The sequence below is a fragment of the Kribbella sp. NPDC051620 genome (genome assembly GCF_044453825.1).
In the GTDB taxonomy this organism is placed as follows: domain Bacteria; phylum Actinomycetota; class Actinomycetes; order Propionibacteriales; family Kribbellaceae; genus Kribbella.
The window spans coordinates 462,883-516,966 of record NZ_JBITDB010000006.1 but is presented as its reverse complement, the minus strand read 5'-3'; the positions used below and the strand labels follow the sequence as shown (position 1 = coordinate 516,966).

Genomic DNA, 54,084 nt, shown 5'->3' with positions numbered 1-54,084 from the left:
ATGCCGATACCGCTGTTCGCGCCGAGCAGGCAGCGCTTGCCGATCGTGAGCACGGCCTTGCCGCCGCCCGACAGGGTGCCGAGGATCGACGAGCCGCCGCCGATGTCGCTGCCGTCGTCGACGACGACGCCGGCCACGATCCGGCCTTCCACCATCGAGGTGCCGAGCGTGCCGGCGTTGAAGTTCACGAAACCCTCGTGCATGACGGTCGTGCCCGATGCCAGGTGCGCGCCGAGGCGAACGCGGTCCGCGTCGGCGATCCGGACACCGGACGGTACGACGTAGTCGGTCATCCGCGGGAACTTGTCGACACTCGTCACGGACAGGTGCATCCCGGCGGCCCGGGCGCGCAGGCGGACGTGCTCGATCTCGTCGACGGGGACCGGGCCGAGCGAGGTCCACGCGTTGTTCGGCAGGGAGGCGAAAATGCCGTCCAGGTTGACGCCGTGCGGACGGACCAGCCGGTGCGAGAGCAGGTGCAGCCGCAGGTAGGCGTCGGCGACGTCGGCCGGGGCCTCGTCGAGCGCGATCGCGGCCTTCACGACGGTACGGCGGACCTGCCGGACATCGTCGTTGCCCTCGGCAGCGATCAGCTCGGCCGGCGCCTTCGCGCCCTCGGGCGCCTCGCCCAGTTCGGGGGCCGGGTACCAGACGTCGAGCACGTTGCCCGAGGTCGTGACGGTGGCGAGGCCGAAGCCCCAGGCGCGAGTGGCGTTCTCAGTCATACCCCAAAGCCTGCCAGACGCCCGGTCGGCGGCCGACCACCGGTCTTGCCAGTCGATAACCTGCCTACTCCGACTGCGGAAGGATCCCCGTGCCGACCTCGCTCATCCTGGACACCGACATCGGCACCGATATCGACGACGTCCTGGCCCTTACCGCCATCCTCGGATCACCGGAACTCCACCTCGCCGGCGTGACGACCGTGTACGGCGACGTGCTGCTGCGCGCCCGTATGGTCGCCCGGCTCGCGCGCGTCGCCGGACGGTCGGTCGGCCCGGTCGTGCCCGGGCGTGGCGAGCCCCGATCCGGGCGGGACATCTTCTGGGCCGGGCATGAGGGCGCGCTGATGCCTGACCTCGAGCAGGAGGAGGTCGATGCCGACGGCGATCCGATCGCGTTGCTGGCCGGGTCGTCGACGGTGCTGGCGATCGGGCCGTTGACCAATCTGGCCGAGGCGGTCGAGCTGTCCGGGCACCGGATCGGGCAGGTCTTCTTGATGGGTGGCGACTTCACGTCGTCGGGCAAGGTGGAGCACAACATCAAGTGCGATGTCGCGGCTGCTGAGGTGGTGTTCGGGTCCGGCGTACCGGCGACGGTGATCGGGCTGGAGCAGACGACGCGGTTGCGGCTCGATGCCTTGATGCTGGCGGAGCTTGAGGGGGCGGGGGCTTTGGGGGAGTTGCTGGGCGGCGAGATTCGGCAGTACTGGGCTTATCGTGAGCGCGACTTCAACGAGCCGCATGATCCGGCGGCGGTGCTGATGATGGTCGAGCCGTCGTTGTTCTCCTTTGCGACCGGACGGATTGTGGTGGAGGAGGACGGGCTGACCCGGTTTGGCGTGGAGGACGGTGGTCCGCATCGGATCGTCACGGATCTGGATCCGGTACGGGTCGCCCGCCGGATCGTGGATCGGATGCTCGCGGCGATCGACTGAGCCCGGCTGCTGACGGCCGGGTGCTGAAACCTGCTTGGATGCGGCGGCGCGGCTTGTCAGGATGGCTGCATGCTTCCTGGTTGGCTCGACGTCATCGCTGGACCGGTTCTGGAGGCGACGCAGGCACCGGCGGTCGGTGAGCTCAAGGGCGAGGTGCTGCGCGAGTGGGGTTCGTCGGAGGTGTGGCGGCTGTCCTACGGACTGCGCTCCGTCATCGTCAAGCGGGGGAGCGACGCCCAGACGAGTGAGGGGACGGCGTACCGGCGGTTCGTCGTACCGCTCCAGTTGCCGGCGCCTCGGTTGATCCACAGCGTCGAGTCGGATGAGTCTGTACTCCTCGTGCTGGCCGACGTCGGACGGGTGAATCTGGAGCAGGAGCCGTCGGCCGAGGGCTTCCTGGCCGCGGCTGAACTCCTGGCCGAGGTCCGATCCAAGCCGGTGGACGCTCCGAGTGAGTTCACCTCGGCGCAATTGCTCGACCTCGTACGCCGAAGTCCCGCCAGCCCCGCGCTGGCCGAGCGACTCTCCTCCGTGGCCGTCGGCGCGCTCGATCAGTTGCATGAGGCAACACCGGCTCGGGTGGTCCATGGCGACTATGTGCCGAAGAACCTGGTGACCGACGGGACCCGGTGGACGATCGTGGACTGGCCGCTCGCGTATGTCGCGCCGCATCTGAGCGACCTCTACACGCTGGTCCGCGATGCCGTTGCCGTTGGCCACCAAGCGGAGCCGATCGTTGCCCGGTACATCGATGCCGCGGGTGCTGATCCGTCGCTGGTGCAGCGGCAACTGTCGGTGGGCGGGGTCGCCTTCATCCTGCGCGCCCTGACCTGGGTTGTCGAAGAGGGCGTCCGAACGGTCCCCTCCTCCAGCGAATGGACCGAGCCGCTGCTGGCCGAACTCGACGACGTCACGAAGGGTCTGCGATGAGGCGCACTGAAATAAGCTTGAAGTTGACGTAGCGGCAACACCTAGCGTCCTTGTTTGTGGCCGGAAGGACCGGCCGCGCGATGGTGGAGGGACGGTGGGCGAGGTGGCCTGGTCGATCGCGGAAGTGGCGCGGGAGTCGGGTGTGACCTCGCGGACGCTGCGGCACTACCACGCGATCGGGCTGCTGATCCCGGCCCGGACCGCGCCCAACGGGCGCCGGTACTACGAGGAGGAGCAGTTGCTCCGGTTGCAGCAGATCCTGCTGCTCCGCGACCTCGGGCTCAGCCTCGACGTGGTGGCCGAGGTGCTTGAGCGTCGCAGCAGCGCGAGCACGATCGAGGTGCTCGGCCGGCACGAGGAATGGCTGCTGCGCGAGCAACTGCGGATCGGTCAGTTGATCCGGACCGTCGACACCACCATCGCCAACCTCTCCGAAGGAGGCGAGATGAAACCAGAGAAGGTCTTCGAGGGATTCGAGCACAACCCGTACGAGGCCGAGGCGCGCGAGCGCTGGGGCGACGAGGCGGTGGACGCGAGCTACGAGCGGATGCGCGGCTGGACCGAGCAGGACGTCGAGTTCGCCCGCACCGGCCAAGTACGCGTCCATGAAGGGATCGCGGCGCTGAAGGCGGAAGGAGCAGACGTGCACGATCCGACGGTGCAGGAGCTGATCCAGCTCCACTACGAGGTGACCAGCCTGTTCTGGACGCCGAATCGCGCGGCGTACAAGGGGCTCGGGCAGATGTACGTCGACGACGAACGCTTCCGGCGGACCATCGGCGGCGGTGACGACAGCGTCGTGGAGTACCTGCGGGACGCGATGACGGTGTACGCGGACACAAATCTGTCCGAGTAAAAAGGTTGACCGGGTTATCTTCAGGTCGTGTATCTTGATGTCGAGATACCCGAGGTGAAGGGCCTGGGCGCGGTGGGCGAGCGGTTCAGTTTGTGGCGAGTGGCGGTGCCGGCCTTCGGGCCGACCGTGCTGAACGCGGTCGGCCAGGGTGCCGTGCTGCCGATCGTCGCGCTGTCCGCCCGGGAGCTGGGTGGGTCGGTCGGGGTGGCAGCGTTCCTGGTCGGCGTACTGGGGATCGGCCAGTTCGCCGGTTCGTTGCCGGCCGGCGCGCTGGTGGTCCGGGTCGGCGAGCGGCGGGCTTTGTTGCTAGCGGCAATCGTCAGTGCAATGGCGTGGCTCGCGGCATGGCTGGCCGGCAGCGTCGCCGTACTCGGGGTCGCGTTGCTGGGAGCGGGTCTGGCGGGTGCGGTGTTCAGCCTCGCCCGCCAGTCCTACGTCACCGAGGTGGTGCCGATCGAGTTGCGGGCGCGGGCGTTGTCGACGCTTGGCGGGGTCAGCCGGATCGGGCTGTTCATCGGCCCGTTCCTGGGCGCCGCGGCGGGACACTGGTGGGGCATCGCCGCCGCGTACGCCGTAGGAATCGCCGGCTCGCTGGGGGCCGCGATACTGCTCGTCTTCTCCCACGAGCCCGCCGGCCAAGCCCAGTCGGCCGACCCGCAACCGATCAAGAAAGTCCTCTGGGACAACCGCCGCATCTTCCTCACGCTGGGCACCATCGTCTTCATCATCGCCGTCGCGAGGGCGGCCCGCACCAGCCTGATCCCCTTGTGGGGTGAACATGTAGGCCTCTCCGCCACCGACACCTCCATAGTCTTCGGCATCACCAACGGCATAGAAATGCTGCTCTTCTACCCCGCCGGCCTGGTGATGGACCGCTTCGGCCGGGTATGGATCGCCGTCCCCTCCACCGTCCTCCTAGGCCTGGGAATGCTCACCCTCCCCCTGACCACAGCCCTCTACGGCGTACTGGCTGTCGCCATCTTGATGGCCATAGGAAACGGCCTAGGCTCCGGCATAGTCAAAACCCTGGGCGCCGACGCCTCCCCACCATCCCTCCGCGCCCAATTCCTAGCTGGCTGGACCTTCACCGCCGAATCCGGCAGCGTCCTGGGCCCCCTCCTCATCTCCGCCATAACCTTCACCGCCCCCCTAACCGCAGCCGCCCTGACCCTAGGAGCCCTAACCACCCTCGGCGCCCCCTGGCTAGCCCACCACGTCCCCCACTACGACCCCCGCCGTAAGCAACCGGCAACTGCCAACTAGCACCGGCATGCAGCGGATGATCCGTCGTTGCGGAGGGCGGTCGCAGTGTGCCGCCAGCGGCTCTCGGTGCCGGTGAGCAAGCCATTGCACTGGACCGAACACGTCAAGAGATTTCCCCGGCGACAGTTCGTCGCTGGTCAGCTCGCGGCGGTCGACGGAGTGGTGGTCAACTTCGTGCTTGTCGAGAAGGCTGCTCTCGGCAGGCGATCTGATCCGAGGCGATCAAGTTGCCTTCTACAACTACGTGGCGGGGTTGATCCTCGAGGGGATATTGCTGACGGCGGGCGCTTGGCGCGGTGGACGGCGCGATGTGGTGGTGACCTTCGGGCACGTCCGGGGATTCCCGCACGAGGAGACGTTGGCGTACTTCGAGAAGCTGCGTGCTGGTGCGGTCGATCCGGAGGTGTGGGAGCACCTTCGCAGCAAGCCGCGGTTTCTGGGTGCGGGGCAACTGGATGGGCTGCAGGCTGCTGATCAGTACGCCGGGATGCGGGCGGCGTTGGAGCCGGATGAGTTCGGCGGGTTCGAGCACCATCATCTGCTGGCGGTCAGGCATCAGCTCCGCAGGTACGAAGGGGAGAGTTGGGGACACGGGGTGCGGGTGATCGCCGTGCCGGGCCTGATGGAGGCATACCCATGGTGGCCGGTGGAGGGGCTGTGACGGACGACGAGGCCTTCGATGGTCCGGAGCGCCTCAGCCGGTAGGACCGGAGGGTCTGGCAGCAGACCTGACGTTCTCTCCGCGGCCATCGAAGGCCTCGTGGAACTCAGAATAGCAGGGTGGATCAGGTTTTTTTCGGGGCTGAGGTGGATCGGATGTGGAGTTCTGTGCGGAGGGTGACTGTGGAGGGTGGGCGGCCGGGGGAGGCGATTCGGTCTTTCAGGAGGAGGCCGGCGGTGCGGCCTAGTTCGTAGGTGGGTTGGGCGACTGTGGTGAGGGAGGGGACTACCAGGTCGGCCCAGGGGATGTCGTCGAAGCCGACGATGGCGATGTCGTCGGGGGCTCGGAGGCCTCGTTTGGCCAGGCATTCGAGGGCGCCGACGGTCATCAGGTTGTTGGTGACGAAGAGTGCCTCGGGTGGCTCGGGCTGGTCGAGGAGGCTTTCCATGGCGGCGAATCCGCCTGCCTCGCGGAAGTCGGCGTGGCGGACGAGGTCCTTGTCGTAGCGGATGCCGGCGGCGCGGAGGGCTGAGCGGTAGCCGGCCAGGCGGTCCATCGCGGTACTGACCCGCCGCGGTCCGGTGATGCAGGCGATGCGTTGGTATCCGCCGTCGATCAGGTGTTTGACGCCTTCGGCGGCGCCGTGTTCGTTGTCGACCAGGACGGTGTCCGCCTCGACGCCCTCGACGCGGCGGTCGATCAGCACCATCGGGGTCTTGGCGCCGTCGAGCAGGGCGACGCCCTCGGCGGTCGACGTCGGGGAGATCACGACGCCGGCCATCTGCTCGGTCAGTACCGCGGAGGCGTACGCCTCTTCCTTCGCGGGGTCCTCGTCGGAGTTGCACAGTACGACGTGGTAGCCCTCGGTCTGGGCGACGTCCTCGAGGCCGCGGACGAGCGAGGTGAAGAACGGGTTCTCGATGTCGGAGATGACGACGGCCCACAGGTTGGTGCTGGCCCGGCGGAGGTTGCGGGCCACACCGTTCGGCCGATAGCCGAGCTCCGCCACGGCCGCGCGGACCTTCTCGGACAGCTCCGGGTCCACGTTCCGGCGGCCGCTGAGCACCCGCGACACGGTGGCCGGCGATACGCCAGATCTACGCGCGACGTCGTAGATCGTCGTCATGCTCGCTCCCCGCTGAAGGCCTAACTGCCGTCTGGACGGCACCAGGATCTCACGAGGCCGGGAAAGGTGAGGCTTCAACCGGTTGTGCGTCGAGCAGCGCGCGGGCGGCGGAGTGGGAGGGGCAGGAGATCGCGGCTCCGTGCATCGTTGTAGACAAGGCGCCCGCGGCGTTGGCCAGTCGGACCGCGTCCGCGAGCGGCGCTCCGGCCGCCAGCGACGCGGCCAGCGAGCCGCAGAAAGCGTCGCCGGCGCCGACGGTGTCGACGGTCGCCACGGAATGCGCGGGCACGCGAAGCCCTCGCCCGGCCTCAGGCGAGGCCCGCCCTCGGCCGGCCGCGCCGGAGCGATCCAGGACGTAGGCGCCGCGGGGGCCGAGGGTGATGACGCAGCCGCGGAGGTTCCAGTCGTCGGCCAGCCGGCGCGCAATCACCGGTACTTGGGAGTCGTTGCAGTCAAGACCGGTCAGGGCGGCGGCCTCGACCTCGTTGGGGACGAGGATGTCCACGAAGGCGGCCAGGGAAGAGTCGACCGGGCCGGCCGGTGCCGGGGTGAGGATCGTCGTGACCCCCGCGGCCGACGCGAGTTGGAGAGCAGCCAGCGACGCATCGACCGGGAGCTCGAGTTGGACGCTGAGGACCGCGCTCGAGGTCAGTACGGACGAAGCCGCCTCGACGTCGGCGGCGGTGATCGCCGAGTTCGCGCGGGACACGATGATGATCGAGTTGCTGCCGTCCGGAAGTACCAGCGGTAGCCCCACCCCAGTGCCGAGCTCCGGATGCCGCACCACCCAATCGGTGTCCACACCGTCCGTCTTGAGCAGTTCGAGGAACTCCTCGCCGTACCGGTCGTCCCCGATCGTGCCGACGATCGCAGTACGCGCTCCCATCCGCGCGGCCGCGATCGCCTGATTGACGCCCTTGCCGCCAAGGAATTCAGCGAAACCCGTTCCGTGCAAGGTCTCCCCGGGCAGCGGCCGCCGCTCAGCGCGAGCAACCAAGTCCTTCATGAACGACCCGAGCACGCACACGTCGTACTGCGTCATGCCTCCTCCCCGGCGCCGAGCAGCTTGCGCCCGAGCGCCCCGGAGGGATGAAACCGCGCGAAATCGTGGTGAGTGAACTCCCGCAGTACTACGAGAGCGCACGCGAGCGCATCGCCCATCACCAACGCAGCGGTGGTGGATGCCGTCGGCGCGAGGTTGAGCGGATCGGCCTCCCGCAACACCATCGTGTCCAGCGTGTACGTCGCCAGCCCGGCGAGCGTCGACTCCTCGGCCCCCGTCATCGCGATCACCGGGATCCCGCGATCGCGCAGCATCCGGGCGAAGGCGCACACCTCCGCCGTCTCGCCCGACGCGGACAACGCAAGCACGAGATCCCGCGAGGTGACCGCGCCTGAGTCGCCGTGCAACGCGTCCCCCGCATGGATGAAGGTGGCCGGTGTCCCCGTCGACGCCAGCGTCGCCGCGATCTTGCGCCCAACCAGGCCCGACTTGCCGAGGCCCGTGACCACCAGATGTCCCTCGCAAGCGGCCACGGCGGTGAGTACGTCGAGGAACACCCCGTCGAGCCGGCCGGCCAGCGCGGACACGGCCGCGGCCTCGGTCTCGATCGCGTGCCGGGCAGCGGCCAGACCGCGCCCGACCAGCTCCCGGGGCAACTCCACAGGCGGCGTACCCGGCATCGCTTGCCCCCACCTTCATCGATGATCAGAAATCGATTTCCAGCGAGAGTAGGCAAATCCACGCTCAGCTGTCAATGAAACCTTGACCGTCCCGGCCCTCGCTCGTACTTTGTGAGAAATCGATTGCCAAGGAGTATCCGATGGCCGCACGATCCCCCGCACCTCAGTTGAGCCGACGGACCCTGCTGGGCGCGCTGGCCGCATCCGCTGTCGCCGCACCACTGCTGACCGCCTGCGGTGGCGACGACTCCGGCGGCGACGGCAAGGAGATGTCGTTCTGGAACTTCTACGGCCCGTCCGACGACAACAGCCCGCAGAGCAAGTGGTTCGTCGCCGTGGCCGAGCAGTGGAACCAGAACAACGACGTCAAGGTGAAGCTGCGCTACATCCCCGGCAAGGACTACCTCAGCGGTACGACGCTGCAGACGGCGTTCCAGTCGGGACAGGGTCCGGACATCTTCCTGATCAGCCCCGGCGACTTCCTGCGCTACTACAACGGCGGCGTCCTGCAGGATCTGTCCGGCAACCTGAGCGATGAGACCAAGGCCGACTACCTGCCCGGCCTGCTGGACGCTCGCAGCGTCGACGGCAAGATCTACGGCCTGCCGATGGAGATCGAGCCGCTCGCCTTGTACTACAGCGAGTCCGCCTTCGAGAAGGCCGGCCTGTCCGAGGCGGATCTGCCCAGCACCTGGGACCAGACCCTCGCGGTCGCGGAGAAATTGACCGGCAAGGACCGGTACGGGGTGATGTTCGAGACGCTGCCCGGCTACTACCAGAACTTCACCTGGTACCCGTTCCTCTGGCAGGGCGACGGGACGCCGATCAAGGACGGCAAGGTCGCCTTCGACTCACCGGCCGCAGTGCAGGCGCTGAAGTTCTGGCAGGACACGATCAAGAACAAGGTGGCCCCGCGCAAGGCGCTCGGCGACGGTGGCGGCGACGTCGTCTCCAACCTCGGCTCGGGCGCGGCCGCGATGCAGCAGAGCGGGATCTGGGCGGTCGCGGACATGCGGTCGAAGGCGAAGAACTTCAAGTACGGCGTGATTCCGCACCCGACTCCGGAGGGCGGCAAGCCGGCCACGGACCTCGGCGGCTGGGCGTTCGTCGCGAACTCGAAGGGCAAGAACCCCGAGGCCGCGGCCAAGTTCATCGCCTGGGCGCTCGGCTCGACCGACGCCGAGGGAGTCGAGCGGCAGCGGCAGTGGAACACCGTGGTCAAGACGAACGTACCGCCGCGCAAGTCGGTCCAGACGGCCGCCGACGCGAAGGGCGCCTTCGCCGACGGACCGCTGAAGAAGTTCGTCGCCGAGATCGCGCCGACCGGCCGGCCCGAGCCGCGCTTCCCACCTGAGGTGTACCAGCCGATCGCCGACGCGATCCAGGCCTGCCAGCTGAACGGCTCCGATCCGGCGAAGGCGGCCGCCGACGCCGCGCAGAGGATCGACACCTTCCTGAAGACCTACCAGGGCGCGCCCATCACATGACCGCGACGATCACCCGGCCCGAGCCCGCGCTGAAGGTCCGGCGCGAAAAGGTGCCGATGACAAAGAAGCGGCGGGAGGCCCTCGCGGCGTACGCGTTCCTCGCGCCGGATGTGATCGGCCTGCTGATTTTCGTAGCGCTGCCGATGGTCCTGGCCTTCGGCGTCGCCTTCTTCAACGTCGATGGCTTCGGCAACTACCGGTACGTCGGTCTGGCCAACTACCGGTTGATGGCGGGCGACGACCAGCTCTGGGCCTCGCTCAAGGTGACCGCGATCTACGTGGTCAGCTTCGTGCCGATCGCGTTCGTGGTGAGCTTCGCGCTGGCGATGCTGGTCCGCAACCACTTCAAGGGGATCGGCTGGGTCCGCTCGGCGTTCTTCCTGCCGAACGTGGTCAGCCTGGTCGTGGTCGGCCTGATCTGGCAGTTCCTGCTGGTCGACAAGCGCGGGGCGCTCTCGAAGCTGCTGGCGCCGTTGGGGCTGGGCGACGTGTCCTTCCTCGGTACGCCGTCGCTTGCCCTCGGCACCTATGTGGTGATCTCCGTGTGGTTCCTGATGGGCTACCAGATGCTGGTCTTCCTGGCGGGGTTGAAGGACGTGCCCAAGGAGCTCGAGGACGCTGCTGAGATCGACGGTGCGAGTGCGTGGCAGCGGTTCCGGTACGTCATCTGGCCGTTGCTCCGGCCGACCAGCTTCTTCGTCGTGGTCAACTCGACGATCGGGGCGGTGACCGGGCTGCAGGCGTTCGACCTTGTCTACGTGCTGACCAAGGGCGGGCCGGCCCGCGCGACGAGCACGGTCGTCATCTACATCTACGAGCAGGCGTTCACCTTCAACAACATGGGGTACGCCGCGGCGCTGACCACCGTCGTCGTCACGCTGCTCATCCTCTGCACGGGCCTGATGTTCGCCGTCACCCGAGGAGGCCGCTTCGATGAGGACTAGGTTCTTCCCGATCCTGGCGCACGTACTGGCCCTGCTGGCTGTCGCGCCCTTGCTATGGGTGCTGATCAGCGTGCTCAAACCCGCCGAGGATGTCTTCTCGTTCGGCTGGCCGTCGACCTGGACGCTGGACAACCTCCAGTATGTCCTGCTGAAGATCCCGTTGCCGCGCTTCCTGCTGAACAGCGCGATCGTCTCGGTCGTCGTCACCGTCGTCGCGCTGTTCTTCCACTCGATGGCGGCGTACGCCCTTGCCCGCTTGCGTTTCCCGGGCCGCGGGATCATCTTCTCCGGCATCATGTCGACACTGCTCGTCTCGCTGCCGGTGATCCTCGTGCCCTTGTTCCTGGTGGCCAAGCAGCTCGGCCTGCTGGACAGCTACGCCGGCCTGATCGTGCCGAGCATCTTCCATGCCTTCGGCATCTTCCTGCTCCGCCAGTACTACCTCAACATCCCGCGCGAGCTGGAGGAAGCCGCCGACCTCGACGGCTGCGGCTACTGGCGGCGGTACTGGAGCGTCATTCTGCCGTTGAGCCGCCCGGTCCTGGCCAGCCTGTCCGTGCTGTTCTTCCTGGCCAACTGGAACGCCTTCCTCTGGCCGCTCACCATCACCCGCAACCCCGACCTCCGAGTCATCCAGCTGGGCATCGCCGGGATGCAAGGCCAGTACGCCTCAGCCTGGAACCTCATCCTCGCGGCCGCCGTCATCGCCGCCATCCCCACCGTCATCGTCTTCGTAGCCGGCCAGAAACGCTTGGTCGACGCCATGAAGACCACTGGATTGAAGTGAGTGCAGTGGTCAGGTCGCGCAGTTGATGCAGGTTCGCGCGGTCGGCCGGGCGAGCAGCCGACCGACCGCGACGGGGTTGCCGCAGACTTCGCAGAGGCCGTAGTCGTCGGCTTCGAGGCGGCGCAGGGCGCTGTCGAGGTCCGCGAGGTGTTTGCGGGCGTCGTCGAGCAGAGTCGTGGTCTGCGAGCGTTCGAAGGCGATCGTCGAGCCTTCGGGATCGTGTTCGTCGTCGGTGGCGACCAGTCGGGACGCCTCCATGATCCTCTCCAGGTCGGCGGTGAGCGCGGCGATGCGGTTCGCCGTACCGGTCCGGTCGGCGAGGAGGGCTGCGCGCAGGTCGGGATCCACGGTTCCGATTGTCAGGGCCAGGGGTTGAGGTCGGGAAGGTCGCCGGTGAGGGGGTGCGGCCGCCCGGCGAGCCATGCGGTGAGGTCGGTCAGCTTGCCGGTGAGGACAAGGTCTTCGCCGCTGCCGTTCTCCCAACGGACGTCGCCCGCGTCCAACATCAAATGGACTCCGGCGGGGGTGCGGGGTCGCAGGAAGTCGAGAAGGTGCAGGCAGAACTCGTCTGACCAGTCGTCCGAGGTCGGCTGCAGGGCAAGATCGACGGTGTGTACTTCGTACTCCCGCCAGCCGGCGTAGACGGTCGCGGCCAGGTCGCTGTCCCGGTGCCGCACCGGGCGCGACCAGTCGTCGACCTTGCCCCACGCGGCCAGCAAGCCGGCGCTCGCCGTTGCGACGTGAGTCCTCAGCTCATCGGCGGACCGGCCGGCGCCCGCCTCGATCGCGGCGTCCCGGGCCGGTCGCCCGCCGTCGTACATCTCGATCGTCCGACCGGCCAGCGCCTCCTCGACCTGGCGGGTCATCGCCTCGCTGAAGTTGGCGACATGCGTCAGCACATGCCCACGCGACCACCCCGGCAGCCCCGATGGGGCCCGGACTGTTTGGTCGTCGAGGTCGACGAGCAGGGCGTTCAGCCGACTGATCGACGCTTCGATCGGAGCGCTCATGGATCCGCCTAATGTTAGATCTGATTCTGCCGTTAGCAGGGATAGTATGCCCGGCATGAGCGTGCTCGCCTTCGAGATAGCCGCGACCATCCGCCACGACGGCCAGGGCGGCGTCACGGACGGCCTGGCGACAGCGGAGCTGACCGAAGCCTGGATCCAGGCAAACGCCCCGCTCGTCGAAGAGGTTGCCGGTGGCCGATCCCTTGGTTCATCTCTTTCAGTTGACGACGGTGTGCGCTTGCAGTTGGTCGGCGTGCGGCGGGCGGTGCGTTCGTTGTTTGCGCGGGCGGTCAGTCCCGCGCCGCCGAGCAAGGCCGACGCCACTCGCTTGCTGGCGCCGGCCACTGCCCTGGCGATGCTGAACGAGGCGGCGGACCGGCTCGGCAGCGCCCATCTGGAGTGGCCTGACGAGGGTGAGCCGAGGACGCGGTGGTCCGCGGAGTCCGCCGACCCGCTCGACCTCCTCCTAGGCGCCGTCGGCCGGTCGGGGATCGACTTTCTCGCCGGCCCTGATCGCCATCGCCTCCGAGCCTGCCCAGCGGCCCGCTGCGTCAAGTACTTCCTGCAGGACGACCCGCGGCAGACCTGGTGCTCCCCGACCTGCGGCAACCGCGAGCGCGTCAACCGTCACTACCGCCGCAAGGCCGGTACACCGAACGACCTCTAGCCTGCCGACCGGCCCTAGTGGCCGGGCGGGAACAAGGGGCCCTGGTTCAGGCGGTCGGTAATGCGGTTGCGTGCGTCCGGCGTGGTCAGGATCGCGGCTGACTGTTGCCGGCGGGCTTCGGCCGCAGCCTGCCAGCTCGCCTCCTCGGTCTCGGTGATCGTCGCTGCCCGGCCGGTGATCGTCTTCACGATCAGGTCGGCCACCGCGGCCTGCTCCTCGGCGTGCGGATGGTATGCGGCCGCCTTCAGCAGATCGGGATCCTTGCCCTGGATCCAGGCCTTGGCCTTGGCGCAGACATCGTGACCCGTGGTCGCCTTGAAGACGTCGACGTACTTCGCGCCGCCGGTCTTGGCAGCCGCCTGGACCGCCTTGTTGAGCTCGGTCAGGATCGAGGTCAGGTAGGCGTAGTCGCCCTTGGCCAGCGGCAGCTCGGGACAGGGCTTCTTCGGCGGCGCGATGGTGGGGTAGCCGACCAGCAGGATCATCGCCTTCGGCTTGGCCCTGCCCTTGGCCGTCTTCACCGCCGCGGTCAACCGGGTCTTGGTCTGGGTGACGTTCTCCTTCAGTTGGTCCTTGCCGCCGGCGGTGAACTTCTTCTTGCACGGCGCGCCGTCCGGATCCGACTTCCGCAGGCTGGGACAGACCGCCAGCAGGCTGGCGAGCACCCCGAAGTCGTTGCCGCCGATTCCGATCGTGACCAGGTCGGCCTGCTTGCTGAGGGCATCGAACTGGGCCGGCACGAAGCCCGCCGGAGTGGCCTGACCGGCTAGTAGATGGGTGGTGTCCGCCCCGCCACAGCTGACATCAGTCGTCTTGGGGACTTTCAGCTTCTGGGCCAGCAAGGCCGGATAGTTGCCGCCCGAGCGCAGACAGCCGAGGTTGGCCAGATCCAGTGGCGGGACGAGCGGCGCGGCGGTGTAGTTGTCGCCCAGCGCCACGTAGTACTTGTACTTCGGCGGCGGGGGAGCCGCGCTGACGGCTGGGGCACCCGCCGTCGAGACCAGAGCGACGGCGGCGACGCTCGCGACCGCGGTGATTCTGCCGGACATGGTCATGAAGCCTCCAACTAACTCGGGGCAGGAGGCGGCCCGCCGGTTGCACGGCACTCAGGGTCCACCGGTAACCACCGCGCCGGGTCACAAACGGGACGGCGCCGGAATCCACCGCACAATCGTGTCTCGGTTCCACGGGCGGGTTCTGTGGTGGGTCCGCGGGCGCCGTTAGCCTGTGGCGTATGGCAACAGCGCGGTTCAAGGATCTGTGTGTCGATGTTGTGTGCCCGAGTGTGATGACGGCTTTCTGGGGCGGGCTGCTCGGGCTGACCTCGCCCGCGGACAACCCGGAGGTGCTGGTCGGGGACCGGCCGGAGAAGACGATCTGGATCAATCGGGTGCCGGAGCCGCGGACGGTCAAGCAGCGGGTCCACCTGGATGTGCACGTCAGCTCGATCGAGGAGTTGGAGCGGGTCGGGGCGACAGTCCTGAGCCCGATCTCGGAGCAGCAGCACTGGGCCGTGATGGCCGATCCCGAGGGCGGCGAGTTCTGTGGATTCGTGCGGGAGAAGGTTCCGGCGTACCGGTTGATGGAGCTGGCCGTGGACTCGGCCGACCCGGAGGCGCAGGCGCGCTGGTGGGCCGGGGTGGTCGGTGGCGAGGTCGGGCACGAGCCGGGCAAGCCGTGGTACTGGCTGGAGGGCGTGCCCGGGATGCCGTTCAAGTACTGGGTGTTCAACCCGGTACCGGAGCCGAAGACCGTGAAGAACCGGATCCACTGGGACATCACGGCGGACGACCTCGACGCCGTCCTGGCCGCGGGTGCGACACTGCTGCGGCCCAAGGACGACGAGATCGGCTGGCACGTCTGCGCCGACCCCGAGGGCAACGAGTTCTGCGTGTTCCTACCAGTACCAGTTGAGGATTCTGATGGCGAAGCTTGATCTGTCCCTGTCCGGACCGGACCTTTGTGCCGCGCTGGTCGACGTCTCGTCGGTCAGCGGGACCGAGGAGGAGCTGGCCGACGCGGTCGAGTCGGCGCTGTCGGCGTACGCGCATCTGACCGTGTCGCGGCACGGCAACACCGTCGTCGCGCGGACGGAGCTGGGGCGCGCGGAGCGGATCGTCGTCGCCGGGCACCTGGACACCGTGCCGCTCAACGACAATCTGCCGGCGCGCCGGGCGGACGGGCTGATCCACGGCCTCGGCGCCTGCGACATGAAGGGTGGCGTCGCCGTCGGGCTACGGCTGGCCGCGACGCTGGCCGAGCCGAATCGCGACATCACCTATGTCTTCTACGACTGCGAAGAGATCGAAGCGGAGCGCAACGGGCTGTTCAAGCTGACCCAGACGCATCCCGAGCTGCTGGAGGGCGTGTTCGCGGTCGTGATGGAGCCGTCGAACGCGGTCGTCGAGGCGGGCTGCCAGGGCACGATGCGGGTCGAGGTGACGACACGGGGCGAGCGGGCCCACTCGGCGCGCTCGTGGATGGGCAAGAACGCGATCCACGCGGCGGGGGAGATCCTCGATCGGCTGGCGTCGTACGAGCCGCGGCGGGTGCCGATCGACGGGCTGGAGTACCGCGAGGGGCTCAACGCGGTCGCGATCAGCGGCGGGGTCGCGGGGAACGTCGTACCGGATCTGTGCACGGTGTCGGTCAACTACCGGTTCGCGCCGAGCCGGTCGGAGGCCGAGGCTGAGGCGCATGTGCGTGAGGTCTTCGCCGGGTACGACGTGGTGGTGACCGACTCGGCACCGGGTGGACTGCCTGGACTGGAGCGGCCGGCGGCGGCTGCGTTCCTGCAGGTGGTCGGGGGTGAGCCGCAGCCGAAGTTCGGTTGGACCGATGTCGCGCGGTTCACGACGCTGGGGGTGCCGGCGGTGAACTACGGGCCGGGCGACCCGTTGTACGCGCACAAGCAGGACGAGTTCGTGCCCGAGGCGGAGATCGAGCAGTGTGAACAGCGGTTGAGGACTTGGTTGACGACGTAGGGTTTTGCCGGGTCCGTACCGTCCGGGCGCACTAATCTGGACACATGACCGACCCATCGATCCACCCCGACCGTCCGCAGGGCTCGCAGCAGCGGGGGCCTGTCGTGATGCGCCGCAACCAGGTGCAGCACTCGACCTCCGAGCAGCGGCTGCTGGACAGTCGCGGGCCGTCGGACTGGGTGCATACCGATCCGTGGCGGGTGCTGCGGATCCAGTCGGAGTTCATCGAGGGCTTCGGGATGCTGGCCGAGCTCGGGCCGGCCATCAGCGTGTTCGGGTCGGCGCGGACCAAGCCCGAGGACCCGATGTACACGGCGGCGGAGGAGTTCGGGCGCAAGCTGGTCGGCGCCGGTTACGCGGTGATCACCGGTGGCGGACCGGGCGTGATGGAGGCGGCGAACAAGGGCGCCTCCGAGGCCGGCGGAGTGTCGGTCGGGCTCGGCATCGAGCTCCCGTTCGAGAACGGGCTGAACGAGTGGGTCGACATCGGGATGAACTTCCGGTACTTCTTCACCCGCAAGACGATGTTCGTGAAGTACGCGCAGGGGTTCGTCGTGATGCCGGGTGGGTTCGGCACGCTGGACGAGCTGTTCGAGGCGCTGACGCTGGCGCAGACGCGCAAGGTGACGTCGTTCCCGGTGGTGCTGTTCGGTACGTCGTACTGGAGCGGGCTGGCCGACTGGCTGCGCGAGACGATGCTTGCCGACGGCAAGATCTCGGCGGCGGACCTGGAGATGTTCACCATCACCGACGACGTGGACGAGGCGATCAGCTACATCGTGAAGGCCGGCGAGATGGCCGACGCGGCCGCTGAAGAGGCAGCGGCAGCGGCCGCCCGCGACGTCGCCGAGTCCGACAGCCCGGAGGCCAGGGAGCGCCGCGAAACCCGCCGGCTCGGCTCCGACGGCATGTGAATCCTGCATTGGTCTCGCGGTGGCGGGGGGCTGAAACTGGGGGTTGACAACCGGCGACCGGCCCGTGGTTGTGCGGGGTTGTCCGTCGGCATGGCACGATCGGTCACGTGATGTGGTTCTTCGGGCTGATTGTCGTGCTCCTGATCGGGGCTGTTGCCGTCGTTGCCTCCGGACGGTGGGGCGCGATGGCCCCGGCGTACGACGACCGGCCGGATCTGACGGTGCCGGCGCGGCAAGCGCTCACCGCCGACGACCTCGAGACGGCCCGCTTCGGCGTCGGCCTGCGGGGATACCGGATGGACGAGGTCGACACCCTGCTCGAACGCGTCGCCCGCGAGGTGGCCGAACGCGACCGCCGGATCGCCGACCTCGAACGAGCCGTCAGCCCGATCATCCACGGCCCCGAGGGCGCCGGCTTCACCGCCCGCGCCGACTACCACCCCACCGACTTCGACGACACCGGCTACAACAAGCCCATCCTCGTCGGCGGCGACTTCCCCACCCCGGAAGAACCTCCAGCCGCCGTCCAACCGGAGCCCACCCCAGCAGCCGTCGCCGAGACCGCGGCCGCGCCCGAGGCCCCCGCAGTACCGGCTGCCGAGGCACCGCCCGCACCGGAAGCCCCCGCCAAGCCGCAGGCGCAGGTGGATACCCAGCTACCTGCGGAGGTGCACGCCGAACAACCTGCGCAACCCACAGCAGTAACCGAGGCACCTTCTGCACCGGCGGCTGACGACGTACCGGCCGTACCAGCGGCTGACGAAGTACCGGCTGTACCGGCGGCCGACGAAGTACCGGCTGAGCCCTGGTTCGAGGAGGCTGAGACGAGCTCGGTGCTCGATGAGCGGCCGCAGGCTCCCGTGCCGTTGCCGCCGATGTTGCAGGAGCTTGTCCACACCACCGAGGACGCCGAACCGGAGTCCTGGTTCACGGCGAAAGAGCCCCCTCCCGAGTACTCCGAAGAGGTCCTCGCCGAGAACACCGCAGCCACCCCGGCCGACCCCACGGACGCCGACCCCGACCGCGCCGACACCGACCGCGCCGGGACCGACGGTGACGACGACGAGGACGAGAGCGGTGAGCTGCCGCGTGGCCGGCACAGTGCCTCGCCTGACGTGAGCGCCGTCCAGCGTCCCAACTGATGTCCTGCCACGCCGAAGCCGCCGTCGACCTGCCGCTCGATCCACAGGCCGCCTGGGACGCGGTGATGGACTGGAACGGTCAGTCCGACTGGATGCTGTTCACCCGCGTCTGGGCCACCGACAACGACGGCCGGGGCGTCGGCGGGGGAGTAGCGGCGCGGACAAGTGTCGGTCCCTTGGGATTCACTGACGACATGGTCATCACCCACTGGGACCCACCCAACGAATGCACCGTGAAACACCTCGGCACGATCGTCCGCGGCACCGGTACCTTCGCAGTCCGACCCGCGGCGAACGGCAGCACGTTCACCTGGTCCGAAGACGTCATCCCACCTCTGGGCGCCCTTGGCCGCACGGCCTGGCCCGTCATCCGCCCCACGTTCGAGTTGATGATGCGCATCTCGCTCAAGCGCCTCGCCGCGGTGATCGCGCGATGACGGCCGTGATCGGCCCGGACGGGCAGCCACGCTGCAGTTGGGCCACCTCCGCGCCGGAGTACATCGCGTACCACGACGACGAGTGGGGCAAGGAGATCCGCGACGACCACGGCCTGTACGAGCGGATGACGCTGGAGGGGTTCCAGTCCGGGCTGTCCTGGATCACCATCCTGCGCAAGCGGGAGAACTTCCGCAAAGCCTTCGACCAGTTCCATCCTGAGCGCATCGCGGCGTACGGCGAGAAGGACTTCGACCGGCTGATGGCCGACCCGGGCATCGTCCGCAACCGGCTGAAGATCAACGCCACCATCACCAACGCCCGCGCCCTGCTCGAGCTGGCGCCCGGCGAACTGACCGACCTGCTGTGGTCGTTCCAGCCCGCCGACCGCCCGGCCCCGAAGACGATGAGCGACGTACCGGCCACCACCCCGGAGTCGATCGCGATGGCCAAAGCCCTGAAAAAGAAGGGTTTCGTCTTCATCGGCCCCACCACCAGCTACGCCCTCATGCAGGCCACCGGCATAGTCAACGACCACCTGGCCGACTGCATCGCCCGCTGACGTGGCCCTCGGCAGCAGCCGGCGTATCGCTCTCAAACGACGGGTTACCCCGAGGGTTGCCGGGATCTACCGAGGGTGCGTGCAGGAATACCCTCGGTTATCTGCCGTCCTGGTGCGGAAAATGCCGGTCCTTGGTATCACTGCGGGGTCAGTCGCGTTCGGTAGTCCATCGATCGCTCTCCGCCCCAAGATCTGAATGAGGCCCGCCCATGCCCCATCGCAAGCTCATCTCCTCCCTGGCCATCCTGGCCACCGCCGCCCTCGGCTTCGCCGCTGCCGCGGCCGGCCAGGCGACCGCCGCTCCCGCCCCCGAGCGCGCCGAGGCGACCACCGTCTCGACCTACGCCGGTTCCCCGGCCGAAGCGGCCGCCAACAAGGCCTTCTACGACGCGGTGATGAAGTCCGCGCTGGCCAAGCAGGCCAAGAGCGGCAACAAGCTCGCCGCGGTCACCGTCCGGTACCGCAACGCCGCGTCGTCGTTCTCGAGCCAGATCTCGCAGTCGACGTCGATCTGGAACTCGTCGGTCGCCAACGTCAAGCTGCAGCAGGTCACCAGCGGCTCGTACGACTTCTACTACACCCAGGGCAACGACCCGCGCGGTTCGTACGCGTCCACCAACGGCCACGGCCGGGGCTACATCTTCCTCGACTTCGCCCAGGCGCAGCAGTACAACCCGACCCGGATCGTCGCCCACGAGACCGGCCACGTGCTCGGTCTGCCGGACCACTACTCCGGTCCGTGCAGCGAGCTGATGTCGGGTGGCGGCCCCGGCCCGTCCTGCACCAACGCCTACCCGAACTCGACCGAGCGCAACCGGGTCAACCAGCTCTGGGCCAACGGCAAGACCGGTCTGAGCACCTTCCAGACCATCCGCTGACCCGGCTCAGCACAGACCGCGGCCCGGAAACCCTCAAATGGGGGTTTCCGGGCCGCGGTACGTCATGGACCTACTTGCCGTGGCTCTATCTACCGTGAAAGGTCGGCTTCTCCTTGGCGACGAAGGAGGCGACCGCGTTGCGGTGGTCCTCGGTGTCGCCGGTGAGCTGCATCTTGCCGCCCTCGAACGCCAGCGACTCGGCCAGCGTGTGCGTCGCGGAGTACGCGATCGACTGCCGGATCGATCCGTACGCGACGGTCGGCCCGTTCGCCAGCTTGGCTGCCAGCTCGGCCGTCGCGCTCGCGAGCTCCTCAGCCGGTACTACGGAAGTAGCGAGCCCCAGCGTCAGCGCTTCAGCGGCCGGGATCGTGCGCGGAAAGTAGAGCAACTCGGTCGCCCGCGCCGTACCGATCAATCGGGGGAGCGTCCAGGAGACACCCGTGTCGCAGGACAGCGCGATCCCGGCGAAGGCGAAGTTGAAGCCCGCCGTCTCCGCGACCACCCGGAAGTCGCAGGCGAACGCCATCGACGCGCCGGCCCCGGCGGCGACCCCGTTCACCGCGGCGATCACCGGCTTGGGCATCTCGGCCAGCGCCAGCGCGATCGGCGCGTAGTGATCGGGGACCGTGCTCCACAGGGCGTCGGTGTCGTTCGCCTCGAGCAGCCGGATGTGTTCCTTCAGGTCCTGCCCGACGCCGAAGGCGCGCCCGGTGCCGGTCAGCACGACACACCGGACCGCGTCGTCCGCGGCCGCCGCCTGGACGGTGTCCCGCAACGCCACCTTGGTCGGCGTGTCGAACGCGTTCATCGCGTCCGGCCGGTTCAGGGTGATCGTCGCGACGCCGTCGGCCACGTCGTACAGCACAGGGTCACTCATCGTTGCTGGCTCCCAACACTCGGTGAAGATAGTCAGTGAATGGTCAGGCAGTTGTCCACGAAACGCCCGGCCGCGTGGCCCAGCCGGGTGGCGTGGAAGTCGAAGAACGCGGCCGCCCTGGTACCGGCCCAGCCGGCCGGCAGCAGCTCGGCCGGCAGCCCGGGATCGAGGAACAGGAACTTGCGCCATTCGTGCAGCAGTTCAGACCGTACTGCGAACGCCTGCTCGTCGGTGAGCTCGTCACCGGCGCTGTCGACCAGCGCCTTCGCGTCCTTCAGCCAGGAGTCGTACGACGCGCCGAGTTCGTCCAGTTTCCAGACCCGGCGGGCGAACTCGGCCGCGTCGTCCTCGACCGGCGCGCGGAACCGGTCCACGGCGATCCCTTCCAGGCTGAGGATCTGGTCCACCTCGGCGTCGTTGCGCAGGCCGACCCAGGCCGCGTCGGACAGCGGAGCCCAACCCAGGAAGGCGAGTTGGCTCGCCAGCTGCTCGCGCCGGCGGGCGTTCGGGACCTCCCGCAGGATGCCCAGATGCCAGTGCCCGTCCCACCCACCGGGCGAGTCGCCGGGGGTGCCCGGCTGGTCCGGCGGAAGGTTGCCGTCGGCGTCGGTCCGGTAGATCCGGACGGCGGCGTCGTCGAGGCGGCGACGCGCCCGGGAGGTGAGCGCGTAACCAGGTTGCCCGTCGATCCGGACCGGCTCCAGCCAGCCTTGCCGGACCATCCGCGACACGGCGGTGCGAACGGCCGGAGGATGCACGCCCAGCGGGGCAAGCAGCCGAACCAGGGCGGCCACCGGTGCGCGCGCTCCCCGCGCGCGCAGGTGGTCGCCGTACAGGTCGAAGAGGGCTGAACGGGCGTGCACGAGACCTGAGTCTGCCGTATGGTGCACGGCTCTGGCCCGGGATCGGGGATAATGGGTCGAGATACACACTTTGCGATGCGCGCCGACGGCGCATCACCGCGCGGGCGCCGGCCACTCCAGCGTCCGTTCGGTGTCGTCGCTCAACACCGAAGAGGGCAGTATCCAATGAGGGAAGGGGTGCGCGCATGGCGGCGATGAAGCCGCGGACGGGCGATGGTCCGCTCGAGGTCACCAAGGAGGGCCGGGGCATCGTGATGCGGGTTCCGCTCGAGGGCGGCGGTCGGCTCGTCGTCGAGCTGAACGCCGATGAGGCGACCGAGCTGGGGAACGCGCTCAAGGCCGTTGTCGGCTGATCCGATCTCCTCGGTGTGCTCCAGCTGAGCGCACCCACAACTCCACGACCCCGGTGGGTGCCTTTTCCGGCACCGGCCGGGGTCGTTACGGTGACATCGACACTTTCTTTTGATCAAAACAGTGAGGACGTCCAAGGTGGCTCGCCGCAGCAGCGCCCGCAACAGCTTCCCGACTCTGCCTGCCGTCGTCTGGCAGCCGGGGCTCCCCGTGCACGGGTCGCGGACCTGGGTGATCGTGGTCGGCGACGAGGCCGGGCTGCCGGCCGCTGCCAAGGAGGCAGGCGAGCGCCTCGGGGTCGACCTCGACCGGTTGCTCGAGGCGCAGCGCGCTACCGGGTTCAGCCCGACGGCGGGAGCGACCACGGCGTACCCGCTGCTGACCGGTGAGGTCGCCGAGGTACTGCTGGTGGGCGCCGGTGACGGCTCCCCGGCGAGCCTGCGACACGCCGGTGCGGCGATCGCGCGGTTCGGCCGGGGCAAGGACGAGCTGACCACGGTCGTTGCCGAGGGCATCGACGACGAGGCGCTCCAGGCGTTCGCCGAGGGGATCGCGCTCGGGTCGTTCACCTTCACCCGCAAGACGGTCGACGTGGGCAAGCCGCTGGTCGAGCGGGTGGTGCTGACCGACGGCTCCGATCACGACCGCGCCGCCGTACTGGAGCGCGGCCTGGTGATCGGGCGGACCGGCTGGCTGGCGCGCGAGTTCGCCACCACCCCCTCGAACGAGAAGGACCCGGCCTGGATGGCCGCCCGGGCCACCGAGCTGGCCGCGCAGACCGGCCTCGAGGTCAAGGTCTGGGACGAGAAGCAGCTCGCCGCCGACGGCTTCGGCGGCATCCTCGCGGTCGGCAAGGGCTCGACCCGCCCGCCGCGATTCATCCGCCTCGACTACACCCCGGCCGGCGCGACCAAGAACACGCCGTACGTCGTCCTCGTGGGCAAGGGCATCACCTACGACACCGGCGGCCTGTCGCTGAAGCCGCGCGAGGGCATGGTGTCGATGAAGCGCGACATGACCGGCGGCGGCTCGGTGATCGCGACCATGTCGGCCCTGCGCGATCTGGGCGCCCAGGTCAGGGTCACGGGGTTGATCTGCTCGGCGGAGAACATGCCGTCCGGCACGGCGTACCGGCCGGACGACGTGATCCGGCACTACGGCGGGCGGACGACCGAGGTCAAGAACACCGACGCCGAGGGACGGCTGGTACTCGCCGACGGGCTCGCCTACGCGGTGAACGAGCTGAAGCCCGACGCGGTCGTCGACATCGCCACGCTGACCGGCGCGATCAAGGTGTCGCTCGGCTCGATGCTGTACGGCGGGCTGTTCGCCACCGACGACGGGCTCGCGGCGCGGCTGGCCGACGCGGGTGAGGTGTCGGGCGAGCGGCTGTGGCGGATGCCGCTGCCGGACGAGTACGCCGACCTGATCTCGACCCCGATCGCCGACTCGGTCAACAGCTCGAAGGGGCCGGGCTCGATCACCGCCGCGCTCTTCCTGAAGGCGTTCACCGGCGGGCTGCCGTGGGCACACCTCGACCTGTCGAGCATCGCGGAGTCCCCGCGCGACGAGTACGAGTACTCCCTGGGCGCCACCGGCGCTGGCGCCCGACTCCTCACCACCTGGCTCACCAGCGAGGCACCGACCGCCGGCATCGGCTGACGCCTCTTTGGGTAGCTAGAGGAGCGACTGGTAGAGCTCCACAGTGCGATTGGCGACGGCGTCCCAGCCGAAGTCGGAGATCGCCCGGGTGCGGCCTGCCTTGCCCATCGCCTCGGCCTTGGCCGGGTTGGCGACCAGAGCGTTGATGCCTTCGGCCAGTTGGCGTTCGAAGGTGGTGGGGTCGTTCTCGTCGTACGGGACCAGCGTGCCGGTCTCGCCGTCGACCACGACGTCGGGGATGCCGCCGACCGCGCTGGCGACGACAGCGGTCTCGCAGGCCATCGCTTCCAGGTTGACGATGCCGAGCGGTTCGTAGATCGACGGGCAGCAGAACGCGAGCGCGTGGGTGAGCACCTGGCGGACCTCTTCGCGCGGCAGCATCTCGGAGACGATGAAGACGCCGTCGCGGCTGGCCTTCAGCTCGTCGACGAGCGCGTCGGTCTCAGCCTTCAGTTCGGGGGTGTCGGCGGCGCCTGCCAGCAGTACGAGCTGTACCGACGGATCGAGCTGCAGCCCCGCGCGGAGCAGATGCGGGACACCCTTCTGGCGGGTGATCCGGCCGACGAACGTCACGTACGGGCGGCTGAGGTCGACGCCGAGGCGCTCGAGCACGGTCGTCGACGGGTCCGGGTGGTAGAAGTCCGCGTCGATCCCGTTGGTGATGATGTGGACCTTGGCGGGATCGATTGCGGGGTAGCTGGCGAGGATGTCGTCGCGGGTCGCGTTGCTGACCGCGACGACCGCGTCCGCGGCCTCGTACGCCGTCCGCTCGGCCCAACTCGACAGCCGGTACCCGCCGCCGAGTTGCTCGGCCTTCCACGGGCGCAGCGGCTCGAGCGAGTGCGCGGTCACCACGTGCGGGATGCCGTACAGGAGCTTGGCCCAGTGGCCGGCCATGTTCGCGTACCAGGTGTGGGAGTGGACGAGCTGAGCCTCGCCGACGGCGGCCGTCATGGTGAGGTCGGTGGAGAGGATGCGCAGGGCCGCGTTCGCGTGCGGGATGCGCGGGTCGTCCTCGGAGTGCGCGATCGCGCCGGCTCGTGGTTCGCCCATGCAGTGCACCTCGACCTCGAGCAGCTTGCGCAACTCCCGGACCAGGAAGTCCACATGCACCCCGGCCCCGCCGTACACGTCCGGCGGAAACTCACGCGTCAGGATCGCGATCTTCATCCCCCGACCATAAGCCAAGTCACGAGGTGTGGGTGGCGACCCAGAAGCGGAGTTTGCCGTGGCGTTCGTCCTCCTGTTCGCCGCCGGCCGCGAGGATGACCTTGCGGGACGCCTCGTTGCCGGTGTCGCAGGTGACGAGGGCGGGATCGATGCCGAGCCGGGCGGCGATCGGCAGCGACTGGTGCAGCATCTGGGTGGCGTGGCCGCGGCGCCGGGCGGACGGTCGTACGCAGTACCCGATGTGCCCGCCGAGCTCGAGCAGCGGCGGCGTCAGCGTGTGCCGGATGGCGAGCCGGCCCAGCCACTCGACCCCGTCGTCGACGAACCAGAGCGTCGTCTGGTGCACCAGGTCGGGCGGCGGCGGAATGCTCTCGTCGGCGTCCGCACGGATCGCCTCGACCATCCGCGCGAACTCGCCAGGGTCCTCGGCCTGCTCCCGGGTCCACCGCTCGCGGAACCCGCTCGCCCCCATCCACCGCTCCTCCGAGGACCGCAACTCGTCCCAAGCTTCGAGGAAGGACCGGTGAACGGAGGTAGTGGGTTCGACAAGAATTGGCATACACCTAGTGTCACGACACTCTCAACCGTCTTATGCAACGGGGCAACCAAAGCTAAGGTGCGGACATGGCGAAGGCACCGAAAATTCTGGGAATCGTGCTGGCCGGTGGCGAGGGCAAGCGGCTGATGCCGCTCACGGCGGACCGGGCCAAACCGGCCGTGCCGTTCGGGGGCAGTTATCGCCTCATCGACTTCGTGCTGTCCAACCTGGTCAACGCGGGCATCCGCAGCCTCTGCGTGCTGACGCAGTACAAGTCGCATTCGCTGGACAGACACGTGACCATCACCTGGCGGATGTCGACCTTCCTGGGCAACTACGTCACCTGTGTGCCGGCCCAGCAACGGCTCGGCCCGCAGTGGTACCAGGGCAGCGCGGACGCGATCTACCAGTCGATGAACCTGATCAACGACGCGAAACCCGAGATCATCGTGGTGTTCGGCGCGGACCACGTGTACCGGATGGACGCCTCCCAGATGGTCGCCGACCACATCGCCCGCGGCAACGGCGTGACGGTGGCCGGGATCCGGGTACCGCGCGCCGAGGCGTCCGAGTTCGGCGTGATCAAGACCGCCGAGGACGGGCACACGATCGCCGAGTTCCTGGAGAAGCCGGCCGACCCGCCGGGCCTGCCGGACTCGCCGGACGAGACGTTCGCCTCGATGGGCAACTACGTGTTCAGCGCCGACGTCCTGGTGGAGGCGTTGCGCAAGGACGCCGCCAACCCGGCGTCCCGGCACGACATGGGTGGCGACATCGTGCCGATGCTGGTTGCCGAGGGCAAGGCGGGGGTCTACGACTTCAAGGACAACGACGTACCGGGCGCGCTGGACCGGGACCGGTCGTACTGGCGTGACGTCGGGTCGCTCGACTCGTACCACGAGGCGCACATGGACCTGGTCTCGATCCAGCCGGTCTTCAACCTGTACAACTCCGACTGGCCGATCTTCACCTCGCACCCGCAGCTGCCGGGCGCCAAGTTCACCGACAACGCGACCGTCGGCGAGTCGATCGTCTGCGCCGGCTCGATCATCTCCGGCGCGACCGTGGACCACTCGGTGCTGGGCGCCAACGTGATCGTCAGCGCGGGCGCGAACATCAAGAACGCGGTGATCATGGACAACTGCAAGATCGGCGCGAACGCCGTGCTGAGGAACGTCATCCTGGACAAGAACGTGATCGTGCCGGACGGCGTCGAGGTCGGCGTCGACCCCGACCGCGACCGCGAACGCGGCTTCACCGTCAGCAAGGGCGGCGTGACGGCAGTCGGGAAAGACACGGTCATCGAAGCGTGAACCCGGACGAAGTGAAGCCGGACGAGGCGAAGCCGGGAGTGCCGCCGGATTGGATCGTGGATCCGGGGGAGGCCGAGGCTGCCGCGGTGGCGCTCGACGAGGGCGATCCGGGGTGGCGGGAGTTGTTCGACATTCCGCCGGTGGAGCACGGGCGGTATCCCGAGGTCGCGTACTTCGCGGGCAACTCGCTCGGGTTGCGGCCGAAGGCGACCCGGGTCGAGTTGCTCGAGGACCTCGACTCCTGGGGGCGCTGGGGCGTCGACGGGCACCACGACGCTTTGCGCCCGTGGTTGCCGTACCACTCGTTGCTGACCGAGCCCGCGGCCCGGCTGGTCGGCGCCTTGCCGACTGAGACCGTCGTGATGAACTCGCTGACGGTCAACCTCCACCTGCTGATGGTGTCGTTCTACCGGCCGACGGCTGACCGCTTCAGGATCGTGATCGAGGACGCGGCGTTCCCGTCGGACAGCTACGCCGTACGGTCGCAGGCCGCGTTCCACGGCTACTCACCTGATGACGCGGTGGTCCGGCTCCGGCCGCGAGCCGGCGAGGACATACTGCGTACCGAGGACGTACTCGCCGCCGTGTCGGCACCGGACGTCGCCCTGGTCTTGCTGGGCGGCGTCAACTACCTGACCGGCGAATTGATGGACATTCCGGCGATCACCGAGGCCGGTCAGGCGGCCGGTGCCGTTGTCGGGTGGGATCTCGCGCACGCGGTCGGGAACGTGCCGCTGTCGTTGCACGAGTGGAACGTGGATTTCGCCGCCTGGTGCTCGTACAAGTACCTGAACTCCGGGCCGGGCGCGCTGGCCGGCGCCTTCGTGCACGAGCGTCATCTGGCGTCCGGGCTGCCGCGGTTCGAAGGCTGGTGGAGTACCGAGGAGGCGTCCCGGTTCGAGATGGCGCCCGAGTCGCGTCCGCCGGCCTCGGCCGATGCGTGGCAGGTGTCCAACCCGCCGATCTTCTCGATGAGCCCGGTACGGACGTCGCTGGAGATCTTCGGCAAGGTCGGCATCTCGGTACTTCGCGAGCGCAGCCTGCGACTCACGGCGCACCTGGAGAAGTTGCTGGCCGGGATCACGCCTTCGCGGCCCTTGCAGGTGATCACGCCTGCCGATCCGCTGCGGCGGGGTGCTCAGTTGTCGCTCCGCATCGGCGGTGGGCTGCGAGCCGGCGCGTTGTCCGAGACGCTGCGCTTCGAGCACGGCGTGATCGCCGACGCGCGCGAACCCGACATACTGCGGCTGGCTCCTGTGCCGCTCTATTCGCTGTACCACGACTGCTGGCGCGCGGTTGACGCGCTGGCCCAGGCTGTTCCGGAGAATGCATGACTGAGCGTGTAGCCATCGTCGGCGCCGGCCTGGCAGGGAGTCTGCTCGGGTGTTATCTGGCGCGGCGTGGGCTGTCGGTCGACCTGTACGAACGCCGGCCGGACCCGCGAGTGGGACAGCCCGAGCGGGGACGGTCGATCAACCTGGCGATCTCCGAGCGCGGGCTGGACGCGTTGCGCCGGATCGGGCTGGTCGAGTCGGTGATGACCGACGCGCTGCCGATGAAGGGGCGGATGATCCATCCGGTCGCCGGCCAGCTGGACTTCCACCAGTACTCCGCGTCGGGGGATCGGGCGATCAACTCGATCAGTCGCGGGACGCTGAACAACTCGCTGCTCGACGCGGCGGCCGCGGCGCCCGGGGTCTCGGTGCATTTCGAGCACCGGCTGGTGGAGCTGGATTCGTGCACCGGGTCGATGGTCTTCGAGACACCCGGCGGCAAGGTGAAGGTGTCGGCGGACGTAGTACTGGGTGCTGACGGCGCGGGCTCGGCGGTACGGGAACAATTGCTGGCCGAGGGGGCTGTCGTAGAGTCTGTGGAGTTCCTTGACTACGGCTACAAGGAACTGAGCATCCCAGCGGTGGACGGTGCTTTTGCGCTCGACCCGGGTGCGTTGCACATCTGGCCGCGGGGCACGTCGATGATGATCGCCCTGCCGAACCCGGACCGCTCGTTCACCTGCACGCTCTTCTGGCCGGCCGGCGATTTCGATGCCCTGAGCAACGCGGTCTCGATCGAGGCGCACTTCCGCACGCACTACCCAGATCTGTTGCCGTTGGCGCCTTCTTTGGTCGACGACTACCTCCACAACCCGGTCGGCGTCCTCGGTACGGTCCACACCCAACCCTGGCAGGCTCACGGCCGTACCGCCCTGATCGGCGACGCCGCTCACGCCATCGTCCCCTTCTACGGCCAGGGCGCCAACTGCGCCTTCGAAGACGTGGTCGAGCTCGACCGCTGCCTGGCCGACACCGGCGGCTCCTGGGCCCGAGCCTTACCCCTGTACGAACACCGCCGCCGCGAGAACACCGAAGCGATCGCCGCCATGGCCCTCGACAACTTCGTAGAAATGCGGGACAAGGTCACCAGCCCCGTCTACCGCCTCGGCAAACGCATCGAACACGCCCTCGAACGCCTGCTCCCCGGCCGCTACGTCTCCCGCTACGAGCTGGTCTCCTTCTCCACCACCCCGTACGCCGAAGTCCAGCAACGCGTCCACCGCCAACACCAATTCCTAGCCGCCGCCGTGCTGTTAGGAGCCGGCGTACTAGGCGCCGCGACACGAATCGCCCGCTCTGGCCGGGGGACACGATGAGCGGCTTGTGGCAGCCGGGCTTGCTGACCGGACAGCCTCAGTCGGTCGGGCTGTTGCGGAACTTCGTCGGTGGCTCGTTTGTCGATGGCGGCGCTCCTTTTGCCAAGGTCAGTCCGGTGACGGGGGAGCAGATCTTCGACGTTGCCGAGGCGGACGCTTCTGTTGTGGATGCTGCTGTGAGCGCTGCCAGGGCCGCCTTGAGCGGGCCTTGGGGGCGGATGGGTGAGCAGGAGCGGGCGGGGGTGCTTCGGCGGGTTGCGGATGAGTTGGAGCGGCGGTTCGAGGATCTGGTGGCCGCTGAGGTGGGGGATACCGGGAAGTCGATCAGTCAGGCTCGCACGCTGGACATTCCTCGGGGGGCGGCCAACTTTCGGTCGTTCGCGGACTTTGCGACGACCGCGTCGACTGAGTCCTTTACGACCACGTTGGCTGATGGACGGCGGGCGCTGAACTACGCGGTGCGGAAGCCGGTCGGGGTCGTCGCGATCATCGTGCCGTGGAATCTGCCATTGCTGCTGCTCACCTGGAAGGTGGCGCCGGCGCTTGCCTGTGGCAACTCTGTGGTGGTGAAGCCATCGGAGGAGACGCCTTCGTCGGCCACCGTTCTCGCCGAGGTGATGGCGGCCGCGGGCGTACCGGACGGGGTTTTCAATCTCGTGCACGGCTTCGGTCCGTCGTCGGCCGGTGAGTTCCTGACCAAGCATCCGGGCGTCGACGCGATCACCTTCACCGGCGAGTCCGCCACCGGCAGCGCGATCGCCAAGGTCGCCGCCGACGGGGTGAAGGCAGTGTCCTTCGAGCTGGGCGGCAAGAACGCCGGCCTGGTCTTCGCCGACGCCGACCTCGACGCGGCGGTCGAGGGATCGGTCCGCTCGGTCTTCACCAACGGCGGCCAGGTCTGCCTGTGCACCGAACGCCTGTACGTCGAACGCTCCGTCTTCGACGAGTTCAGCACCCGCCTCGCCGCCCGGGCCGCCGAACTCACCTTCGGCTGGCCCGCCGACGAGGCCACCGTCAACATGCCACTGATCTCGAAAACCCACCGCGACAAGGTTCTCTCGTACTACGACCTCGCACGAGCCGAAGGTGCCGACCTGCTGACCGGCGGCGGCATACCGTCCTTCGGCGACGCCCGCGACAACGGTTGCTATGTGCAACCAACCGTGGTGACCGGCCTGCCGTCGACCGCCCGGACGAACACCGAGGAGATCTTCGGCCCGATCTGCCACATCGCCCCGTTCGACACCGAGGACGAGGCGTTCGCGCTGGCCAACGATTCGCAGTACGGGCTGGCGGCAACGGTCTGGACGCGGGATGTGGGCCGGGCGCATCGGGCCGGCGCGGCGCTCGATGTCGGCATCGTCTGGGTCAACACCTGGTTCCTGCGCGATCTGCGCACGCCATTCGGTGGTACCAAGCTCTCCGGGATCGGTCGCGAAGGCGGCAACCACTCGCTCCACTTCTACTCGGAGCTGACCAACGTCTGCGTGGAGCTGTCGTGAGCGACGCGAAGGTGGTGGCGGGCAAGGCGACGCCGCGGGGGCGGTTTCCGCATGTGAAGGTGGCCGGTGGGTTCGCCTTCGTGTCGGGGACGTCGAGCCGGTTGCCGGACAACACGATCGCGGGCGCGTCGGTGGACGAGTTCGGGACGACGACGCTGGACATCCGGGTGCAGACGCGGGCGGTACTGGAGAACATCCGGGACATCCTGGGCGCGGTCGGTGCCGGCCTTGACGATCTGGTCAGCGTTACGGCGTACCTGGTGTCGATGAACGACTTCGGTGGGTACAACGAGGTCTACGGCGAGTTCTTCGACGAGGGTGGGCCGGCCCGGACGACGGTCGCTGTCCATCAGCTGCCGCATCCGCAGCTTCTGATCGAGATCCAAGCAGTCGCAGCCGTACAGTCCCAGCAGCCGTAAAGGAGAGGTGAAGACGATGGCGAACCTGGAGTCGACGAACTTCCCCGAGTGGGTCGAGCAGAACAAGCACCTGCTCAAGCCGCCGGTGGGCAACAAGCAGATGTTCCCGACGGGCGACGACTTCATCACGATGGTGGTCGGCGGGCCGAACCAGCGCAACGACTTCCACGTCGATCCGTACGAGGAGTTCTTCTACCAGATCAAGGGCACCATGCACGTCGACGTGATGACGGACGACGGGCCGGCCCGGGTCGACATCAACGAGGGCGAGATGTGGATGCTGCCGCGCAACATGCCGCACTCGCCGCAGCGTGACGCGGACTCGATCGGCCTGGTGATCGAGCGAGTCCGGGAGCCGGGCGTGCTGGAGAAGTTCCGCTGGTACTGCGCCAACTGCAACGCCGTCGTCCACGAGGTCGAGCTCCAGGTCAACGACATCGTCGAAGACCTCCCACCCGTCTTCAAAGCCTTCTACGACAGCGAAGACGCCCGCACCTGCCCCCAATGCGGCACCCTCCACCCAGGCAAGGCCTGATGCCGGGCGCCATCGACGTCCATACCCATCTCGTCCCCAAGGGCTGGCCAGATCTGAGTGTCGCCTGTGGTGGGGAGGGGTGGCCTTGGTTGCGGGTGGATTCTGAGCGGGACGCGATGATCATGGTCGGGGAGACGGAGTTCCGGCCGGTTGGGGCGCAGGCTTGGGATCCGGTGACGCGGCGGGGGGACATGGATGCTGATGGTGTCGAGCTGCAAGTGGTTTCGCCTACGCCGGTGTTCTTTGCGTATGAGCGGCCTGCCGATCAGGCGATCAAGGTTTCGCGGATCTTCAATGATCTGACGTTGGAGACGCTGGCGGGGGATGATCGGCTGGTGCCGTTTTGTCAGGTGCCGTTGCAGGATCCGGATGCTGCCTGTGCGGAGCTGGATCGGTGTCTGGCCGCCGGGCACAAAGGTGTTGAGATCGGCAACCATGTAGGGGACAAGGATCTCGACGACGCCGGGATCGTTGCCTTCCTCAAGCATTGCGCGGAGGTCGGCGCGCCGGTTCTGGTGCATCCGTGGGACATGCCGGGTGGGCCTCGGCTCGACCGCTGGATGGCGCGCTGGCTGACCGGGATGCCTGCGGAGACACATCTTTCCCTGCTGGCGATGATCCTCGGCGGCGCCTTCGACGAGCTGCCCGAGTCGTTGCGGATCTGTTTCGCCCACGGCGGCGGGAGTTTCGCCTTCTGGCTGGGCCGGGTGGAGAACGCCTGGCATCGCCGTGGCGACGTAGTACGGGGCAAGTCTCAGCACCCGCCCAGCCACTACGTCGGGCGCTTCTCCGTTGACACGGTCGTGTTTGAGCAACCAGCCTTGCGGTTACTGGTCGATACCCTCGGCGAAGACCAGGTAATGGTCGGGAGTGACTATCCGTATCCACTGGGTGAGCGACCCGTCGGGGAGGTCGTCCGGCGGGCCGACTGGCTCTCGGAGGCCCAGCAGGTCAAGCTGCTGTCAGACAACGCCTTACGTTTCCTGGGGGACCGAACTGGGAGGTCTTGATGCTGGGAGGTCTGATGTTGGGAGGCACGGATGACTGAGGACCGCTCTGTACTGACCCGCGAGGCACGTGATCCGGACGAGGAGCTGAGCTACGGCAACTACCCGGAGCAGATGGTCGACGTCTGGCATGCGCAAGAGCAGCGCCCGGTGATCATCTTCATCCACGGCGGCTTCTGGCGCCCGGAGTACGACCGGGTGCACGCCCGGCCGCTCGGCGAGGCATTGGCCGAGGAAGGGTGGCCGGTGGCATCCATCGACTACCGCCGCGAGCCCGGCAACCCCGACGCCACCGCCACTGACATCCGCGACGCCCTGGACCGGCTAGAGGACCTGATGGACCTCCGCGCGGGCTTCGTACTGGCCGGGCACTCCGCAGGCGGCCACCTCGCCCTGTGGGCGGCCGCAACGTTCAACCCCATCCGCCTCCGCGGAGTAGTTGCGCTGGCCCCAGTAGCCGACCTGTTGATGGCAGACCAGCTAGAGCTCGACAAGACCGCAGTACAGGACTTCCTGGGCGGTGGCGTCCGCAACGACCTGGACCCCACCCACTTGCCCGCCCCGATCATGCCGGTCTCGATCATCCACGGCACAGCCGACGCCCGAGTCCCCCTCGCAGTCTCCGAGTCCTACGCCACCGCCCACCCCACCGCGAGGCTCGTCCGCGTAGAAGGCACCGGCCACTACGAACTGATCGACCCCCTCAGTACCGCCTGGCCGCACGTGACAGCCGAGATCACCAGATACGCCGGCTGGGCCCAGGAGTAGGGCGCTGCAGGAGTAGGGCGCTGCGCGACTGTCAGGCGCGCTTGACGGCGGCCAGTAGGCCGTCGCTGGTGGGGAGTAGCGCTGAGGTCAGGTCGTCGTTGTCGCGGATGGCTCGGATGAGGTCGCGGACGGCCGTGGTGTCGGGGTCGCGGTGGGAGGGGTCGGCGACCCGGCCGCGGAGCAGGGCGTTGTCGAAGACGACCACGCCGCCGGGGCGGAGCAGGCGGAGGGCCTCGTGCAGGTACGCCGTGTACTCGCGCTTGTCGGCGTCGCAGAAGACCAGGTCGTAGTGGCCGTCGGTCAGCCGGGTGACGACGTCCAGGGCCGAGCCTGCGATCAGGCGGAAGCGGTTGGACGGTATGCCGGCGTCCAGGAAGGTCTTGCGGGCCAAGCGCTGGTTTTCCGCGTCCAGGTCGACCGTCGTCAGCGTGCCGTCGGCGCGCATGCCGCGCAGTAGCGCCAGGCCGGAGACACCGGTGCCGGTACCGATCTCCACGACTGCCTTGGCGCCCACCGCGGCAGCCAGCAGGCTCAGCGCGGAGGCGGCGCCAGGGCCGATCGAGGAGGTGCCACTGTCGTCGGCGCTCGCCCGTGCACCCGTGACGACTTCGTCCTCACCGGTGTAGCCCTCGGCGTAGGCCCAGGACGTGGGGTCGATGCCCGTGGCGATGATGCCCTCCCTGATCGATGCCGCTGCGGTACTCATCCCTGCGTTGTTTTCTCAGGGGAAGCCTAGCGTCCCCCGATGCCCAGACCGCGCCTCCCGCGCTGAGGTTGCGCACTCCTGCTCGTAACTTGTAGCCCTGAGCAGATATGATCGTGTTGACTGAGCAGGAATCACCCGGCGAAGGAGGTGTGGGCGGTGTCAGCAGCGTCAAGGGCGTCAGGAACGGATGACGTCGATCCCGGCTTCCTTGAAGATCGACAGCTGCGACTCGTCGGCCTGCGCGTCGGTGACGAGGGTGTCGATCTCGCTCAGCTCGCAGATCCGGGCGAAGGCGCGCTGGCCGAGCTTGCTGGAGTCGGCGACCACGACCACCTTGGCGGCCCGGCTGACGATCAGCTGGTTGATGTTCGCCTCGCCCTCGTGATGGGCGGTGGCGCCGGTCTCGTCGATCCCGTCGACGCCGATGAAGGCGATGTCCAGCGACAGGTCGGCCAGGATCCGGTGCGACAGCGGCCCGATCATCTCGTACGACTGCGGCCGCGCGACGCCGCCGGTCAGCACCATCTTGACGTGCGGGCGGACGATCAGCTCGTTGGCGATGTTCAGCGCGTTGGTGACGAGCGTGAAGGCCGGCTCGCCGTGCTCGGCGGACAGCTCCGGCCGGGTCGCCAGCGTGCGCGCGACTTCGGAGATCGTCGTACCGCCGTTCATCCCGATCACCATGCCGCGCCGGACCAGCGTCGCCGCGGCCTGCGCGATCCGCTGCTTCTCCGACGCGAAACGCGCAGTCTTGTAGCGCAACGGCAGGTCGTAGGAGACCGCGTTGGCGACCGCGCCGCCGCGGGTACGGGTCAGCAGCTGCTGTTTTCCCAGGTGGTCGAGGTCACGCCGGATCGTCGCCGCGGAGACGTGCAACTGCTCCGCGAGCTCGTCGACATCGATCGCGCCCTTCTCAGCGAGCGATTCGAGCAACGTGTTCAGGCGTTCATAACGTTTCACCCGGGGCTCCTCCTTCACACAATCGGTCAGCCGGACGGCTGCCGGTTGGCACCATTCGATCACGTTCGAGCAGTTTCGACCATTACAAGTCCGGAGACGACATGACCGACACTCCTTTCGTGAGCACTGAGATCGCCACTCAGCCCGAGCTGTGGCGGCAGGTGTCAGCCGGTTTCGCGCAGTACGGTGGCGTTTTGCCCACCGCCGGGCAGCGCGTTGCAGCGGTCGGCTGCGGCACCTCGTGGTTCATGGCGATGGCGTACGCCGCGCTGCGCGAGGACCTCGGCCAGGGCCTGACCGACGCGTTCGCCGGGTCGGAGTTCCCGGCCGGCCGCGAGTACGACGCGGTGGTGGTGATCAGCAGGTCCGGTACGACGACCGAGGTGCTCGACCTGATCCGCACCACGACCCTGCCGACGATCGCGATCACCGCGACGCCGGGATCGCCGATCGTGGAGCTCGCCGATCACACGATCATGCTCGACTTCGCGGACGAGCAGTCCGTAGTACAGACCCGTTTCGCGACCACCACGCTGGCGCTGCTGCGGGCGTCGCTCGGACAGGACCTGTCGCAGGCCGCCGCGGATGCCGAGGTTGCCCTGACCGTCGACGTCGACGAGCTGGCTAAGCTGGAGCAGGTCACGTACCTGGGCACCCGCTGGACCATCGGCCTGGCGCACGAGGCCGGCCTGAAGCAGCGCGAGGCAGCATCGGCCTGGACCGAGGCCTACCCGGCGATGGACTACCGGCACGGCCCGATCGCCATCGCCCAGCCCGGCCGCGGCGTCTGGATCTTCGGCGAGCCGCCGGCCGACCTGCTGGACGACGTGACCGCCACCGGTGCCACGATCGTCCACCACGCCGACCTGGACCCGATGGCCTCCCTGGTCGTCGCCCAGCGGGTAGCGGTCGCCAAGGCCCTCTCCCTGGGCCTCAACCCCGACCAGCCCCGCAGTCTGACCCGCTCAGTCATCCTCAGCTAGGTACTAGTCGAGCAGCGGTCATAGGAGACACCAGCACCCAGCCCAGCCGGTTGTAGAGCTGCTGCCCTTGCTCAGTAGCAACCAGTACGCCGGTACGCGCGCCGCTGCGGCTCGCTGCCTGGCTGAGCGCTCGCATGACGGTGGTACCGAGTCCCCGGCGCTGGTGGCCGGGCTCGGTGACCACCTGGTCGATCACCGCGTACTCGCCGCTCACCGCCGCCAGGCCCCGCGCCGCCGTCTCACCCCGGCTGCTGACGACCACGGTCACGAGCCTGTCCACCTGCTCGACCTCCAGCTCGTACTCCGGTGGGCAGGTCGGCTCCTCAGCGTTCAGCCTCGTTGTCATCAGGTACTCGGGCGCCTGCACCTGCCACCGGTCGTCCAGAGGTGGCTTGGGCCCGCAGATCTTCAGCCAGGTGTCTGGTGTCGTCAGGCGAGCCGCTAGCTCCGGCGCGTGGGTGGGGAGCACGTAGCGCGTGAGGTGTCCCGGCCGGTTGACGTCGATGCGGTAGCCCTCGGGTACCTCCACCGGTGCAGCCGTTCCGCGCGCTATGGCCCAGCCGTCGGCCCAGGCTTTAACCAGCATCGGCGACCGCCTTTGTGCTGTAGCTCGATACGTAGCCGAGTGCTGAAGCGCCGACCAGGCTTGCTGCGATCAGCAGGAGTGCGGCGTCGGTGCCGATAGCTGGAACGAGTAGGCCGGCCGCTGCCTGGCCGACTGCGGCAGCACCTACTCGCAGGCTGGCGGCTGTGGTGGCGACCCGGCCCTGTAGGGCTAGCGGGCTGTAGACCTGGCGGGCGGAGAACATGGCCGGCAGCATCGGGCCCTCTAGAAGGCCTGTGAACACTGCGAGCAATAGCAGCACAACGAAGCTGCTCGCCAACGGCCAAGCGGTGAAGGCGAGGCCATAGGCAGCTACCGACAGCATCACGACGTGCTCGGGTCGCCAGCGGGTCTGGAAACGGCCTAGGAGAAGGGCTGTGGTGACACTGCCCAGCTCCAAGGCGGTCCAGAGGTAGCCGGCGGCTGAGCGAGGCATGCCCAGCGAGGCCATGTGCAGCGGCAGGGTGATGAGCAGCATGCCGATCACGCCCATGAGGAGGGTGGTGGTCACCGTGGAGGCTCGCAGGCGCGGGGTGCGGGCTAGGTGGGTGAGGCCGGCTACTACTGAAGCCAGGAAGGGCTCCTGGGCCTTGTGGGCCGTCGGTAGCGAAGGTAGACGGCTGATCGCGAGGATGCTGAGGGCGGCGGTCAGGGCGATCACCACGGCGGCTGCTTCAACCGATACGGCTGCAGCGATGGTGGCCGCTGCTGCGGGGCCGGTGATGGTGGCTGCTCCGAAGCTGGCTGCCTCCAATGAGTTGGCCCGGGGGAGACGCTCCGACGGGACCAGGCTCGGGAGCATGCTGGTGAATCCGCCGCTGATCAGCGGCAGAGTCGTACCCGCGACTGCTGCGAGGACGGGAGTGACCCAGTGAGGGCTGTGGCCGACGACGGCGAGCATGGCGAGCATGACGGCGCCTAATGCGGCTTGGCTGAGGGCTAGCGCAGCACGGCGGTGCTGCGTTCTGTCGAGCCAGGCGCCGAGTAGCGGGCCGGTCACGATCGCGGGGAGCGCATAACCGGCGCCGGTGAGGCCGGCCAATGCAGCGCTGTCGGTGCGGTCCAGGACGAGCAGGACGAGGGTGAACGCGACCATCTCGGCAGCGACCCGCGCGAGGGTCGCCGCGGTCAGATAGCGGGCCAGCATCGTCCCTCCATACGTAACGCATAGATGGTTGTTACGCGTTACCTTAGCGAAGGCGTTACGATCGGTCGAGTGGAGAGTTTGACGACGCCGGACCGGATGATCCGGATCGCGGTGGACCTGGTGAACACCAAGTCGCTCGATCCGGAGAAGCTGACGTCGGTCGACGCGCTGCGGGAGTTCCTGCTCGAGCACGGTGAGCCGACGGCGACGGTCGACGAGGGGGATCTGGCGGCTGTGAAGGCGATTCGCGAGCGCATCCGGCCGGTGTTCCACGCCGAGCCGCGGGAGGCGGCCCGGATCCTCAACGAGTTGCTGCGCGACTACGCGGTACGGCCGTATCTGTCGGATCACGACGGGTCGCCGTGGCACCTGCACGTGGCCAAGCCGGAGGCGACGTGGGCCGAGTGGCTGGCGGCGGGGGCGGCGCTCGGGCTGTCCGGATTCGTGGCCGGGCACGGTTTCGAGGCGATCCACACCTGCGCCGCGGCGGATTGCGAGCGGGTCTTCGTCAACGCGGCGGAGCGGCGTCCACGGCGGTTCTGTACGCCGACGTGCGCCGGCCGGACCCGCGTTGCGTCGTACCGGGCCCGCTCGAAGGCGGCCGGGGCCTAGGATCGACGCGAGGATCCCGGCAACAGAGGAGCGCGCGTGACTCACACCGTCGTTGCAGAGCTGGTGGCGAACGTCCAGACGATCATCGCCAAGGCCGGGGACACGGTGGGGCCGGAGGACACCCTCGTCATCCTGGAGTCGATGAAGATGGAGATCCCGGTGCTCGCCGAGGTGGCCGGCACGATCACCGAGCTCAAGGTCTCCGAGGGCGAGGTCGTCCGCGACGGCGACCCGATCGCCGTGATCGAAGAGAAGTAGCGTTCAACCTTTGTCACCGCTCGCGCGTCTTGTAGATGAGAGTTCCATGAGAGCTGCCGAGGCGGGGAACTTCCCGTCAGCGGGGGCCGTTGACTCGTCGTACTGGCATCCCAGGGTCGAACCAGGGTGTACCCGACGTGCGAAGAGGACGGTGAACGCGGCACCATGGTGTTCTCACTCGTTGCCGAGCGGACCCAGGGAGGCGTTGCCGTGAAACCGGTCGACACTCCCGTGGTGCCCGCTGCGAGCACCCCGAAGGTCCAGCCGGAGATCGAGGCGCTGCCGTCCTGGGACGAGATCGTCCGGGCCCACTCGGCCCGCGTCTACCGGCTCGCGTACCGGCTCACCGGCAACAAGCACGACGCCGAGGACCTGACCCAAGAGGTCTTCGTCCGGGTCTTCCGGTCGCTGTCGTCCTACACGCCCGGCACCTTCGAGGGCTGGCTCTACCGGATCACCACCAACCTGTTCCTGGACGGTGCCCGCCGCAAGCAGCGGATCCGGTTCGACGGGCTGCCCGAGGACGCGCACGACCGGCTGCCCGCCAAGGGCTCCGGCCCGGCCGAGAAGCTCGACCACGACCTGTTCGACCACGACGTGCAGTACGCGCTGGACGCGCTGCCCGAGGACTTCCGGGCGGCCGTGGTGCTCTGCGACATCGAGGGCATGACGTACGACGAGATCGCCGACGTGCTGGATGTGAAGCTCGGTACCGTCCGCAGCCGGATCCACCGCGGCCGCTCGATGCTGCGCAAGCACCTCGAGCACCGCGCGCCGCGGTCCGGCCAGACCCGTATCAGCGGCCCGCCCACCGACGGGCCCCTCAGTGCCGGAGGTGGCGACCGGTGACCGTGCAACACCCCTTGGACAAGCTGAGCGCCGTCGTCGACGGTGAGCTCGACCACGACTCGCGCGACAAGGTGCTGAGCCACCTGGTCGGCTGCGACACCTGCCGCTCCGAGGTGGACGCCCAGCGGCGGCTCAAGGCCCGGCTGGCCGCGACGCCCGCTCCGGACCCCTCGATGGACCTGATGCAGCGCCTGATGGGCGTCTCGTCGTTCGGCACGGAGCCGCGCGAGGAGATCCGCCCGGTGCTCACGCCGGCTTTCACCCTCAGCCCTCAGCGATCGGCCTTCCCGGCTGCGCGGAGCGACGCAACGCGACCAGGCTCCCGTACTGCGATCCGCAGCCGCCGGCGTACCGGCGTGCTGGGTGCAGCGGGCTCCGCAGCCGCCATGGCCTCACTACTCGGCACTGCGTTCGTACTGGGCGACCCGGCCCGGTCGGAGCAACCGCCGTCGCTGCAACCCCCGCTGACCAGCTACACCGCCGACCACGCGGCCGCGACCGCCGGTGCTCCGTTCGCAGACCCGGTAGCGCTGATGAACTCCTTCAACGGGGCTGGATACGCCGGGCTCAGCCCGACGCTGCAGCCGGTGGCTCTGACAGGCCGCTGACCGATGAGCCTTTCGCGGCTCGCCATAGTGGTCGGCACTGCGCTGATCGGCTTTGGCCTGCCTGTGCCTGCTGCGGCTACGCCTGCTCCGGTGGCGCAGCGCGAGGACAACCCGAACGCTGTCGCCTGGCTGGAGCGGGCGGCGGCAGCGCCGGATCATGTCTCGTACCACGGCACCCAGATCATCACCTCCTGGGGAACGCAGGGGTCGAGCTCCGCGATGCTTGACATCGTCCACGCCGCTTCGCAGGGGTCTGAAATCAGCGTGGTCGGGTCCTCCGCGTCACCGGGTGCCAAGGCGTTCGTGCAGCGCGCCAGCCACGCAGTGGGGCCGACTGTCGACGGTGGGCCGCTGTCGCTGCTCAAGGCGACGTACGAGCTCGCCTACAAGTGCTGTACGGACACGATCGGGCGGGCCGCGGTACTGGTCGAGGCGCTCCGGGCTGACCGGACGCTGGCGGCACGGTTCTGGATCGACCAGGCAACCGGGTTGCTGCTGCAGCGGCAGCTGTTCAGCGACGACGGCAAGACGATGGTCCGGGCGACCGTCTTCACCGACCTGGAGATCGAGGAGTCCGAGTTCATCGGCCACTTGCCGCCGATGGCTCCGGGCAGTGTCGAGTCGGTCGGGATGGGCAGTGTCGACGGGCTGCGCTCACAGGGCTGGACCTGCTCGCCGGTGCTCCCGGCGTCGCTGCAGCTCTACGACGTCCATCAGGACCAGGCGACCAAGTCGCTGCAGTTCTCGTACTCGGACGGGCTGTTCAACGTCTCGCTCTTCGAGCAGCGCGGGGAGCTCGACCCGGCCGCAGTGGCGGGCTACACGGCGTCGACGACGCCTGAGGGGGCACGGGTCTACCAGCGGTACGGGATGCCGTCGTACGTCGTCTGGTCGTCGGGTGGGATCGTCTACACGATGGTTGGCGACCTGCCGTTCGAGACGCTCGGCAAGGTGGTCGCGGCGTTCCCGCACGTGCCGCCGCCCAACGTCACGGCGGTCCAGCGGATGGGCACCGGGTTGGCTAAAATCGCCTCTTGGCTCACACCGATGGGTGCGCTTTCCCACAAGCTGGGATAATCAACTGTGGGAGTACTTCCCGGCACCTCGGTGCGGGCCGCTCCCGACTCCAAGACGACGACGACGACGTGAGGCGGGCACCGTGAGCTGGGATGACGCCGAACCGACGCCCCGGAACCCTGCAACCCCGGACAGCAACCAGGACGTTGGGGCGCCTGTGGGCGACCCGACCCTGGCCGACGCGGCCGCAGGTCTCACTGCGCCGCAGCCGGTGACTCCTGCGCCCGCACCTGCTGCACCCCCTGCACGCCAGGCTGCTGCCGGTCCGGCTCCGGCTGGCCAGGCCCCTCCGGCTCCAGCCGGCTCGGGGTACTTCGGGGCGGCTCCTTCGACCAATGGATACGCGGGGAGTCCGGCGGTCTCCGCGCTGACTCCGCCGAACACCATGGCCGGGTCGCAGCCGTTGCCGGCTCCGGGCAGCAGCAGTTCGGCGTACCGGCAGAGCAACGGGCGGTCGACGACCCAGCGCAGCTTCGGACGGCCTGAGCCGCAGGACAACGGGTTCCGGCCCACGTACCCCGCCGGGCAGGCCTGGCCGACCGCGCAGCCGGACTACGTGCCCCCGCCGCCGCTGGACTGGCACCAGCAGCAGGCTCGCGCGTACACCCCGGCACCGCCGGAGAAGCGCAACAAGATCATCAGCCTGGCGGCCGTGATCGCCCTGCTCATCGGTCTGGTCGCAGGCGGAGGTGCGGCCGTGGCGGTGGTGGCTCTGGACAAGAACAGCGTCGACGACTCCGGTCCGGAGATCGGTACCGGCGCCGACCCGAAGATCAAGACCGGCTCGGTCTCGGCCGTCGCCCAGACGCTGCTGCCGAGCGTCGTCCAGCTCAAGGTGGAAGGGGCCGACGACTCCAACGCCACTGGCTCCGGCTTCGTCATCGACGGCTCCGGGCACATCCTGACGAACAACCACGTCGTCGCGGCCGCGGCGGACGGCGGTTCGATCCAGGTGGTGACGGAGAAGGGCAAGGTCGCCACGGCCCGCCTGGTCGGCCGCTCACCGGCGTACGACCTGGCGGTGGTCCAGGTGTTCGGGATCGACGCGCCGTCGGTGCAGTTCGGCGAGTCCGCGAAGGCGGTCGTCGGGCAGGACGTGGTGGCGATCGGTTCGCCGCTCGGCCTCGCCGGGACCGTCACGTCCGGCATCGTCTCGGCCAAGAACCGGCCGGTCACCGCCGGTGGCGAGGGCGAGATCTCGTACATCAACGCGCTGCAGACCGACGCGGCGATCAACCCGGGCAACTCGGGCGGGCCGCTGGTCGACATGGACGCGCACGTGATCGGCGTCAACTCGGCGATCGCGACGGTGCGCGGTGCCGAGCCGGGTGCGAGTGGGAACATCGGGCTCGGATTCGCGATCCCGATCGACCAGGCACGGCGTACCGCGCAGCAACTGATCGCCTCCGGCCACGCGTCGTACCCGGTGATCGGCGCGAACGTGGACATGCAGTTCGAAGGCGGCGCCCGGGTCAGCGAGATCCTGCCGAAGAGCGCGGCCCAGCGAGCCGGACTGCGCACCGGCGACGTGATCACCCAGATCAACCGCCAGCCGGTGGACACCGCCGAGGCGCTGATCGTCGCGATCCGCACACACCAGCCCGGCGAGAACATCCGGCTGGTCTTCGAGCGCGGCGGCAAACCGCGCGAGGTGACCCTGAAGCTGACCGCCCAGGAAGGCTGAGCGACCCGGACGGGTCGTCGACCAGCAGCGGGCTAGGCTGTCCGCGGCGCAACGGAACCTCGGAAAAGGTGGGGCATGTTCAACATCGGTCCGCTCGAGATAGCGGTGATCGCCATCGTCGCGATTCTCGTCTTCGGCCCCGACCGGCTTCCGGAGTTCGTCCGTACCGCCGCCAAGCTGCTCGGCCAGGTCCGTGGCATGGTCAGCAAGGCCCAGAACGACCTCCGCGAGGAGCTCGGCCCCGAGTTCGCCGACCTGGACGTCCGCGACCTCAACCCCCGCAGCTTCGTCCGCAAACACCTCCTGGACGGCATCGACGGCGACTTCGACGCCGACAAGCCGATCTCCAACGGCTACGCCACCCCCGAACGCCTCCCCACCGGCACCCGAGCCCCCTTCGACCCCGAAGCCACGTAGTACTTCCGCTTCCTGAGTCAGGCGCGGCGTACTCGCCCACGCTGGCGCCTCCGCTCGCTCCTTCGTCGCTCACCCGGCGCTGAGCTCCCACCCGCCCCGGGCGCGGGCTCCTCCGTCGCCGGCTTGGTGAGAGCGGGCTGGTTGTCGCGGGTCTGCTATGGGTGGCTGACTGCCATGGCGTGGACTCGGGGGCTGTCTGGCGTTAGGTATCCGCCCACGCCGGCCCACACCGGCGCCCCGTTCGCTCTGCGTCGCTCAGGCTTCTACGCCTCGGGGTGGGTACTGCGGCAGCGCCCCAGCTATCGAGTCGCTAGCGATCTGCGAGACGACGGGGCCAGGGTGCTGTCGAGTAAGCGGGCGCAGCACGCGCCCATGGGGTGGGTGGGAGCGGGCTGCGTAGTTAGGCCGCGTGGGGAATTACAGGTCAGCGGCCGATTGGGGAGAGGCCTAGTTGGCGGCCGAGGAGGCCTCGGGGTTTGCCGCCTAGGCGGTCGGCGATTTCGCCGAGGACCAGGGCCGCTGGGGTCTCCGGGTCGGCCATCACCAGGGGCTGGCCGATGTCGCCGCCGCTGCGGAGGCGCTCGTCGAGTGGGACCTCACCCAGCAGGGGGATCTCGTATCCGAGCCGCTGCGACAGTGTCGACGCCACTCGCGCGCCACCGCCGGAGCCGAAGATCTCGATCCGGTGCGAGGGGCCGCAGTGCGGGCAGGGCAGGAACGACATGTTCTCGATCACGCCGGCCACCCGCTGGTGCACCATCTGCGCCATCGTGCCGGCCCGCTCGGCCACCTCGGCGGCGGCCTCCTGCGGGGTCGTCACCACGATGACCTCCGCGCTGGTCAGCCGCTGGCCGACCGAGATCGCGATGTCGCCGGTACCGGGCGGCAGGTCGAGCAGCAGGACGTCGAGGTCGCCCCAGTACACGTCGGCCAGCATCTGCACCAGCGCGCGGTCCAGGATCGGCCCGCGCCAGGCGACCACCTGGTCGCGCTTGGGCTTGAGCATGCCGATCGAGATCACCTTCACGCCGTGCGCGGGCACCGGCATGATCATGTCGTCCACCGCGGTCGGCCGCTCGTCCGCGACGCCGAACATCGCGGGGATCGAGTGGCCGTAGATGTCGGCGTCCAGGACGCCGACCGACAGCCCCTTGGCCGCCATCGCGACGGCCAGGTTCACCGTCACCGACGACTTGCCGACGCCGCCCTTGCCGGACGCGATCGCGAACACCTTGGTCAGCGAGTCGGCCCGCGCGAACGGGATCTCTTTCTCGGCCACCCCACCGCGCAGTTGGGTCTGCAGGGCGGCGCGCTGCTCGGTCGACATCACGCCGAGCTCGATCTCGACCCCGGTCACGCCGTCGAGCGCGCTGACGGCGGCGGTGGTGTCGCGGCGCAGGGTGTCCTTCATCGGGCAGCCGGCGACGGTCAGCAGGATCTTCACCGCGACCACGCCGTCGGTTTTCACCACGACGGATTCGACCATGCCGAGTTCAGTGATCGGCTTCTTGATCTCCGGGTCGATGACGCCACCCAGTGCGGCGGTCACTTGGTCAGCAGTTGGGGCCATGCCCACAAGGCTACGTGCTCCACAACCCCCACCCGACCCCAGTCCACTGTGACCTAGGCCCGGCAAGGCAAACCTAACCTCCGGGGGAGGTGGATAGTGTCGGCCGGTGCCCTCCTCCGCCATCACCCCGCTGCATGAGCGACTCCGGCGAAGGGCGCTCGGTCTGGAGCAGCGCAACGAGGTCCGGTACCAGGAACGGGCGCTCACCGAGCTCGAGAAGCTGGTGGCACCCAAGTGGCGCCCGTTCAGGCCCTGGAGCCCGTCACCGGGGCACATCGCCTGGTACGCCCGTACCCTCGCCGAGGTCTACACCGCCGGCTCCGGCGACCCGGTCCGCGGCGTCTTCACCCATCGACGGGTCTCTGCCTTCGCCTGGTACTACCTGGAGCGACTCACCGACCCAAGCGCGCGCCAGGCCGTCTGGCAGGTCTGGCTGCGGGACCCTGATGGCGGACTGAAGCAACTCATCAAGGACTGGCTCCCCGCTGACGCCCGCCAGAAAGCAGTCACCCTGTTCCTCCTGGGCGACCAGGACGCCTATGCCCACACGGACCCGTCAGGCGAACTCGTCGAAAACGCCCGTAGAGAAGGCGATCCGCTACTACGGGTCCACCTCGCCACAGCCGCCCGCCGAGGAGAGCATGTCGCCTGGGCCTACAGAGTGGCCGCGGTCCCCGAGCACCTGCTCCCTGAAGAGTGGGAGGCAGTGATCGCCCTACTGCGTACCGACCGCCAGCAGTACCTCTGGCAGGCGCTCGCCAAAGCCCCACTCGAATGGTCAGCCCGCTGCCTCGTCGAACTAGCCGACTGGCAGCCGGCAGACCAGACCCTGGTCCAGCTCGCCAAGAGCTACGCCAATGCACGCGACAACCGCCGGCCCTTCGAAGCACTAGGTACCGGCGCCGAGCCGCCGGAGACCAGCGAGTCGCCGAAGCGTCCCCAAGGCAAGCGCCGCCCACTGATCACAGCGATCAGCCCCGACGGCAGCCTGGCCGCCAAGGCCCAGCGATCCGGCGCAGTCCGTCTCCGACGCACCAGAGCCAGCGGCAAGACCACCGCGTTCGTCCCGACCAGGCCAGCGGGCATAAGGGAGGTCGACAGCCTCCTCTTCACCCCCGACGGCGACATCCTCGTCACCGGCGGCCGGGACTGCCACCGCAGGAGCCACATAGCAGTCGCACGAGTACCTGGCGGAGAACCGATCGCCTACCTGACACTGGACAACCCCCAGACCCCACCACTCGTCACCCCCGACGGCACCTACCTAGCCGCCGTCGAACCGACCGGCCTAGCTCTCTGGCGCCTCCCACACTGCCACCCCGTCGACACCGCACCCGAGCCCCAGCCCCCCGAGTTCATCGCCTACGACTCGGCCATCACCCCAGACTCCCGTCTCCTGGTCCGTACCGGCCAACAGCAGGTGGACCTGTACGACCTCCCCTCAGGCCGCCGCCTCCCACCCATTCCGCTACGCAACGCAACCACAGATGGCGTCCTGCTCACCGGCACCGACGCGGACGGAGCGACCGCAGTACTGCGCTACCGCACACCAAAGCTGGCCGACCTGGCAGCCCGCCCGCTCGCCGAGCTGACCGGCAAGGACGCCGAGGCGTTCTACAACCAGTACGACGAACCCAGCGACGCTGCCCTGGCCAAGCTGGCCGCGGCCCTGCTGACCCATCTCAGACGCGATCGTCCTCGCGGTCTTTGAGGTCTAGCTCGGCCAGTAGTGATCGCAGCTCCGAGCGGAGGAAGTCGCGGGTGGCGACCTCGCCGATGGACATCCGCAGCGCGGCCATCTCGCGCGCCAGGAACTCCATGTCAGCCCGGGTCCGGGCGTCCACGTCCCGATCCCGCTCGTACTGGACGCGGTCGCGGGCCTCCTGCCGGTTCTGCGCGAGCAGGATCAGCGGAGCGGCGTACGACGCCTGCAGGCTGAGCGCCAGGGTCAGGAAGATGAACGGGTACTGGTCCCAGCGCATGTGTTCCGGAGCGAAGATGTTCCAGAGCACCCAGAAGACGATCGTCGCGGTCATGTAGACCAGGAACTGCCCGGTGCCGAGGAAGCGCGCGATCCGCTCCGACAGCCGGCCGAACGCGTCCGCGTCGTACGCCCGCCGCCGGACGATCGTGCGGCGCAGCTCCCGCGGGATGTCCAGCCGGTCGGCGGCGGGCCGGGTCAACCGGCGCTCGTCGGTACTGCGGTCGTCACGGGGCATGGCCGTCCACCTCCTGCTGATTCGGTTCCCGCCAGTCGCTGGGGAGCAGATGGTCCAGTACGTCGTCCACGGTGACCGCGCCGAGCAGGCGGCCCTCGTCGTCGAGCACGGGCGCCGCCACCAGGTTGTAGGTGGCGAGGTACTTGCTCACGGCATGCAAGCTGTCATCCGGCCGGAGCCCGTCCAGGTCGGTGTCCAGCACCCCGGACACCAGCGCTGACGGCGGTTCACGCAGCAACCGCTGGATGTGGCCGATACCGATGAACCGGCCGGTCGGCGTCTCCAGCGGCGGCCGGCAGACGTAGATCATCGCGGCCAGCGCCGGGCTCAGCTCGGCATTCCGCACATGTGCCAGCGCATCGGCGACAGTGGCGTCCGCCGGCAGGATCACCGGCTCCGACGTCATCAGACCACCAGCGGTCCGCTCCTCATACGTCAGCAGCCGCCGGACGTCCTCGGCCTCGTCGGGCTCCATCAGCGTCAGCAGCGCCTCGGCGGTCTCCGTCGGCAGCTCGGCGATCAGGTCGGCCGCATCGTCGGGCGACATCTCCTCGAGCACGTCCGCGGCCCGCTCGGTGTCCAGGCCGGCCAGGATCTCCACCTGGTCGTCCTCGGGCAGTTCCTCCAATACGTCGGCCAGCCGCTCGTCATCCAGCGCGGCAGCGATCTCCTTGCGCCGCTTGGGCGACAGCTCATGCAGTACGCCGGCCAGGTCCGCCGCCTTCATCGAGTCGAAGGCCGCCAGGATGTGGGTAGCGCCCTGGCCCTCCTCCACCGAGGCGAACCCGCTCACGTCGGCCCAGTCGAGCACATGCGACTGTCCCCGGCGCCGGCGGAACCGCTTCCCGCCCTCGGTGACGGCCACCTTGGTCAACACCCAGTCGCGCGTCCGCCACTGCTCCATCGCCAGGTCGAACACAGTCGCCTGCGTACCTGACTCGATGATCGTCACTGTCCGGTCCAGCAGCTCACCGAGCACCAGTACCTCGGTACTGCGCTGCTCGAACCGGCGCATGTTGACCAGCCCGGTCGTGATCACGTGCCCGACGTCCACCGAGGTCACCCGGGTCATCGGCAGGAAGATGCGCCGCCGGGTGAACACCTCGACCACCAGCCCGAGCACCCGCGGCGGCTGCGTCCCCTGCCGGAGCATGACGACGACGTCGCGGACCTTGCCGACCTGGTCCCCGTTCGGGTCGTACACGGGAAGACCAGCCAGCCGGGCCACGTAGACGCGCGTAGGAGGGCCGCTCATAACTCGAAGGCTAGTGCCCCGAGCACGCTCACCCTGCTTAGGACATGAATCAGGTCAGCTTGGGACGCCGCTTGGAGCGCCGGTGGAAGGTGATCGGGCGCTTGCCGCGGGTGGTCGCACTGCTCCCGGCAGGTGTCTCCAGCCGGGATTGCCCGTCGTACCGGCCGACAGCCTCGGTGATCTCACCAGTGGGCTCCAGTACGAGCAGATCGGCTTCCACCCGCCAGCGGTCGAGCTGGGTGTCCAGGTGGTCCGCGTTGAGCCGCTCTGTGCGCAGTACCAGCGCAGCGGCCGTCCACTCCTCGCTAGCGGGATCCAGGCGTCGTACCAACGCCTTCCACCCAGCCAGCCGGCTAGTAGCAGGCTTAGCCGGTACTACGACCTCAGCCGTCCCCGCCTCAGCCAGCCCAGGCAGCGGCTGCTCAGCACTCCCCGCCCTGTCGGCCAGTACTACGTACGCCCCGTCGACCGTGGCGAACCAGGCCGGTGCGGGCCGCCCACCGTTCCAGGACAACCAGACGAGCCCGGCCTTCTTCATCACCCCAGCGATCTCCGCAACAGCCTCGTCAGTCGTCACCCGCCTAGGTTGTCACACCGCCTGAGCAACTGATCAGAGGTCGCGCAGAGCAGCCTGTGCTCCAGCCTGGAACCGTGTCTGCGCGCCGAGCTCCTGCATCAGCGCAGCTAGCTTCCGCTGCGCCGTCCGCGGGCTCACCCCAAGCTCACGAGCGATCTGCCCGTCCGAGAGCCCCGATAGCAGCAGCGAGGTCAGCAGGCGAGCCTCTGCCTCGTCATCGGGCACAGGGGGCAGCGCCCGCTCCCACAGCCGCTCGAACAGCTCCTGGTACGCATCGAGCAGCCCACATGGCTGCAGGATCGCCGCGCGGTCCTCACCGAGCATGATCAGCGCCATCCGGTCGTCGACGAGGTACAGCTCCACCGGAAGCGTCGGTACCACCCGCACCTCGCCACATGGATCCGGCTGCAAAGCGGCCGCCTCGTAGATCGTGCGGCACTCGACGTGCACCTCAAGAGGCACCTGCGGCGAGCGGATCAGCCTCCGGACCTCAAGCCGGCCCGCCTGCTGAACCTGCACGATCCGCTGCCGCACAGCATCGGCATCCCCGACATACTCGAGCAGTGTCGGCCGCGGCGAGGTCACATGCTTGCGGTAGGCAACCATGAGCGACGAGATGTGCTCCCGGGCCTCCCGCAGTTGCCGCTCGCGGGCGAGGATCAGCACCTCCAGCGCGATGTCCGGCGCCACCGCCTCATACCCGCCGTCGACGGGTGTCGCCAACCCCTTGTCCACCAGGGTCGCCAACACCTCACCGGGCGGTACAGGCTGGTGCGCGATCAGAGCCCGGTACGCCGCGTGCTCGGCCGGGGTCAGGCCGAGCACGGAGAGGTCATCCGTCATATGAGTCCAGCCATCCCCGGAGTACGGCCTGGTGGCCTGCCTGGAACCTGGTGTCGGCCCCGAGGCGCTGGCGCATCCGCTCGATCCGGGAGCGGACATTGCGCTCGGTCCACCCCAGCTGGGTCGCCGTTTCGCTGTCTGTGAGCCCTGACATCAGCAGAGCGAGCAGCTCTCGCTCCTGCTCGGTAGGACGGTCCGTACGGCCCGACTGCCCGGCATACGTGGCCAGTGGCACGGCCCGGCTCCACAGCAGCTCGAACAGCGCCTGCAGAGTCTCCACGAGGGTCGGATCGTGGATCAGCAGCGCAGCGGAGTACTGGCTGGCGCCGATGTCGATCGGTACGAATGCCATCGGGCCGTCGGTCAGGATCAGCTTGAGCGGTACCTCGCCCACCCGGGCCCGCTCACCGTCGTTGACGCCGCTGACCCGCGATGCCAGCCGCCCGGGCCGGTCGACCGACCCCTTCCGGTCGTACAGGATGCGGAAGGAGATGCCCTCGCGGAGGTGCTCCAGTTCGTTCTGATGGACCTGGCTCGGGTCAGCCATGAACGGCGGCGCGTCCGAGAAGCACACCTCGCTCCTGGCGCTCCGGACCAGCCGCTCGATGCCCGCGGCGATCTCCGGCTCACCCCGGAGTACTTCGATCAGCTCAGCCGGCTCACTGCGCGTAGTACTGGTGTGGAAGCTGGTGGCCAGCAGCACCGTCTCCTGCCGCGCCCTAGCCAGCTCCAGCTCGCGGTCCCTGAGCAGGAGCTCCAGGGCGATGTCGGGCGGGAGTACCAGATAGCGGGGCGGGTTGGAGGGCATCAGGGAGAGCAGACCGAGTTCGACCAACCGCTTGGCGGCCGCCGGGTCACTGACCTCCGCCTCGGTCACCGGCAGCCGGGACACCAGGTCTTCGTAGAGGTCCTGCTCAGCACGAGTTAGTCCGAGAGGCTCCAGCACAGCACAGATCATCGCTCACGCCCGGGGTCGTCCGGGAGGCGGTGACCCCGGACACATCCCCGTCGGGCGTGAGGGATGTCACCGCCATACGGCCCGCGGTTTCGCCGTACGCTGCGAGTGACCGACGGGTAACCGGACTGAAGGATGCGGCGATGGCTGACCAGACGACCACCAGCAAGGCGCTCCGGAGCAGGCGTTCCTGCCTGGCCACACCGGGCTCGAACCCGCGCTTCCTGGAGAAGGCCAAGGGCCTGGACGCCGACCAGGTGTTCCTCGACCTGGAGGACTCGGTCGCGCCGATCGCGAAGGTGGACGCGCGCAAGAGCGTCGTCGCCGCGCTGAACGAGGGCGGCTGGGGCAACAAGATCCGGGTGGTCCGGGTGAACGACTGGACCACCGAGTGGACCTACGGCGACGTGATCGAGGTGGTCGCCGGCGCCGGTGCCAACCTCGACTGCATCATGCTGCCGAAGGTGCAGACCGCCGAGCAGGTGGTCGCGCTCGACCTGCTGCTGACCCAGTTGGAGAAGGTGCACGGCTACGAGCAGGGCCGGATCGGGATCGAGGCGCAGATCGAGAACGCGCTCGGCCTGACCAACGTGAACGCGATCGCGGCCGCCTCACCGCGGGTCGAGACGATCATCTTCGGGCCGGCCGACTTCATGGCCTCGATCAACATGAAGTCGCTGGTGGTCGGCGAGCAGCCGCCCGGCTACGACGTCGGCGACGCCTACCACTACATCCTGATGCAGATCCTGATGGCGGCCCGCGCCTACGGCAAGCAGGCGATCGACGGCCCGTACCTGCAGATCAAGGACGTGGACGGGTTCCGCCGGGTGGCCGGCCGCGCCGCCGCCCTCGGCTTCGACGGCAAGTGGGTGCTGCACCCGGACCAGATCGCCGCCGCCAACGAGGTCTACTCGCCGCGGCAGGAGGACTACGACCACGCCGAGAACATCCTCGACGCCTACGACCACTTCACCTCGGCCGCCGGCGGCGCCCGCGGCGCGGTCATGCTCGGCGACGAGATGATCGACGAGGCGAGCCGCAAAATGGCCCTCGTCATCTCCGCCAAGGGCCGCGCCGCCGGCATGACCCGCACGGACGTCTGGAAGCCGGAGAGCTAAACCTGGGACATCAGCGCCAGCAGATGTCCGTCGGGGTCGAGGAAGAACGCCATCCATTCCTCGACCCCGTCGTCATGCCGGTGGATCAGGTGCGGCGCCGCCTCGAAGGTGACGCCGCGCGCCCGCAGTTCGTCGTACGCCGCGTTGATGTCGTCGACCCGGAAGTACAGGACCGATGGCTCGCCGGCCGGCTCGTCGCGTGCGCTCAGGAAGAGCCGGGTGCCGGCGCAGTCGAAGAACGCCAGGTCGCCGAAGGTGTAGAGATGCGGCAGCCCGAGCACTTCGCCGTACCACCGAACGGCGACCTCGATGTCGCGTACCGGCCGTGAGATCTGCCCGATCACACCCAACTGAAGCGTCATCGGGGATCAGCGCAGGGTGAGGACTTTGAGGATGCGGATCGGGTAGGTGGGCGGGCCGTCCTGGTCGGGGTCGGCGATGCCGGCCTTGACCATCCGGTCGAAGGTGGACATGCCGAAGATGACGTGGCCGAGCACGGTGTAGTTCGGCGGGATGTTGGCGAACGAGTGCACGACGAAGAACTCGCTGCCGTTCGTCCCCGGCCCTTGGTTGCCCATGGCAACGGTACCGCGCGGGTAGGTCTCCTTGCCGGTCACCTCGTCGGGGAACTTGTACCCCGGTCCGCCCTCCTCCTGGCGGTAGATGTCACCGCACTGCAGCACGCCCAGCCGGGCCGAGTTCGTCAGCCGGAAGCACTGGGTCCGGTCGTAGAACCGGCTGTTCACCAGGTGGACGAAGCTGGACACTCCGCACGGTGCGTTGGCCCGGTCCATCCGCACCACGAACGGCCCGTAGTTGGTCGCGAAGAACACGTCGACGGTGCCCTTCGCGAGCGCCGTGGCCTTCGGCACGGTGACCGGCTTGGCGGCTGGGTTCTCCGGCGTCGGCGTGAACTCGCACCGTACGGTCGGCGGCTGGTGTCCAGCCGGTACTGCGGGCGCTGCGCCCGCGGTGGTCGAGGTGAGGGTCGCCGCGGCAAGTCCGGCGACGACCAGCAAGCTGAGTCTGCGCAACATGATCGCCAACCTAGTCCTGACATGACAGGGCTGTCACCGGAAAGCGGGCAGCAACTGCTTCAAACGTCCGGTGCAGTTCAAAGGTTGCTGAAGGATTCCGCTCCGGACTCGCACCTGGTGGACGAGCCGCCTAGGGTAGGGCGGCGAACCGGCCGACTGTGAGGTGTTGGGTGTGAACGGCGAGGTACTCGCGGGGCGCTATCGATTGCTGGCCCCGTTGGGGCATGGCGGCGCGGGCGAGGTGTGGCGGGGCGAGGACTCGGTCCTGGCCCGGCCGGTGGCGGTGAAGCTGCTGCGTCGGCTCGAGGGCGACCAGATGGACGCTGTCGAGCGATTCCGCACCGAGGCGCAGGCAGCGGCCCGGCTGACCCATCCGAACGTGGTCGCGACGTACGACGTCGGTACTGCGAACGGCCAGGTGTTCCTGGTGATGGAGCTCGTCGACGGTCCCGATCTGGCGCAGTTGCTCCGGACCAAGGGCCTGCCGTCCGAGCGCTTCATCGCCGACATCGCGATGCAGGGCGCACGCGCGTTGGACGCGGCCCACGCGGCGGGGATCGTGCACCGCGACGTCAAGCCGGCCAACTTCCTGCTGGCGCCTGATGGCACGCTCAAGATCACCGACTTCGGCATCGCCCAGGCAAGCGGCGTAGACGGCGCCACCGGGCCGGTCCTCCTCGGTACTGCGGGTTACGTCTCGCCCGAGCAGGTCCGTGGCGAGCGCGCGACACCTGCCAGCGACTGGTACGCCCTCGGGTGCGTCCTCTACGAACTACTCGAAGGCACCGTCCCCTTCGTCGGTACAGACGTCATGGACGTCATGCACCAGCACTTGGACGCAACCCCAGTCCCAGTACGCCGTACTGACACAGTGCCCGGTCTGGCCGACCTGGTCATGCACCTACTAGCCAAAGACCCAGCAGCCCGCCCGTCCTCCACCACCGCCCTAGCTGCCTACCTAAAG

At 68.5% G+C, this 54,084-nt stretch carries 60 protein-coding genes (2 of these 60 cut by a window edge); 37 read left to right on the top strand and 23 right to left on the bottom strand.

Going from position 1 to position 54,084, the window contains the following annotated elements:
* Nucleotides 1-725 carry the 5' portion of a 2,3,4,5-tetrahydropyridine-2,6-dicarboxylate N-succinyltransferase gene (gene dapD, locus ACIA12_RS32100; RefSeq protein ID WP_396370954.1) on the bottom strand. The gene continues 214 nt to the left of window position 1, outside the view, so the window shows 725 of its 939 coding nt (coding positions 1-725); it begins with the start codon at nucleotides 723-725; the stop codon falls past the left edge of the window.
* 89 nt (nucleotides 726-814) lie between these two features.
* Between dapD and ACIA12_RS32095 the strand changes: the two genes are divergently transcribed.
* From ACIA12_RS32095 to ACIA12_RS32075, 5 genes are all read left to right on the top strand, one after another.
* Nucleotides 815-1,657 (top strand): nucleoside hydrolase, encoded by an 843-nt coding sequence (locus tag ACIA12_RS32095; protein WP_396370953.1) that lies wholly within the window; start codon nucleotides 815-817, stop codon nucleotides 1,655-1,657.
* 69 nt (nucleotides 1,658-1,726) lie between these two features.
* Complete coding sequence (locus ACIA12_RS32090; protein WP_396370952.1) at nucleotides 1,727-2,587, top strand: phosphotransferase family protein; 861 nt, start codon at nucleotides 1,727-1,729, stop codon at nucleotides 2,585-2,587.
* Between the two features lie 94 nt (nucleotides 2,588-2,681).
* Nucleotides 2,682-3,443, top strand: coding sequence for a TipAS antibiotic-recognition domain-containing protein (locus ACIA12_RS32085; RefSeq protein WP_396370951.1), 762 nt, complete (start codon nucleotides 2,682-2,684; stop codon nucleotides 3,441-3,443).
* A 27-nt stretch (nucleotides 3,444-3,470) separates the two neighbouring features.
* Nucleotides 3,471-4,706 (top strand): MFS transporter, encoded by a 1,236-nt coding sequence (locus ACIA12_RS32080; protein WP_396370950.1) that lies wholly within the window; start codon nucleotides 3,471-3,473, stop codon nucleotides 4,704-4,706.
* A 178-nt stretch (nucleotides 4,707-4,884) separates the two neighbouring features.
* Nucleotides 4,885-5,367, top strand: a complete 483-nt coding sequence (locus tag ACIA12_RS32075; protein ID WP_396370949.1) for a hypothetical protein — start codon at nucleotides 4,885-4,887, stop codon at nucleotides 5,365-5,367.
* A 124-nt stretch (nucleotides 5,368-5,491) separates the two neighbouring features.
* On the opposite strand, the gene ACIA12_RS32070 is transcribed toward ACIA12_RS32075, so the two are convergent.
* Genes ACIA12_RS32070 through ACIA12_RS32060 form a run of 3 tightly spaced genes read right to left on the bottom strand, consistent with a single transcriptional unit; the run spans nucleotide 5,492 to nucleotide 8,176 of the window.
* The gene (locus tag ACIA12_RS32070; RefSeq protein ID WP_396370948.1) at nucleotides 5,492-6,493 is read right to left on the bottom strand and encodes a LacI family DNA-binding transcriptional regulator; all 1,002 of its coding nucleotides are present in this window, start codon (nucleotides 6,491-6,493) and stop codon (nucleotides 5,492-5,494) included.
* A gap of 49 nt (nucleotides 6,494-6,542) precedes the next feature.
* On the bottom strand, nucleotides 6,543-7,535 hold the full coding sequence (locus ACIA12_RS32065; RefSeq protein WP_396370947.1) for a ribokinase: 993 nt from the start codon (nucleotides 7,533-7,535) through the stop codon (nucleotides 6,543-6,545).
* Nucleotides 7,532-8,176, bottom strand: a complete 645-nt coding sequence (locus tag ACIA12_RS32060; protein ID WP_396370946.1) for an SIS domain-containing protein — start codon at nucleotides 8,174-8,176, stop codon at nucleotides 7,532-7,534. The genes ACIA12_RS32065 and ACIA12_RS32060 overlap by 4 nt, the downstream gene beginning before the upstream one ends.
* 140 nt (nucleotides 8,177-8,316) lie before the next feature.
* Here ACIA12_RS32060 and ACIA12_RS32055 point away from each other — a divergent pair, with 140 nt between their 5' ends.
* Genes ACIA12_RS32055 through ACIA12_RS32045 form a run of 3 tightly spaced genes read left to right on the top strand, consistent with a single transcriptional unit; the run spans nucleotide 8,317 to nucleotide 11,394 of the window.
* Nucleotides 8,317-9,663, top strand: a complete 1,347-nt coding sequence (locus ACIA12_RS32055) for an ABC transporter substrate-binding protein (RefSeq protein ID WP_396370945.1) — start codon at nucleotides 8,317-8,319, stop codon at nucleotides 9,661-9,663.
* A complete protein-coding gene (locus ACIA12_RS32050; protein WP_396370944.1) occupies nucleotides 9,660-10,607 on the top strand; it encodes a carbohydrate ABC transporter permease in 948 nt (315 codons plus the stop codon). Before ACIA12_RS32055 ends, ACIA12_RS32050 begins: the two co-directional genes overlap by 4 nt.
* On the top strand, nucleotides 10,597-11,394 hold the full coding sequence (locus ACIA12_RS32045; protein ID WP_343982633.1) for a carbohydrate ABC transporter permease: 798 nt from the start codon (nucleotides 10,597-10,599) through the stop codon (nucleotides 11,392-11,394). The genes ACIA12_RS32050 and ACIA12_RS32045 overlap by 11 nt, the downstream gene beginning before the upstream one ends.
* A 9-nt stretch (nucleotides 11,395-11,403) precedes the next feature.
* Here the strand turns inward: ACIA12_RS32045 and ACIA12_RS32040 are convergent, their stop codons facing one another.
* Entirely contained in the window at nucleotides 11,404-11,742 is a 339-nt protein-coding gene (locus ACIA12_RS32040; protein WP_396370943.1) for a TraR/DksA family transcriptional regulator, read from the bottom strand.
* A gap of 11 nt (nucleotides 11,743-11,753) precedes the next feature.
* The gene (locus tag ACIA12_RS32035) at nucleotides 11,754-12,404 is read right to left on the bottom strand and encodes a maleylpyruvate isomerase family mycothiol-dependent enzyme (RefSeq protein ID WP_396370942.1); all 651 of its coding nucleotides are present in this window, start codon (nucleotides 12,402-12,404) and stop codon (nucleotides 11,754-11,756) included.
* A 55-nt stretch (nucleotides 12,405-12,459) separates the two neighbouring features.
* Between ACIA12_RS32035 and ACIA12_RS32030 the strand changes: the two genes are divergently transcribed.
* Nucleotides 12,460-13,071: a CGNR zinc finger domain-containing protein gene (locus ACIA12_RS32030; protein ID WP_396370941.1), complete on the top strand. Its 612-nt coding sequence runs from the start codon at nucleotides 12,460-12,462 to the stop codon at nucleotides 13,069-13,071.
* A gap of 14 nt (nucleotides 13,072-13,085) precedes the next feature.
* On the opposite strand, the gene ACIA12_RS32025 is transcribed toward ACIA12_RS32030, so the two are convergent.
* A complete protein-coding gene (locus tag ACIA12_RS32025; RefSeq protein WP_396370940.1) occupies nucleotides 13,086-14,126 on the bottom strand; it encodes an SGNH/GDSL hydrolase family protein in 1,041 nt (346 codons plus the stop codon).
* Between the two features lie 179 nt (nucleotides 14,127-14,305).
* Between ACIA12_RS32025 and ACIA12_RS32020 the strand changes: the two genes are divergently transcribed.
* The 7 genes from ACIA12_RS32020 to snpA all read left to right on the top strand — a co-directional run bounded on the left by ACIA12_RS32020 (nucleotide 14,306) and on the right by snpA (nucleotide 19,986).
* Nucleotides 14,306-15,007, top strand: coding sequence for a VOC family protein (locus tag ACIA12_RS32020; RefSeq protein ID WP_396370939.1), 702 nt, complete (start codon nucleotides 14,306-14,308; stop codon nucleotides 15,005-15,007).
* The gene (dapE, locus tag ACIA12_RS32015) at nucleotides 14,994-16,055 is read left to right on the top strand and encodes a succinyl-diaminopimelate desuccinylase (protein ID WP_396370938.1); all 1,062 of its coding nucleotides are present in this window, start codon (nucleotides 14,994-14,996) and stop codon (nucleotides 16,053-16,055) included. The genes ACIA12_RS32020 and dapE overlap by 14 nt, the downstream gene beginning before the upstream one ends.
* A 44-nt stretch (nucleotides 16,056-16,099) precedes the next feature.
* Complete coding sequence (locus ACIA12_RS32010; RefSeq protein ID WP_396370937.1) at nucleotides 16,100-16,969, top strand: TIGR00730 family Rossman fold protein; 870 nt, start codon at nucleotides 16,100-16,102, stop codon at nucleotides 16,967-16,969.
* Between the two features lie 110 nt (nucleotides 16,970-17,079).
* Nucleotides 17,080-18,111: a DivIVA domain-containing protein gene (locus ACIA12_RS32005; protein WP_396371178.1), complete on the top strand. Its 1,032-nt coding sequence runs from the start codon at nucleotides 17,080-17,082 to the stop codon at nucleotides 18,109-18,111.
* Entirely contained in the window at nucleotides 18,111-18,548 is a 438-nt protein-coding gene (locus ACIA12_RS32000) for an SRPBCC family protein (protein WP_396370936.1), read from the top strand. Before ACIA12_RS32005 ends, ACIA12_RS32000 begins: the two co-directional genes overlap by 1 nt.
* Nucleotides 18,545-19,108, top strand: coding sequence for a DNA-3-methyladenine glycosylase I (locus ACIA12_RS31995; RefSeq protein WP_396370935.1), 564 nt, complete (start codon nucleotides 18,545-18,547; stop codon nucleotides 19,106-19,108). Before ACIA12_RS32000 ends, ACIA12_RS31995 begins: the two co-directional genes overlap by 4 nt.
* 209 nt (nucleotides 19,109-19,317) lie before the next feature.
* Nucleotides 19,318-19,986 carry a snapalysin gene (gene snpA / locus ACIA12_RS31990; RefSeq protein ID WP_396370934.1) on the top strand — a complete coding sequence of 223 codons (669 nt, stop codon included), beginning with the start codon at nucleotides 19,318-19,320 and terminating at the stop codon, nucleotides 19,984-19,986.
* An 85-nt stretch (nucleotides 19,987-20,071) separates the two neighbouring features.
* On the opposite strand, the gene ACIA12_RS31985 is transcribed toward snpA, so the two are convergent.
* The gene (locus tag ACIA12_RS31985) at nucleotides 20,072-20,863 is read right to left on the bottom strand and encodes an enoyl-CoA hydratase/isomerase family protein (RefSeq protein WP_396370933.1); all 792 of its coding nucleotides are present in this window, start codon (nucleotides 20,861-20,863) and stop codon (nucleotides 20,072-20,074) included.
* A 32-nt stretch (nucleotides 20,864-20,895) separates the two neighbouring features.
* Entirely contained in the window at nucleotides 20,896-21,726 is an 831-nt protein-coding gene (locus ACIA12_RS31980) for a PaaX family transcriptional regulator C-terminal domain-containing protein (RefSeq protein WP_396370932.1), read from the bottom strand.
* Between the two features lie 185 nt (nucleotides 21,727-21,911).
* On the opposite strand from ACIA12_RS31980, the gene ACIA12_RS31975 reads away from it, so the two are divergent.
* Together ACIA12_RS31975 and ACIA12_RS31970 are read left to right on the top strand one after the other, a co-directional pair.
* On the top strand, nucleotides 21,912-22,079 hold the full coding sequence (locus ACIA12_RS31975; protein WP_012923066.1) for a DUF3117 domain-containing protein: 168 nt from the start codon (nucleotides 21,912-21,914) through the stop codon (nucleotides 22,077-22,079).
* A 121-nt stretch (nucleotides 22,080-22,200) separates the two neighbouring features.
* Entirely contained in the window at nucleotides 22,201-23,739 is a 1,539-nt protein-coding gene (locus ACIA12_RS31970; RefSeq protein WP_396370931.1) for a leucyl aminopeptidase family protein, read from the top strand.
* 15 nt (nucleotides 23,740-23,754) lie between these two features.
* On the opposite strand, the gene glgA is transcribed toward ACIA12_RS31970, so the two are convergent.
* Both glgA and ACIA12_RS31960 read right to left on the bottom strand, forming a co-directional pair.
* Nucleotides 23,755-24,909, bottom strand: a complete 1,155-nt coding sequence (glgA, locus tag ACIA12_RS31965) for a glycogen synthase (RefSeq protein ID WP_396370930.1) — start codon at nucleotides 24,907-24,909, stop codon at nucleotides 23,755-23,757.
* Between the two features lie 19 nt (nucleotides 24,910-24,928).
* Entirely contained in the window at nucleotides 24,929-25,468 is a 540-nt protein-coding gene (locus ACIA12_RS31960) for a GNAT family N-acetyltransferase (protein WP_396370929.1), read from the bottom strand.
* A gap of 65 nt (nucleotides 25,469-25,533) precedes the next feature.
* On the opposite strand from ACIA12_RS31960, the gene glgC reads away from it, so the two are divergent.
* The 8 genes from glgC to ACIA12_RS31920 are packed head-to-tail and all read left to right on the top strand — an operon-like array spanning nucleotide 25,534 to nucleotide 33,641.
* Nucleotides 25,534-26,760: a glucose-1-phosphate adenylyltransferase gene (gene glgC / locus ACIA12_RS31955; RefSeq protein WP_396370928.1), complete on the top strand. Its 1,227-nt coding sequence runs from the start codon at nucleotides 25,534-25,536 to the stop codon at nucleotides 26,758-26,760.
* Nucleotides 26,757-28,094 carry a kynureninase gene (gene kynU / locus ACIA12_RS31950; protein ID WP_396370927.1) on the top strand — a complete coding sequence of 446 codons (1,338 nt, stop codon included), beginning with the start codon at nucleotides 26,757-26,759 and terminating at the stop codon, nucleotides 28,092-28,094. The genes glgC and kynU overlap by 4 nt, the downstream gene beginning before the upstream one ends.
* Entirely contained in the window at nucleotides 28,091-29,410 is a 1,320-nt protein-coding gene (locus ACIA12_RS31945) for an FAD-dependent oxidoreductase (protein WP_396370926.1), read from the top strand. The genes kynU and ACIA12_RS31945 overlap by 4 nt, the downstream gene beginning before the upstream one ends.
* Complete coding sequence (locus tag ACIA12_RS31940; protein WP_396370925.1) at nucleotides 29,407-30,912, top strand: 2-hydroxymuconic semialdehyde dehydrogenase; 1,506 nt, start codon at nucleotides 29,407-29,409, stop codon at nucleotides 30,910-30,912. The genes ACIA12_RS31945 and ACIA12_RS31940 overlap by 4 nt, the downstream gene beginning before the upstream one ends.
* A complete protein-coding gene (locus tag ACIA12_RS31935; RefSeq protein WP_396370924.1) occupies nucleotides 30,909-31,331 on the top strand; it encodes a RidA family protein in 423 nt (140 codons plus the stop codon). The genes ACIA12_RS31940 and ACIA12_RS31935 overlap by 4 nt, the downstream gene beginning before the upstream one ends.
* 16 nt (nucleotides 31,332-31,347) lie before the next feature.
* Complete coding sequence (locus ACIA12_RS31930; protein WP_396370923.1) at nucleotides 31,348-31,866, top strand: 3-hydroxyanthranilate 3,4-dioxygenase; 519 nt, start codon at nucleotides 31,348-31,350, stop codon at nucleotides 31,864-31,866.
* Nucleotides 31,866-32,876, top strand: coding sequence for an amidohydrolase family protein (locus ACIA12_RS31925; RefSeq protein ID WP_396370922.1), 1,011 nt, complete (start codon nucleotides 31,866-31,868; stop codon nucleotides 32,874-32,876). Before ACIA12_RS31930 ends, ACIA12_RS31925 begins: the two co-directional genes overlap by 1 nt.
* Before the next feature lie 30 nt (nucleotides 32,877-32,906).
* Nucleotides 32,907-33,641 carry an alpha/beta hydrolase family protein gene (locus ACIA12_RS31920; RefSeq protein ID WP_396370921.1) on the top strand — a complete coding sequence of 245 codons (735 nt, stop codon included), beginning with the start codon at nucleotides 32,907-32,909 and terminating at the stop codon, nucleotides 33,639-33,641.
* Nucleotides 33,642-33,672: 31 nt separating this feature from the next.
* Here ACIA12_RS31920 and ACIA12_RS31915 read toward each other — a convergent pair whose 3' ends face one another.
* Nucleotides 33,673-34,347 (bottom strand): O-methyltransferase, encoded by a 675-nt coding sequence (locus ACIA12_RS31915; RefSeq protein ID WP_396370920.1) that lies wholly within the window; start codon nucleotides 34,345-34,347, stop codon nucleotides 33,673-33,675.
* Between the two features lie 177 nt (nucleotides 34,348-34,524).
* Nucleotides 34,525-35,307 (bottom strand): DeoR/GlpR family DNA-binding transcription regulator, encoded by a 783-nt coding sequence (locus ACIA12_RS31910; protein WP_328327915.1) that lies wholly within the window; start codon nucleotides 35,305-35,307, stop codon nucleotides 34,525-34,527.
* A gap of 119 nt (nucleotides 35,308-35,426) precedes the next feature.
* On the opposite strand from ACIA12_RS31910, the gene ACIA12_RS31905 reads away from it, so the two are divergent.
* Complete coding sequence (locus ACIA12_RS31905) at nucleotides 35,427-36,290, top strand: SIS domain-containing protein (protein WP_396370919.1); 864 nt, start codon at nucleotides 35,427-35,429, stop codon at nucleotides 36,288-36,290.
* On the opposite strand, the gene ACIA12_RS31900 is transcribed toward ACIA12_RS31905, so the two are convergent.
* Together ACIA12_RS31900 and ACIA12_RS31895 are read right to left on the bottom strand one after the other, a co-directional pair.
* Nucleotides 36,283-36,876, bottom strand: a complete 594-nt coding sequence (locus tag ACIA12_RS31900; RefSeq protein ID WP_396370918.1) for a GNAT family N-acetyltransferase — start codon at nucleotides 36,874-36,876, stop codon at nucleotides 36,283-36,285. The two genes, ACIA12_RS31905 and ACIA12_RS31900, sit on opposite strands and share 8 nt — an antisense overlap.
* Nucleotides 36,866-38,041, bottom strand: coding sequence for an MFS transporter (locus ACIA12_RS31895; protein WP_396370917.1), 1,176 nt, complete (start codon nucleotides 38,039-38,041; stop codon nucleotides 36,866-36,868). Before ACIA12_RS31895 ends, ACIA12_RS31900 begins: the two co-directional genes overlap by 11 nt.
* A gap of 69 nt (nucleotides 38,042-38,110) precedes the next feature.
* Here ACIA12_RS31895 and ACIA12_RS31890 point away from each other — a divergent pair, with 69 nt between their 5' ends.
* The 7 genes from ACIA12_RS31890 (at nucleotide 38,111) to ACIA12_RS31860 (ending at nucleotide 43,546) form a co-directional block, all read left to right on the top strand.
* Nucleotides 38,111-38,653 (top strand): CGNR zinc finger domain-containing protein, encoded by a 543-nt coding sequence (locus tag ACIA12_RS31890; RefSeq protein ID WP_396370916.1) that lies wholly within the window; start codon nucleotides 38,111-38,113, stop codon nucleotides 38,651-38,653.
* Between the two features lie 36 nt (nucleotides 38,654-38,689).
* Complete coding sequence (locus ACIA12_RS31885) at nucleotides 38,690-38,911, top strand: biotin/lipoyl-binding carrier protein (RefSeq protein ID WP_396370915.1); 222 nt, start codon at nucleotides 38,690-38,692, stop codon at nucleotides 38,909-38,911.
* 165 nt (nucleotides 38,912-39,076) lie between these two features.
* On the top strand, nucleotides 39,077-39,760 hold the full coding sequence (gene sigE / locus ACIA12_RS31880; protein ID WP_396370914.1) for an RNA polymerase sigma factor SigE: 684 nt from the start codon (nucleotides 39,077-39,079) through the stop codon (nucleotides 39,758-39,760).
* Nucleotides 39,757-40,368 (top strand): anti-sigma factor family protein, encoded by a 612-nt coding sequence (locus ACIA12_RS31875; protein WP_396370913.1) that lies wholly within the window; start codon nucleotides 39,757-39,759, stop codon nucleotides 40,366-40,368. Before sigE ends, ACIA12_RS31875 begins: the two co-directional genes overlap by 4 nt.
* A gap of 3 nt (nucleotides 40,369-40,371) precedes the next feature.
* Entirely contained in the window at nucleotides 40,372-41,445 is a 1,074-nt protein-coding gene (locus tag ACIA12_RS31870; RefSeq protein ID WP_396370912.1) for a transcriptional regulator, read from the top strand.
* Nucleotides 41,446-41,830: 385 nt separating this feature from the next.
* Nucleotides 41,831-43,129 carry a S1C family serine protease gene (locus tag ACIA12_RS31865; RefSeq protein ID WP_396370910.1) on the top strand — a complete coding sequence of 433 codons (1,299 nt, stop codon included), beginning with the start codon at nucleotides 41,831-41,833 and terminating at the stop codon, nucleotides 43,127-43,129.
* A 75-nt stretch (nucleotides 43,130-43,204) separates the two neighbouring features.
* Nucleotides 43,205-43,546 carry a sec-independent translocase gene (locus ACIA12_RS31860; RefSeq protein WP_396370909.1) on the top strand — a complete coding sequence of 114 codons (342 nt, stop codon included), beginning with the start codon at nucleotides 43,205-43,207 and terminating at the stop codon, nucleotides 43,544-43,546.
* Between the two features lie 424 nt (nucleotides 43,547-43,970).
* Here ACIA12_RS31860 and ACIA12_RS31855 read toward each other — a convergent pair whose 3' ends face one another.
* Entirely contained in the window at nucleotides 43,971-45,116 is a 1,146-nt protein-coding gene (locus ACIA12_RS31855) for an Mrp/NBP35 family ATP-binding protein (protein ID WP_396370908.1), read from the bottom strand.
* 106 nt (nucleotides 45,117-45,222) lie between these two features.
* Here ACIA12_RS31855 and ACIA12_RS31850 point away from each other — a divergent pair, with 106 nt between their 5' ends.
* A complete protein-coding gene (locus ACIA12_RS31850) occupies nucleotides 45,223-46,827 on the top strand; it encodes a WD40 repeat domain-containing protein (protein WP_396370907.1) in 1,605 nt (534 codons plus the stop codon).
* Here the strand turns inward: ACIA12_RS31850 and ACIA12_RS31845 are convergent.
* Genes ACIA12_RS31845 through ACIA12_RS31825 form a run of 5 tightly spaced genes read right to left on the bottom strand, consistent with a single transcriptional unit; the run spans nucleotide 46,799 to nucleotide 50,956 of the window.
* Nucleotides 46,799-47,335 carry a DUF1003 domain-containing protein gene (locus ACIA12_RS31845; RefSeq protein WP_396370905.1) on the bottom strand — a complete coding sequence of 179 codons (537 nt, stop codon included), beginning with the start codon at nucleotides 47,333-47,335 and terminating at the stop codon, nucleotides 46,799-46,801. The two genes, ACIA12_RS31850 and ACIA12_RS31845, sit on opposite strands and share 29 nt — an antisense overlap.
* Nucleotides 47,325-48,590, bottom strand: a complete 1,266-nt coding sequence (locus ACIA12_RS31840) for a magnesium transporter MgtE N-terminal domain-containing protein (RefSeq protein ID WP_396370903.1) — start codon at nucleotides 48,588-48,590, stop codon at nucleotides 47,325-47,327. The genes ACIA12_RS31845 and ACIA12_RS31840 overlap by 11 nt, the downstream gene beginning before the upstream one ends.
* Before the next feature lie 49 nt (nucleotides 48,591-48,639).
* Nucleotides 48,640-49,167, bottom strand: coding sequence for a hypothetical protein (locus tag ACIA12_RS31835; protein ID WP_396370901.1), 528 nt, complete (start codon nucleotides 49,165-49,167; stop codon nucleotides 48,640-48,642).
* A gap of 33 nt (nucleotides 49,168-49,200) precedes the next feature.
* A complete protein-coding gene (locus ACIA12_RS31830; protein WP_396370899.1) occupies nucleotides 49,201-50,010 on the bottom strand; it encodes a hypothetical protein in 810 nt (269 codons plus the stop codon).
* Nucleotides 50,000-50,956: a LuxR C-terminal-related transcriptional regulator gene (locus ACIA12_RS31825; protein ID WP_396370898.1), complete on the bottom strand. Its 957-nt coding sequence runs from the start codon at nucleotides 50,954-50,956 to the stop codon at nucleotides 50,000-50,002. The genes ACIA12_RS31830 and ACIA12_RS31825 overlap by 11 nt, the downstream gene beginning before the upstream one ends.
* 152 nt (nucleotides 50,957-51,108) lie before the next feature.
* Between ACIA12_RS31825 and ACIA12_RS31820 the strand changes: the two genes are divergently transcribed.
* On the top strand, nucleotides 51,109-52,083 hold the full coding sequence (locus ACIA12_RS31820) for an HpcH/HpaI aldolase/citrate lyase family protein (protein ID WP_396370897.1): 975 nt from the start codon (nucleotides 51,109-51,111) through the stop codon (nucleotides 52,081-52,083).
* On the opposite strand, the gene ACIA12_RS31815 is transcribed toward ACIA12_RS31820, so the two are convergent.
* Entirely contained in the window at nucleotides 52,080-52,445 is a 366-nt protein-coding gene (locus ACIA12_RS31815) for a VOC family protein (protein ID WP_396370895.1), read from the bottom strand. The genes ACIA12_RS31820 and ACIA12_RS31815 overlap by 4 nt on opposite strands.
* Nucleotides 52,446-52,451: 6 nt before the next feature.
* Entirely contained in the window at nucleotides 52,452-53,120 is a 669-nt protein-coding gene (locus tag ACIA12_RS31810) for a peptidylprolyl isomerase (protein WP_396370894.1), read from the bottom strand.
* A gap of 172 nt (nucleotides 53,121-53,292) precedes the next feature.
* Here ACIA12_RS31810 and ACIA12_RS31805 point away from each other — a divergent pair, with 172 nt between their 5' ends.
* Nucleotides 53,293-54,084 carry the beginning of a serine/threonine-protein kinase gene (locus ACIA12_RS31805; RefSeq protein ID WP_396370893.1) on the top strand. Its footprint extends 879 nt past the window's final position, so 792 of the gene's 1,671 nt are visible here — the first part of the coding sequence; the start codon lies at nucleotides 53,293-53,295; its stop codon lies off the right edge, out of view.

Excerpts from the sequence above, each read along its gene's own strand:
- ACIA12_RS31840 (WP_396370903.1), bottom strand. The coding sequence starts at position 48,590 with ATGAGCGGCCCTCCTACGCGCGTCTACGTGGCCCGGCTGGCTGGTCTT.
- ACIA12_RS31895 (WP_396370917.1), bottom strand. The coding sequence starts at position 38,041 with ATGCTGGCCCGCTATCTGACCGCGGCGACCCTCGCGCGGGTCGCTGCC.
- ACIA12_RS31925 (WP_396370922.1), top strand. The coding sequence starts at position 31,866 with ATGCCGGGCGCCATCGACGTCCATACCCATCTCGTCCCCAAGGGCTGG.
- ACIA12_RS31995 (WP_396370935.1), top strand. The coding sequence starts at position 18,545 with ATGACGGCCGTGATCGGCCCGGACGGGCAGCCACGCTGCAGTTGGGCC.
- sigE (WP_396370914.1), top strand. The coding sequence starts at position 39,077 with ATGGTGTTCTCACTCGTTGCCGAGCGGACCCAGGGAGGCGTTGCCGTG.
- ACIA12_RS32045 (WP_343982633.1), top strand. The coding sequence starts at position 10,597 with ATGAGGACTAGGTTCTTCCCGATCCTGGCGCACGTACTGGCCCTGCTG.
- ACIA12_RS32050 (WP_396370944.1), top strand. The coding sequence starts at position 9,660 with ATGACCGCGACGATCACCCGGCCCGAGCCCGCGCTGAAGGTCCGGCGC.
- ACIA12_RS32060 (WP_396370946.1), bottom strand. The coding sequence starts at position 8,176 with ATGCCGGGTACGCCGCCTGTGGAGTTGCCCCGGGAGCTGGTCGGGCGC.
- glgC (WP_396370928.1), top strand. The coding sequence starts at position 25,534 with ATGGCGAAGGCACCGAAAATTCTGGGAATCGTGCTGGCCGGTGGCGAG.
- dapE (WP_396370938.1), top strand. The coding sequence starts at position 14,994 with ATGGCGAAGCTTGATCTGTCCCTGTCCGGACCGGACCTTTGTGCCGCG.
- ACIA12_RS32010 (WP_396370937.1), top strand. The coding sequence starts at position 16,100 with ATGACCGACCCATCGATCCACCCCGACCGTCCGCAGGGCTCGCAGCAG.
- ACIA12_RS31945 (WP_396370926.1), top strand. The coding sequence starts at position 28,091 with ATGACTGAGCGTGTAGCCATCGTCGGCGCCGGCCTGGCAGGGAGTCTG.
- ACIA12_RS31975 (WP_012923066.1), top strand. The coding sequence starts at position 21,912 with ATGGCGGCGATGAAGCCGCGGACGGGCGATGGTCCGCTCGAGGTCACC.
- ACIA12_RS32070 (WP_396370948.1), bottom strand. The coding sequence starts at position 6,493 with ATGACGACGATCTACGACGTCGCGCGTAGATCTGGCGTATCGCCGGCC.
- ACIA12_RS31830 (WP_396370899.1), bottom strand. The coding sequence starts at position 50,010 with ATGACGGATGACCTCTCCGTGCTCGGCCTGACCCCGGCCGAGCACGCG.
- ACIA12_RS32035 (WP_396370942.1), bottom strand. The coding sequence starts at position 12,404 with ATGAGCGCTCCGATCGAAGCGTCGATCAGTCGGCTGAACGCCCTGCTC.
- ACIA12_RS31900 (WP_396370918.1), bottom strand. The coding sequence starts at position 36,876 with ATGCTGGTTAAAGCCTGGGCCGACGGCTGGGCCATAGCGCGCGGAACG.
- ACIA12_RS31810 (WP_396370894.1), bottom strand. The coding sequence starts at position 53,120 with ATGTTGCGCAGACTCAGCTTGCTGGTCGTCGCCGGACTTGCCGCGGCG.
- ACIA12_RS32055 (WP_396370945.1), top strand. The coding sequence starts at position 8,317 with ATGGCCGCACGATCCCCCGCACCTCAGTTGAGCCGACGGACCCTGCTG.
- snpA (WP_396370934.1), top strand. The coding sequence starts at position 19,318 with ATGCCCCATCGCAAGCTCATCTCCTCCCTGGCCATCCTGGCCACCGCC.
- ACIA12_RS31985 (WP_396370933.1), bottom strand. The coding sequence starts at position 20,863 with ATGAGTGACCCTGTGCTGTACGACGTGGCCGACGGCGTCGCGACGATC.
- ACIA12_RS31920 (WP_396370921.1), top strand. The coding sequence starts at position 32,907 with ATGACTGAGGACCGCTCTGTACTGACCCGCGAGGCACGTGATCCGGAC.
- ACIA12_RS32020 (WP_396370939.1), top strand. The coding sequence starts at position 14,306 with ATGGCAACAGCGCGGTTCAAGGATCTGTGTGTCGATGTTGTGTGCCCG.
- ACIA12_RS31915 (WP_396370920.1), bottom strand. The coding sequence starts at position 34,347 with ATGAGTACCGCAGCGGCATCGATCAGGGAGGGCATCATCGCCACGGGC.
- ACIA12_RS31940 (WP_396370925.1), top strand. The coding sequence starts at position 29,407 with ATGAGCGGCTTGTGGCAGCCGGGCTTGCTGACCGGACAGCCTCAGTCG.
- ACIA12_RS32025 (WP_396370940.1), bottom strand. The coding sequence starts at position 14,126 with ATGACCATGTCCGGCAGAATCACCGCGGTCGCGAGCGTCGCCGCCGTC.
- ACIA12_RS31815 (WP_396370895.1), bottom strand. The coding sequence starts at position 52,445 with ATGACGCTTCAGTTGGGTGTGATCGGGCAGATCTCACGGCCGGTACGC.
- ACIA12_RS31855 (WP_396370908.1), bottom strand. The coding sequence starts at position 45,116 with ATGGCCCCAACTGCTGACCAAGTGACCGCCGCACTGGGTGGCGTCATC.
- ACIA12_RS31930 (WP_396370923.1), top strand. The coding sequence starts at position 31,348 with ATGGCGAACCTGGAGTCGACGAACTTCCCCGAGTGGGTCGAGCAGAAC.
- ACIA12_RS31960 (WP_396370929.1), bottom strand. The coding sequence starts at position 25,468 with ATGCCAATTCTTGTCGAACCCACTACCTCCGTTCACCGGTCCTTCCTC.
- ACIA12_RS31865 (WP_396370910.1), top strand. The coding sequence starts at position 41,831 with ATGGCCGGGTCGCAGCCGTTGCCGGCTCCGGGCAGCAGCAGTTCGGCG.
- ACIA12_RS31870 (WP_396370912.1), top strand. The coding sequence starts at position 40,372 with ATGAGCCTTTCGCGGCTCGCCATAGTGGTCGGCACTGCGCTGATCGGC.
- glgA (WP_396370930.1), bottom strand. The coding sequence starts at position 24,909 with ATGAAGATCGCGATCCTGACGCGTGAGTTTCCGCCGGACGTGTACGGC.
- ACIA12_RS31820 (WP_396370897.1), top strand. The coding sequence starts at position 51,109 with ATGGCTGACCAGACGACCACCAGCAAGGCGCTCCGGAGCAGGCGTTCC.
- ACIA12_RS31845 (WP_396370905.1), bottom strand. The coding sequence starts at position 47,335 with ATGCCCCGTGACGACCGCAGTACCGACGAGCGCCGGTTGACCCGGCCC.
- ACIA12_RS32030 (WP_396370941.1), top strand. The coding sequence starts at position 12,460 with ATGAGCGTGCTCGCCTTCGAGATAGCCGCGACCATCCGCCACGACGGC.
- ACIA12_RS31860 (WP_396370909.1), top strand. The coding sequence starts at position 43,205 with ATGTTCAACATCGGTCCGCTCGAGATAGCGGTGATCGCCATCGTCGCG.
- ACIA12_RS32090 (WP_396370952.1), top strand. The coding sequence starts at position 1,727 with ATGCTTCCTGGTTGGCTCGACGTCATCGCTGGACCGGTTCTGGAGGCG.
- ACIA12_RS32000 (WP_396370936.1), top strand. The coding sequence starts at position 18,111 with ATGTCCTGCCACGCCGAAGCCGCCGTCGACCTGCCGCTCGATCCACAG.
- ACIA12_RS32065 (WP_396370947.1), bottom strand. The coding sequence starts at position 7,535 with ATGACGCAGTACGACGTGTGCGTGCTCGGGTCGTTCATGAAGGACTTG.
- ACIA12_RS32005 (WP_396371178.1), top strand. The coding sequence starts at position 17,080 with ATGTGGTTCTTCGGGCTGATTGTCGTGCTCCTGATCGGGGCTGTTGCC.